We start from the raw sequence: 54,125 nt of genomic DNA on the forward strand, positions 1-54,125 counted from the left end.
ACGTCCCGCTCGCGCCGTGCCAGTTGGCGGCTTTGAGCTTGAACCGGTCGCCGTTGTTCCAACCGCCCTGAACACTCACGACCAGCTGCGGCAGTCCGGGGTCAGAGCGTCTTCTCCAGGCGGCCGGCCAGCAGCTTGATGAACCGCGACGGGTCGGCCAGCTCACCGCCCTCGGCGAGCAGCGCCATCCCGTAGAGCAGCTCCGCCGTCTCGGCCAGCCCCTCGTCCTCCGGACGCGCCGCGTGCGCCTCCCGCAGGCCGGTGACCAGGCCGTGCTCCGGGTTCAGCTCGAGGATGCGCTTGATCGGCGGCAGCTCCTGGCCCATCGCGCGGTACATCTTCTCCAGCGTCGGCGTCAGGTCGTGGGTGTCCCCGACGATGCACGCCGGCGACGTCGTCAGCCGCGAGGAGAGCCGGACCTCCTTGACGTCCTCGCCCAGCGCGGTGCCCATCCACGACAGCAGGCCCTCGAAGTCCTTGCTCTGCTGCTCGCGGGCGACCTCGGTGGCCTTCTTGTCCTCGTCGGACTCCAGGTCGACCTGGCCCTTGGCGATGGACTGGAACTGCTTACCGTCGAAGCCCGGCACCGAGTCGACCCACATCTCGTCGATCGGGTCGGTCAGCACCAGCACCTCGAAGCCCTTGGCCCGGAAGGCCTCCATGTGCGGGGAGTTCTCGATGGCCGAGCGGGACTCGCCGGTCATGAAGTAGATGTGCTCCTGGCCGTCCTTCATCCGCTCGACGTACTCGCGCAGCGACGTCGGCTTCTCCGCGTCGTGCGTCGAGGCGAACGACGAGATCTCGAGGATGGCTTCGCGGTTCTCGAAGTCGTCGAGCAGGCCCTCCTTGACCGCCCGGCCGAACTCGCGCCAGAACGTCGCGTACTTCTCGGCGTCGGCGGTCATCATCGTCTTGACCGTCGAGAGGACCTTCTTCACCAGCCGGCGGCGGATCAGCTGGATCTGCCGGTCCTGCTGCAGGATCTCCCGCGACACGTTGAGCGAGAGGTCCTGAGCGTCGACGACGCCCTTGACGAACCGCAGGTACTCGGGGACGAGCGACTCGCAGTCGTCCATGATGAAGACGCGCTTGACGTACAGCTGGACGCCGCGCTTGCGCTCGCGCAGGAACAGGTCCATCGGCGCGTGCGAGGGCAGGAACAGCAGCGCCTGGTACTCGAAGGTGCCCTCGGCCTGCAGCCGGATCGTGTCGAGGGGGTCCTGCCAGTCGTGGCTGACGTGCTTGTAGAACTCGTGGTACTCGTCCTCGGTGACCTCGCTCGAGGAGCGCGCCCACAGCGCCTTCATCGAGTTGACGGTCTCGGCCTTGGGCTCTTCGCCTTCGGCGGCCTCGCCGGTCATCCGGATGGGCCAGGTGATGAAGTCGGAGTACTTCTTCACGATCTCCCGGATCTTCGCCGGGGACGCGTAGTCGTAGAGGTGGTCCTCGGCGTCCTCGGGCTTGAGGTGCAGCGTGACCGCGGTGCCCTGGGGCGCGTCCTCGACCGGGCCGATCGTGTAGGTGCCCTCGCCGGTGGACTCCCAGCGGACGCCCTCGGTCTCGCCCGCCTTGCGGGTCACGAGGGTGACCTTGTCCGCGACCATGAAGCTGGAGTAGAAGCCGACGCCGAACTGGCCGATGAGGTCCTGCGACGCCGCGGCGTCCTTGGCCTCCTTCAGCTTGGTCAGGAAGTCGGCGGTGCCCGACTTGGCGATGGTGCCGATGAGGGCGACGACGTCTTCGCGGCTCATGCCGATGCCGTTGTCGCGCACCGTGAGCGTCCGCGCGGCCGGGTCCGTCTCGAGCGCGATGTGGAGGTCGGTGGTGTCGGCCTCGAGGTCCTTGTCGCGGTAGGACTCCAGCCGCAGCTTGTCGAGTGCGTCGGAGGCGTTGGAGACGAGTTCGCGGAGGAAGGTGTCCTTGTTCGAGTAGATCGAATGGATCATCAGCTGGAGCAGCTGACGCGCTTCCGACTGGAACTCGAGCGTCTCGATCGGGGTGGTCACTTCCGGTCCTTTCCGGTTTCTCGGCCTCGGGGTGGGTCGATCCTACCGAGGGGGTCCGACGATCCCCGCCGCGCACTTTATGAACGCAATGTAGGAGGGCCCGCGACCCGGTGTGATGCTGGCCACGCCCCGCTGCCGATCAAGGAGGATCGAGTGCCCGGACGCCTTCCCCGGTGGGCCGCCGCGTTCGCCGCGGCCTGTGCCCTGACCACCGCTTTCGCCGCCCCCGCCGCCGCGGCGGGCGTCGCCGACCACCCCGTCCGCACCACCGGCTGCGGGCGCGCCCCCGGCACCCCGGCCGGGGCGACGACGACCCGGCACGTCGTCTCGGGCGGCCTGGACCGCGAGTACACCGTCCACCTGCCGGCCCGCTACGACCCGCACCGGCCGTACCCGCTCGTGCTGTCGTTCCACGGGCACAAGCGGACGTCGCAGTACCAGGAGGAGCTGTCCGGCTTCTCGGCGCTGGACGCGATCTCGGTCTACCCCCAGGGCCTGATCGGCACGGACGGCGAGTCGGCCTGGACCGGCGCGCCCTACTCGGCCGCCGCCGACGACGTACTCTTCACCAGCGACCTGCTGAACTCGCTGCAGCGCACGCTGTGCGTCGACCCGGGCCGCATCTACGCGGCGGGCAAGTCCAACGGCGGCGGCTTCGTCGGGGTCCTGGCGTGCCGCCTGGCGGGCCGGATCGCGGCGTTCGCGCCGGTCTCGGGGGCGTTCTACCCGCAGGGCGGTGCCTGCGACCCGAGCCGCCCGGTGCCGGTGCTGGACTTCCACGGCACCGCCGACACGACCATCCCGTACACCGGCAACCCGGCGAAGGGCCTGCCCGCCATCCCGGACTGGCTGACCGCGTGGTCCACAAGGGACGGTTGCCGGCCGGCGCCGGTGTCGTGGACGCCGGTTCCCGGGGTCGTGGCGCAGAAGTGGCTCGGCTGCGACCGCCGCGGCGCGCTCGAGCACTACCGCATTGAAGGCGCCGGGCACGTCTGGCCGAGCACGCAGCCGAACAACGATTCGGCGACGCCGTCGGTCATCGACGCGACCCCGGTCATCTGGCGCTTCTTCCGCGCGCATCCCCTGTGGTGAAACGCGATTGACGCACCTCTTTCCCCTCGGCGACGATTTCCGCCGAGAGGAAAGAGGTGCGTTGTGAAGGTTCTCGTCCTGAACGCCGGTTACGAGCCGCTGCAGACGGTTTCGGTGCCGCACGCGATCCGCATGCTGGTGCGGCACGTCGCCGAGATCCACGAGGCCGAAGACGGTCTCGCGTACGGGTTGTTCCCGCGCCCGAAGACCGTGCGGTTGCTGAGGTACGTGGTCATGAAGTGGCGATATACGCAGCCACCGAGGTGGTCCCGCCGCGGCGTCCTGACCCGCGACGGCCACCGCTGCGCGTACTGCGGCGCCCGCGCGACGACGATCGACCACGTGCTGCCGCTGAGCCGCGGCGGTGCGCGGACGTCCTGGCTGAACACGGTGGCCGCGTGCGGTGGCTCGGCCCGCAGCTGCAACGCGCGGAAGGCCGACAAGCTGCCGGCGGAGGCGGGGATGAAGCTGAGGTTCACGCCGTACGTGCCGGCGTGGGACCAGCTGCACCAGGTCGCCTGACCCCGCGGCCCGCTCACCGCTCCGGTGGTGGGCGGGCCGCGGAGGCTGGTTCGACGGGATCGCGGCAGCCAAGTCGCCGCCGGGCCCGGCGGCGGTTCCGAGCGCCCGGTCCCGATCCCGGCGAGCCACCAGCTCCTCGGCAGCCCGGCGCACGGATCGTTAAGCTCGAACCGATCGTCCCCCGGATCCGTGTGTTCCGGGGAAGGCCGGGAGGTCGTCGTGACCGACGCAGGAGAGCTGATCGCCGGGCGCTACCGGCTGGCCGAACGGGTCGGCCAGGGCGCGATGGGCGTCGTCTGGCGTGCGCGTGACGAGCGGCTCGACCGGGTCGTCGCCGTCAAGCAGCTGGACTACGACGCCGCCATCGGGCGGGCCGCCGGCGAGGAGGCGGCCCAGCGCGCGCTGCGCGAAGCCCGGCTCACGGCCCGGCTGCGGCACCCGCACGCCATCACCGTGCACGACGTCGTCGAGCAGGACGGCGAGCCGTACCTGGTCATGGAGTACCTGCCCTCGCGGAGCCTCGCCGAAATCCTGGCCGATCGCGAGTGCCTGCCCGACGACGAGGTCGCGCGCATCGGGCTGCAGGCCGCGTCCGCGCTCGCCGCGGCGCACGCCGAGGGGATCGTGCACCGCGACGTCACGCCCGGCAACGTTCTCATGGGCGAGGACGGCGTCGCCAAGATCGCCGACTTCGGCATCTCCCGGGCGACCGGCGAAGGCACCGTGACCGGCGGCGGCTTCATCGCCGGCACCCCCGCCTACCTCTCCCCCGAAGTCGCCAACGGCCGCGAAGCGGGCTTCCCGGCCGACGTCTTCTCGCTCGGCTCGACGCTCTACCGCGCGCTGGAAGGCGTTCCCCCGTTCGGCACCGACGAAAACCCGATCGCGCTGCTCCTGCGCGTCGCCCGCGAGGACGTCACGCCGCCGAAGCACGACGGCCCGCTCGCCGAGGTCCTGACCCGCCTCCTCCAGCGCGACCCGGACGCGCGCCCGTCGATGGCCGAGGTCCAGCAGCTGTTCGAGGCGGTCACGCAGGGCCGCCCGCTGCCGCCGCCGCGCCCCCGGCCGCGCACGGGCACGCGCCTGCTGCGCGTCCGCCGGCCCCGGCGCCGCCTGGTGCTGGCCGGGGCGGCCGGTGCCGTCCTGCTGGCCGCCGGGGTGCTGATCGGGACGGCGCTCGTCCCGGAGAGCACGCCGATCGCCGTCCCGGTCACGGCCACACCGCCGCCGTCGACCCCGCCCACCCCGACGACCGCCGACCTGGGCTGCGCGGCCAGCTACGAGGTGACGAACTCCTGGCCGGGCGGCTACCAGGTGCTGGTGACGGTCCGCAACGACCACGACGAGGACCTTTCCGGCTGGAGCGTCCGCTGGACCCTCCCGGACGGCCACCGCATCACGGGCCTGTGGAACGGCACCTACACGGTGGACGGCTCCACGGTGACGGTCGACAACGCGGCGTGGAACGCGAAGCTGAACGCCAACGCGACGACGACGTTCGGCTTGATCGCGTTGACGGGCAGCGGAACCGGCGGTGACCGCCCGGCCGTCACCTGCCGGACGCTGTGAAAGCCGGTGCCCCTTGAGCCGGTCCTGACAATCCGTCGTTGATCCGATCGGGGTAATTCCAGGAGATCGAGACCCCGGCTCAACTCCCCCGGCGTCCGGCCCGTCGGTAGTGGTGATCAACCACCACAGGGAGGTGCCAGTGCGAAGAAATCTCACGGTGCTCGCGGTTCTGCTCGCGGGGCTGGTGGGGCTCGCCCCGCCGGCCGCCGTCGCGGGGACGCCGTCCGACGTCGTCACCCTGATCACCGGTGACCGGGTCGCGGTCCGGAGCGCGCCGGACGGCCGGTCGCTGTACGACGTGCGCCCGGCCGCGGCGAAGGGCATGGCGCGGGCGCTCGTGCACCTGCGCCTCGGTGACCGGGACTACGAGGTCCCCGGCACCGCGCTCCCCTACCTCGGGCGCGGCCTCGACCTGAGCCTGTTCGACCTCCAGGCGCTCCGGGCCGGGGCGGCGCTGCCGGCCGACCCGTCGACGTTCGGCGCGGCGCTGGCCCGGCAGTTCAAGGAGGACAACGCGCGCGGGCACTTCGGCGGCACCGGGCTCTTCGCCGCGGGCAAGAGCTTCGCCCTCGCCGGGACGCGGCCGGCCGCCCAGCCGCGGTCGGTCATGCGCACGGTTTCGGTGGACGCGAACGACATCGGCGGCAAGCCCGCCGACACCGGCGTCGCGTTCCTGTACAACACCGACGACGGGAACCTCCTCGACCCGAACGAAAACCTCAACTACTTCTCCGGGGGAACGGCGAAGTTCAGCGCGCCGGACGGGAACTACAGCGCACTCGGCCTGTTCTGGACGGCCGACGCCGACGGCAACCCGACCGAGGTGCGCTTCAGCGCGCAGCCGGAGTTCGCGGTGAAGGCGGACACGACCGTGCGCGTCGACGCCGCCCGCGCGTCCAGCAAGCTGACGTGGGTGACCCCGCGGCCCGCGCTGCTCGACGACACCGGGTTCCTGTTCCGCCGGGCCGCGAAGACCGGGCCCGCGCTGGTCGTCGACTTCGACGCCGGGCCGGGCGTGCCGATCGCGGTGTCGCCGACCGCGGTCCCGGTGCGCACGGGGGCGCTGCAGACGTACCCGTACAGCAGGCTGGTGTCCCCGCCCGGGCCGGGCACGCCGTACGAGTACGTGCTGCAGAAGGCCGCGGTGGGCCGGATTCCCCCGCAGCGGTACGTGATCACGGCGCAGGACGTCGCCGCCGTCGACTCGACCTACTTCAGCGAGTTCTCCTCGCTGGGGCTGCGGCAGCGCAGCGGCATGTTCTCCTTCGAGGACAGCGGCGGGCGGGTGTCGCACCCGATCCCGCTGCCGCGCAGGCAGACGGAGTACGTCTCGGCGGCGCCGGACCTGCGCTGGTTCGGCGGGTTCTCGAAGTACGTCCTGCCCGGGCCGTTCGCCGGGTGGGCCGGGGGTCAGTACGAGTCGTTCCACGCCTACCGGGGCGGCACTTCCGTGACCGAGGACTGGAACCGCTTCCCGCTGCACCCCGCGGGCGGCGTCGCCCTGCTGCCGCTCGACGACGGAACCGCACCGGTCCGGCCGGCCGCGACGCGCGCCGGCGACCTGCTGCGGCTGTCGATCACGCCGTTCAGCGACAACCAGCCCGGCCACACCGGGTTCGGCTTGTACGGCGAAGTGCGGGACACCGTCACCGGGCACTACACGCTGACCCAGGACGGCGCGACGATCGCCGAGGGCAGCCCGGTGGGCGCGACCGAGGTGTCGGCCGAGCAGGCCGTGGCGGCCGGGCCGTCGACGCTGGGGCTCACGATCGACGCGGGCCGCACCGGGCCGATGTACCGCCAGAGCACCGCGTCCCACACGGAATGGACGTGGCGGTCGCGGCACGTCGAGGGCGCGACGCTCCCGGCGGCGCTCTACTGCGCCCGCGGCGGATCGGGGCCCGACCGCGCATGCGGCGTCGAACCGCTGCTGACGCTGGGGTACGCGGTCGGCGGACTACGTCCGGACGGGTCGGCGCTGGTGGGTCCGCAGAGCCTGGACCTGACGGTCGGGCACCTCCAGCGGAGCACCGCGTCGCCGGTGGCGGGCGCGACGGTGCAGTACTCCACCGACGGGGTGACCTGGCAGGACGCGACGGTCACCGCCCGCGGCGACGGCCTCTTCCACGCGGACTTCACCGCGGCCACGGACTCGTTCCGCGGCGCGGACGTCTCCCTGCGCGTCACGGCGTCCGACACCGCGGGGGCGAGGATCGCCGAGACGATCACCGCCGCCTACCGCGTCTACCAGTCCTGAGGGAGTCCACTGTGAACAGAAGAGGGATCGGCGTGCTGGCCGCGGTGGTGTCGGTGGCGTTGTCCGCCCCGCCCGCGAATGCGGCCCCGGCCGCCCGCGCGGCGTGCCCGGATCCGGGCCCGGGCCTGCTGCGCTGCCTGACGACGTACGCCCCGGCCCGCGCCTTGGCCGACGGCCCGGCCGGCTGGGGCGCGGACGACCTGGCGTCGGCCTACCGCCTGCCGTCGACGGCGGGCCCGGAGACGGTCGTGGGCATTTCGATCGCCTACGACGCCCCGAACCTGGAGGCGGACCTGGCTACTTACCGGGCGCAGTACGGCCTTCCGCCGTGCACGACGGCGAACGGCTGCTTCCGCAAGGTGAACCAGCAGGGCGCACCGGCCCCATTGCCCGCCGCGAGCTTCGGCTGGGCCCTGGAGTCCACTTTGGACGTCTCGATGGTCTCGGCGGCGTGCCCGTCGTGCCGCATCCTGGTGGTGGAGGGGAATTCACCGGGCTTCGCGGACCTGGCCGAGACGGAGGACACGGCGGTCCGCCTGGGCGCGAAGGTGGTGTCGAACAGCTACGGCGCCCGTGAAGGCGGCGCGCCCCTGGCGTACGCGAGCCACTACCTGCACCCGGGCGTGACGGTGGTGGCCTCCTCGGGCGACGCGGGCTTCACGGCGGCGAGCTACCCGGCGGTCCTGCCCTCGACGGTCGCGGTCGGCGGCACGACGCTGGCCCGCGACCCGGACTCCGCGCGAGGCTGGGCGGAGTCGGCGTGGGAGTACGGCGGCAGCGGTTGTTCGGCGTACATCGCGAAACCCGCGTGGCAGAAGGACTCCCACTGCGGCAAGCGAACGGTGGCGGACATCGCGGCGGCGGCAGACGGCCTGGCGGTGTACAACACCGACGCGGGCGGCTGGCTCCCGGTGAACGGAACCAGCGCTTCGGCACCGTTCGTGGCGGGCTTGTACGGCCGTTCGGGCCATGCCGGCGCGGCACAGCCGGCGGACCTGTACGCCCACGCGGGGCAGTTCGTGGACATCACAACGGGCACCAACGACCCGACCGGGACAGGCAAGAAGTGCGGCGGCGACTACTTGTGCGTCGCGGGCCCGGGCTACGACGCCCCGACGGGAGCGGGAACCCCGAACGGCCTGGCCGGCTTCTGAGGGAGTTCCCGGGGGAAGACGTGAGCTGCCCCGCCCCGGCGGGGCAGCTCACCCCGGGCGCGCACTGACATCTCGACCCGGCACGCCCGCAGGCCGCGCCCAGGCCCGGCCGCCACTCTCGCCGAATACCCACCGCGCCCGCACCGCAGCAAGCGCAGGCACGCCACCCAGCCCAGGACCGCCGCGAGCAGCCAGCCCAGTCCGCACCGCCTACCCCGCCCGCACCGCGGCCCCGCCACGCAACCCGGCCCACCTCAAGCGACCCGCCCACCGCGGCCCCCGCCACGCAACCCAGAGCCGCCGCGAGCAGCCGGCTCGATTCGGTCGCCGACCCCGCAGCAAGCGCCAGCTCAGCCCGGCCGGCACAACCCCCGCTCGTACGCCACCAGCCCGGCCTCCGTGCGGTGCGCGCACCCCAGCTTGCGCACCACCTGCGCCACGCAATCGCGCACCAGCGGTTCCGGCATCCCCAGCTTCTCCGCGATCTCCGCGTTCGTCAGCGCCGAGCCCACCCCGATCAGCACCTCGCGCTCCCGCGACGACAGGCGGTCGACCTGGGCTAGGCGCTCGTCGCGGGGTCCGGACAGCCGGGTGGCCGACGAAACCCACCGGCGGGAGGCGTCCGGGGAGAGCACCACGTGCCCGTCCGCAGCCAGGCGGACCACCTTCAGCAGCTCGTTGCGCCGCGCCGAGCGCAGCACGAAACCCGCCGCCCCATCACGCAGGGCGCGGAGGATGCCCGCGTCCGAATCGAACGTCGCCAGCACCAGCACCGCCGGGCGGCGGAACACCGGGCCGAGGGGGCCCAGGCGCAGGTCGAGCAGCACCACGTCCGGGAGGCGACGGCGGAGGGTCGTCCGCGCGGTCGTCGCGTCGCCGGCCGCCGCGATCAGCTCGATGCCGTCCGCCTGCGTGAGGAGGGCGGCCAGGCGGGCGCGGACCGTCTCGTCACGTTCGGCCACCAGGACCCGGACCGGTGGCGCGACCACGCTCAGTCCTTCGGGCGCAGGCGGATCAGCGGCAGGTCCGTCTTCGACGCGCCGACGAGGTCGCGGCCGCCCGGGCCGCGCAGCCGCAGCTCACGGAAACGGACCGCCGACAGCTGGGCGGCTTCGATCGGGTAGACGTCGCCGTAGCGCTTGATCTTCTCCACCAGCTCCTTGCCGAGCAGCTCGACCAGCCCCGCGTGCCGGGTCGCGCCGCCGCCCAGCGGGACGTCCAGTTGCCTGCGCACCTCGGGAAACCGCTGGTCCAGCTCGACGGCGAGCTGGTGGATGGTGACGTAAGCCGGGCCGAAGTCCCCCGCGTCCGGGCCCGCCGGGATTTCCTTCAGCACCTTGACGAGCTTGTCGTCCATCCCGAGCTTGTCCCACAGGGTCACGCTTTTCCTCCCGGTCCCGGCCGCCGTTGTCTACCAGAGGACCGGCACGCGGTCCACTCCCCCGGTGACACGGTTCGTCCGGACCTGGAGTTCATCGACGTCGACGGCCAGCCGCAGCCCCGGGAAGCGGCGGAACAGCGAGCCGAAAACCACGCGCAGTTCGGTGCGGGCGAGGCTCGCGCCGATGCAGAACCAGCCGCCGTAGGCGAACGCGACGTGCGCGTTCGGCTTGCGGCCGGGGTCGAACGCCTCGGGGTCCGGGAACGCCGTCTCGTCCCGGTTGGCCGCCGCGAGCGACAGCACCACCGCGTCGCCCCGCGCGATCTTGACGCCGCCGAGCTCGACGTCGTCGTGCGCGTACCGCAGGATGCCGAGCCCGCCCGGCGCGGACAGCCGCAGGATCTCTTCGACGACGCCGTGCACGCGCCCCTCAGGGTCGGCGGCCAGCGCGTCGCGGCGGGTGAGGTCGGTGAGCAGGTAGAGCGCGCCGAGGTCGATCCGGTTGGACGTCGTCTCGTGGCCGGCGAACAGCAGGCCGGCGGCGAGCCGGGCGAGGTCGTCGTCGCCGAACGCGGGGTCGTCGGCCTGCGCGCGCACCAGGTCCGAGACGACGTCCTGGCCGGGATCGCGCCGCTTGGCCGCCGCGAGCCGCCCCATGTAACCGGCGAACTCGTCGAGCGCTTCGTCCGCGCCGGTGCCGATGTCCATCCGGCCCATCCGCTCCGACAGCACGCGGAACGTGTCGCGGTCTTCGTACGGGACGCCGAGCAGCTCGCAGATCACCAGCACCGGCAGCGGGAACGACAGGTGCTCGTGCAGGTCGACCGGCCCGCCACCGGCGCCGGCCCGCTCCATCGCGTCGAAGCAGCCGTCGGCCAGCTCCTGGACGTGCCCGGCGAGCCGCCGGATCCGGTTGGCCGAGAAGGCGGGCACCAGCATCCGCCGCATCCGCGCGTGCTCGACGTGCTCGGTCTCGTGATCACCCTGCGGCCGGCTGAGAACGGCGGCATCCGACAACGCCGACGCCTCCTCGGGCACCGGGTGCGACCGCCCGAACCGCGGATCGGTGAACACCCCGCGCACCTGCTCGAACCCGGTGACCAGCCAGGCCGGATCCCCCGCCGGCGTGGTCACGGCCACCACGGGCCCCTCCCGCCGCAACACCGCGAACAGCGGCGCGATCTCCAGGGCATTGGGCCGATCGAACGGCAGTCGCGGACTACCGGTGGCGGCGGTCATCGGTTCTCCTCCCGGATGCGCGGCCGGCCCCCACGTCCACGGGCGGCCCGGTCACCGGCCATTCCCCCGGCCCCCGCGATCCACGGTACTCAGAAAGCGGGTGCCCGTGCGGAAAGCGCGAGTACCCCGCCCGATCGGGCCACTGCCGCTGCCCGGAGGACCGAAACTGTCGGTCCTGCCCGGTATCGTGGATTGCGGGGGCCGGAGGCCAAACCGCCCGATTTGCCCGCATCGCGCGAACGACGAGCAGGGCGACGACTTCCACGGCCGACAGCGCCCGGCGAAGCCGACGACAGCGCCCACCGCCGACGGCCGCGACAGCGATGGTTGCGGATGGGGCGATGACTACCGCTGCGCCCGCCGCCGACGGTTGCGGCAATGGCTACCGCTGCGCCCGCCGCCGACGACAGCGACAGCGATGGCAATGGCAATGGCAATGGCAATGGCAATGGCGACTGAAACACCGTGACCGCAGCCGATCCGCGCCCGCCACCGAGCCTCCGCGCCCGCCGCCGCACCTCCGCGGCAGCGCTAAGCCGGGAGCGCATCAGCACGCCGAGCCGAGCACCATCGACGCCCCGCATCATCGCCCCAGCGAAAAACCCAGCCACCGAGCACGCCATCAACCGGCCTACAACAGCTCCCAAGCACGAGTAAGCGTGTCCCGCAGGATCTGCTCCATCTCATCGAACTGCGCCTGATCACAAACCAACGGCGGCGAAAGCTGCACCACGGGCTCAGCCCGATCATCAGCCCGGCAGTACAACCCGGCCTCGAACAACGCCTCCGACAGGAACCCCCTCAACACCCGCTCCGACTCGGCGGCGCTGAAAGTCTCCTTGGTCGCCTTGTCCTTGACCAGCTCGATACCGTAAAAGAACCCCGCCCCACGAACATCCCCGACGATCGGCAGCTCGGTCAGCTTGTCCAAAGTGGACCGAAATGTCGACTCCCGCGAAAGCACGTGCCCGTAAAGGTCCTCCCGCTCCATCAGGTCGAGGTTCGCCAGCGCGACCGCGCACGAAACCGGGTGCCCCCCATAAGTGGACCCGTGCATGAACGTGGTCTCCCCACGGGTGAACGGCTCCATCAACCGATCGGAAGCCAGCACCGCCCCCAGCGGTGCGTACCCGGACGTCAGCCCCTTCGCCGTCGTGATGATGTCCGGCTGGTACCCGTACCGCTTCGCCGCGAAGTCGTAGCCGACGCGCCCGAACGCGCAGATCACCTCGTCCGACACCAGCAGCACGTCGTGCTTGTCGCAGATCTCCCGCACCCGTGCGAAGTACCCCGGCGGCGGCACGAAACACCCGCCCGTGTTCTGCACCGGCTCGAGGAACACCGCCGCGACGGTGTCCGCACCCTCGAATTCGATCGCCTCCTCGATCCGGTCCGCCGCCCAGCGCCCGTAAGCCTCGTAGTCGTCCGCGTGCTCGGGGGCGCGGTAGAAGTTGGTGTTCGGCACGCGCAGGCTGCTCGGCACCAGCGGCTCGAAGTCCGCCTTCGCGCCGGGGATACCCGTGATCGACAGCGCGCCCTGCGACGTCCCGTGGTAGGCCAGCGCGCGGCTGATCACCTTGTGCTTGCCCGGTTTCCCGACGAGCTTGAAGTACTGCTTCGCCAGTTTCCACGCCGTCTCGACCGATTCCCCGCCGCTCACGGTGAAGAACACGCGGTCGAGGTCACCCGGAGCAGCGGAAGCCAGCCGCGAAGCCAGCTCGATCGCCGTCGGGTGCGCGTGGCCCCACAGCGGGAAGTACGCGAGCTGCTTCGTCTGCCGCGCGGCCGCTTCGGCGAGTTCCTCGCGGCCGTGGCCGACCTGGACCGCGAACAGGCCGGCCAGTCCGTCGAGGTAGCGCTTGCCGCGGGCGTCCCAGATGTACGGGCCTTCGCCGCGCACGATCACCGGGACGTCGGTCTCGTCGTAGGTCGAGTGGCGGGTGAAGTGCATCCAGAGGTTCTCGCGGGCGGCCTTGGCGAGGCTCGAAGCGTCGGTCATGCCTCGGTTATCGCACGCCCCCAGCGCCCTTCGCAAGCGATTCAGTCGTCCAGCCGAATTTCGGCGACTAATTCGTGGTTAACACTGGGGACACACCTTCGGATTTCGTCGTCACGCTCCGCGAGTTCCCCACTGGTAGGTCTGCTTCCGCAGCTTGAGGTAGACCATCGCCTCCGCGTGCCGGACGCCGGGCAGCGCGCGGATCCGCGTCGAGATCAGCTGCAGCAGCGCCTCGTCGTCCGCGCAGACGACCTCGCACAGCAGGTCGTAGCGCCCGGCGCAGAGGATCACGTACGCGATTTCGTCCATTTCGGCCAGTGCGTCGCCGACCGGCTCGAGCGGGCCGTCCACGGTGATCGCGATCATCGCCTGCCGGAACAGCCCGACCTGCAAGGGATCCGAGACGGCGACGATCTGGATGACGCCGGAGTCCGACAGCCGCTGGACCCGCTGCCGGACCGCCGCTTCGGACAGGCCGACCGCCTTGCCGATCGTCGCGTACGCCCGCCGGCCGTCCTCCTGCAGTTGCGCGATGATCTGCCGCGAGATGTCGTCGAGCACCGGCGGCGCGGGCCGGCTGGGGGTGTCCTGGCTGCTCACGCCCCGGATCATCCCCGAAGCGCCCGACGCCGGGCAACCGCGGCACGCGCTACGGCCCGTCACCGAATGCGAAGTCACCGGCCCGACCAGACGACGGATTTAGTCGTCCAAGTGGCGTTGACAACACCGAATCGGTGCTGTTCCATCCGTCGCACCTTGCCCCGGCCGGAGGGAACGCCCATGCCCCGCACTCCCGCCCCGCCCGACACCGCAGCCACCGCCAAGGCGAAGAAAACCCTCACCCGGTCCATCGGCGTCGGCGGCGGCACCCTGCTGACGCTCAGCTGCGTGACGCCGGCGTCGTCGCTCTTCGTCCTCGTGCCCCCGCTGTTCGCCGACCTCGGCACCGGCACCGCGCTCGCCATCGCCCTCGCGGTGCTGCTCTGCGTCGGGATCGCCTTCTGCTACTCCGAACTCGGCACGCTGGTGCCGAGCGCCGGCGGCGAGTACGCGATGGTGACGACCGTGGCGAACCGCTTCGCCGGCTGGCTGACCTTCGTGCTCTCGTTCATCGTGATCCTCGTCGTGCCGCCGATCATCGCGATCGGCGTCGCCGACTACCTCGCCGCCGTGGTCGACATCGGCCCCTCGGTCGCGGGCGCGCTCGTCATGCTGGGCTCGACCGTGATGGGCCTGCTCAACCTGCGGTCCAACGCCTGGATCACCGGCGTCTTCCTGGTCATCGAGATCGTCGCGATCTTCGCCGTCTCCCTGCTCGGCTTCGCGCACACCACGCAGAGCCCGGCCGTGCTCGTGAAGCCGAGCCTCGGCACGAGCGGGATCGGGCTGATCGCCGTCGTCGCCGGGCTCGCCGTCGCGTTGTTCGTCGTGCAGGGCTTCAGCACCGCCGTCTACCTCGCCGAAGAGATGCGCGAACCGCGCCGCACCGTGGCCAGGACGGTGTTCTGGACGCTCGGGATCAGCGCCGTCGTCATCCTCGTGCCGGTCGTGGCGATCACCCTCGCCGTGCCGGACGCCGCCGCGCTCGCCGGTGTCGACGTCACCGCGCTGGTCACTGGCTGGAGCAGTTCCACCGTCGGCGCCGCGATCAGCCTGTGCATCGCGGCGGCGATCGTCAACGCGGTGATCGTGATGGTCATCCAGAATTCGCGCGTGCTCTACGCCTCCGCGCGCGACCAGGCGTGGCCGGCGCCGGTGAACCGCGCGATGAGCGTCGTGAGCGAGCGCTTCGGCGTGCCGTGGGTCGCGACCCTCGTGGTCGGCCTGTCCGAAGCGGTGCTCTGCTTCGTGCCGGTGGAGACCCTCAGCGGCGTCACCGGGGTCGCGGTCGTCGCGCTCTACCTCAGCGTCGCGGCCGCCGCCCTCGCCGCGCGCCGGGCGGCGCACCGGAAGCCGCACGTCTGGCGGATGCCGGCCTGGCCGGTCGTTCCGGTGCTCGCCGTGGCCGCGCTGGCCTACGTCCTGGTCGAGCAGAGCGCGCTCGACCTCGGCATCACCGCGGGCGTGCTGGCCGTGTCGGCGCTGTACTGGTGGGGCTACCTGCGCCGCCGTCCCGGGCGGTGGGTCGTGACGGTCCCGCGGGACTAGTCCTTCGGCCGGCCCCGGAGCCGGCGGATGCCGACGACGATCACCGCGAGCAGCCCGGCCACGGCGACCAGCACCCACACCCACTTCGGGATGCCCGCGGACTCGAGGGTGACGGGCGCCGGGGAACCGGTCGCGGCAGAACCGGTCGCCGCGGCCTTCGTCACCGGCGCCGTGAGGGTGAAGCGCACGGTGCCGCTGACGTTGTCGCCGTCCTTCGCGACCACCTTCCAGGCCAGCGAGTAGGCCTGCGCGGAACCGGCGGGCGTCACGGGCACCGTCACGACCCCGCCCTCGACCACGGGGGTGCCGATCTTCCACTTGACGCCGTCGCGGCCGTCGATCGCGATCGGGTCCGGCGGCAGCGTCACCGGCTCGCCGAACTTCAGCTCGACCTGCGTGGGAGCGGTGTCGAGCGCGGCACCTTCGGCCGGGGAGCTGGACTCCAGCTCGGTGTGGGCCGACGCGGGTCCGGCGAGCACGACCAGCCCGGTGAGAGCGGCGAGAACGGCTCCGGAGACACGACGGGCACGACGCGGGATCATCCGGACATCCTGCCCTATCCGCCCGTGCAGTCTTCGTGTCCACCCGTGCAGCCGCGGCGGGCCTACTTCTCTTCGCGGCGCGGATTGGCCAGGATGGACGCCTGGGTGGCGAGGGAAGGACGTCCATGGCGACGGTGCGGGACGAAGCCGATGCGCGCAAGCAGCTGCGCGAGGAAGATCGGCTGGCAGCGAACAAGCCGCAGGAGAACGCGGCCGACGTCGCGAAGCCGGAGGGCGGCGGCTCGGCCGGGCTGGTCGCCGACGCCGGCGTCATCGCGCTGGACTACGACCAGGTCGAGAAGGCGAAGGCGGACATCGACGCGCGCTACCAGGCCCTGTCCGAGCACCTCGCGGCGGCGGCCGAGCTGAGCGTCCCGCTGGCCGACGGACACGGCCCGGTGGCGCACTGGATGCGCGGCTCGTTCCGGCTGCGGGGCGGGGCCGACGCCGGCGGCGTGCAGGTCACGCTGCGGTCGTACCTGGCCGAGCTGGCCTCGCTGCGGGAAGCGCTCGGGAACGTGGCCACGACGCACCGGCTCAACGACGAGGACGCCGCCGAGGCCCTTCGGGCGGGTGAGCGCGATGCCTGAGTTCCACTCCACGAACCACGAGCCGACCGCGCGCCAGAAGCGGAAGGCGCGGCGCGTCCGCCGCGAAAAAGAAGCCAACCGCCGCGAAGAGTCGTTCGGCAAGATCCACTGGGACAGCTACGACCACCGCGAGCTGTGGGACATGATCCAGTCGGCCGACCCGCCGAAGCTCGGCGAGCAGGCGTACCGGTGGGCCGAGCTGGCCAAGGGCGTCGACGCGGAGACGAGCGAAGTCCACAAGCTGGTGCAGAGCCTGCTGCTGTCGTGGCGCGGCCCGGCCGCGGTCCGGGCCGCGGACTCGATCGGCAAGCTGACCGCGTGGGCGAGCACGGCGAGCACCAACGCCCGCGAGATCGGCGACGGCCTCGACGCGTACACGTCGGCGATCGGCGAGGCGCGGAAGAAGATGCCGGAGCCCGTGCACTACTGGGCCGAGAAGTGGTTCCAGGAGGGGTACGCGGTCAAGCGGCTCGACGGGCCCGAAGGCGCGTACATGCTGGACGACCTGCTCGACGACAAGCACCCGACCAAGAAGCAGGCGGACGACGCCAAGGCTGCGGCCGTCCGCGTGATGGAGCAGTACGAGAGCGCGAGCCACGACGTCCGCCACCGCCTCCCGACGTTCGACACCGCACCGCAGGTGAGCGTGACGGGCGACCGGATCCCGCGGGTCCCCCTGCCCCCGACGCCGCCCGATCCCCCGGAGCCCGACCCGCCCACCGACCCGCGGGTCGACCCGGCTCCCGGCTCCCCGGCCGGCGACACGACGTCGACGGCGTCCGCACTGCCGGCGGCGCTCACGGGAGCCGGGCTGCTGCCGGGCGCGCTCGACGGCACCATCGGGCCGGGCGGTGCCGCGACGACCGGTGCCGCCGGGCCGGGCTTCGGCGGGCTGATCGGCTCCGGGGCGCTCGGGGAAGCCGGGCAGGCCGGATCCGGGCGGGTCGGCGGCGCCGGGCCAGGCGGCTTCGGCCCCGGTGCGACGGGCGGACGCGGCACGGCGGGCGGGTACGGCATGTACCCGCCGGGCCAGGGCGCGCGCCGCGAGGAGGACACCGAGCACCGCGACAAGTACGGGTCGGGCTACGACCTGCTCGACGACCTCCCGCCCGCCTACCCGCCGGTGTTCGGCGAATGACCGGCTTCCACGCCGACCCGGCCGCCCTCGACGCCCTCGCGCGGACGCTGGCGGACACGGCCGGGGAGTACGGCGCCGCGGTGCCCGATCTCGACGTCGGCGACCTGGGCCCGCCCGCGGTTTCGGGCGCCCTGGCCGCGCTCGCTCGTGAGTGGTCGGGCCGGATCGGGGGCGTGCAGGAGGACTTCGCCGGCTCAGCGGAGAGCGTCCGGGCCGCGGCGAAGACCTACCGCGCCGCCGACGCGGACGCCGCGGAACGCCTGGGACGCGCCGATGGCTGACTTCCGCGGTCTCGGCTTCGACCCGGTGCCCGGCAACCCCGACGCCGTCGCCGAAGCGGCCCGCCGGTGCACCGCGGCCGCCGCTCGCCTGCGGGAAATCCGGCCGCCCGGCGAGATCCCCGACTGGGCCGGTCCTTCGGCGCGGGCACTGGCCGAGCGCGCCGGCCGCGCCGCGACCGGGCTCGCCACCGCACCGGAGGCCATGGAAGCGGCCGCCGGCGTGCTCGACGGCTGGGCCGGGACCCTGGTCGCCCACCACCGCCGTGCCGAGGAGCTCGACGTCCGGGCCGGGGCCGCGCGCCGGGCCGTGGTCGACGCCGAGGACGACGTCGAGCGCGCCGAAACCGAAGCGCAGTTCGCCCCCGGCACCGCCGGCACCCTCGCCGCGGCCCGCACGCGGCTCGCGGACCGGCGGCAGGACCTCGACCGGGTGCTCACCGAAGCGCGCGACCTCGAACGCGTCCACGCCATCGAAGCGGCCCGCGTCGCGGACCGGCTGCGGGCCCTCGGCGACGGTGCGCCCTTGCCGTCCGCGCCCGATTTCCGCGGCCTGGGCCGGCACTTGGAGACGTTCTCGGCCGCCGGGCGCGAGCTGGGCGTGACCGTCGCGCGCACGCCCGTCGCGCCGGTGACGCCGCCGCCGGGTGCCGTGTCCGCGTTCGCCGCCGCGCTGGGTGGCCGGTGAAGCTGCCCGCCGTACCGGGGATCACCCCGGTGACCCTGGACTCGGTCGAGCGCACCACGGCCGAGCTGCACGCGCTCATGGCGCGCCTGCGCGGCCCCGACGCCGCGCGCGACCTCGGCCTCGAAGCCGCCGCTGTGCAGTCCGCGGAAATCGCCCACGAGCAGCGGGCGGGTCTGCTGGCGCTGGTCGAACACCGCGACGCGGACCCGGCGCTGCTGATCGCCGGCGTCGTCCCGGTGGACGTCCCGCTCGAAGAAGCCGCGGACCTGCAGCACTTCGTCGCGGACACGACACCCGGCCTGCGCGAGGTGAGCAGCGCGCGGACCGGCCGCGGCTACCCGGTGGTGATCGTCGAGCGGATCGGGCTGTCCGGCGCGCAGCTGCAGGCCGTCGTGCTCGACCCGGACCGCCCGCGCGCGGCCGTGTTCACCCTGCACTCCCCCGGCGGGCGGGGCTGGCTGGAGGTCGCCGGGCTGGCCGGGACGCTCGTCGCCGGCGTCGACCTCAGCCCCGCAGCTCCCGCTCCCGGTATTCGCGCGGGGTCTGTCCGGTCGCCCGGCGGAACGTCCGCGAGAAGTGCGGGGCGCTGGTGAACCCGCAGTCCCGCGCGACTTCCGCGATCCCCCGGCCCGCCGTCGCCGGGTCCGCCAGCACGGCCTTCGCGCGTTCGATCCGCAGGCCCTTGAGCCGTTCGGAGACGCCTTGGCCGTCGTCGAACAGCTGGTACAGCCGGCGCCGCGAGATGTACAGCGCTTCGGCGATCTTGTCCGCGGTCAGCGACGGGTCGGCCAGGTGGGAGCGCATGTACTCCAGTGCTTCGCGCCGCCGGGCCGCCAGCGCGTCGACGCGGTCGAGCTCCACGCGCAGCGCGCTGCGCAGCACCAGTTCGGCCAGGCCCAGCAGGTGGTGGGCCAGCCCGTGCGGGTCGAGCCGCGGGCCGGCCGCCAGCACGTGGGCGACCGCGCTCGCGAACAGCGCCCGCAGCGGCGCGTCCACTTCGACCGGCCGGAACATCAGCGGTCTCAGCTCGGCGAACGAGATGGACAGCTTCGCCGCCGCGACCGTCAGCATGACGACCCCGCGCTCGGCCGGCAGCAGGTGCAGCGTCGCGTCGGCGAAGGTCAGCTTCGCGCCGGTCTCGGCGACCGCCCGCGGCACCGGGCAGCGGAGCAGCAGCTGGATGTCCGCGGGGGCAGCGGCGGCGCCGCCGAGGATCGCCGCCCGCGCCGCCGCCGCGCCCGAAGCGCGGACGACGAGGTACCCGCTCGCGGGTACGTCCACCGGGTACGGCTCGGCCATCGGCACCATGGTGCCCGACGGCGGCCGCCCACGACGGGAAGGGGGACCATGGCGCGCCGCACCACGACGTCGGCGGGGGTGATCCTGTCGCATCTCGAATTCGATCTCCTCTGGGCGGACCTGGGACCGGGCGGGCCGCCACCGCACCCGTTCGACGTGGCCGCGCACGGCCGCACCCACGCCGAGCGCGACGACCTGGGCGTCCGCGTGTTCGCGAGCCTGGCCGAAGCCGGCCTGACCGACGGCGACGACGTCTCCGCGGAGCTGGCGGACCTGTTCACGGTGCTGGGTTCGCCGACGCTGAGCGTCGACGCGCTGGTGCTCGGGGACGCGCCCTGGCGGCTGCTGGCGGCGGTCCGGGACGGGATGGGTGTGCTGGCCGTGCTCGACGAGCGCGACCTGGTGCTCGAGCCGTTGCGCCCGGCCGGCGTGGTGCCCGCGGTGGTGCGGATGCTGGGCGAGCAGCCCCCGGGCCCGGGCGAGCAGCTGCGTCTTCCCCGTGCGGCGTACGCGGCGGCGATGGACGCGTACGCGAGGAGCGGGTACGACGCCTTCGAGCGAGCCCTCGTCACCGCGGGGATCACCGGCCGGGCGGTCCGTCCGCTGGCGACGCTGGCGACGGCGGAGCGCTACGCGGCCGGCCAGCTGGGCGCGACCGGGCCGGCGGGCCGGGCACCGGTCCTGGCGTGGTTCGACACGGCGGCGGGCCGGTACGCGGTCACGCCGGAGGACGCGGGCGGTGAGCCGTGGGTGATGGTTACCCCGGCGGACGTCTCGTGGCTGGCGGACCGCCTGACCCGCATGCTCGACGCCGCCCGCACGTCATGACCGGTCCCTGCAGCCGGTCACCCGCTCGCCCCACGTTTCACGTCGTCGCCCAGGTGACCGGCGTGAAGTCGTCCTCGGGTTCCGGTCGCGGCCGGATGACCGGTCCCACGGTCAGTGGCTCGTCCACCGGCCGCACGCCGATCCGCGGCCCTTCCACGCCCGCCGCGTCCTCGGGCAGCAGATCCCCCAGCAACTCCCGCCCCTGCCGCAACGCCTCCACCCCCGCCTCCGCGGCCAGCCGCCGGATCGTCCCGGCCAGCTCGCCCGGCGAGAGGTTCAGCGCCCACCGCTCGAACCGCAGCTCCACCAGCGCCCCGTGCAGGTCCACCGCCAGCGCGACCCCGTCCGCCGCCGCCTCGGCCCGGATCGCCACCAGCCGCGCGCCGTACCCCGGACCGGGCTCCGCGAAGGCGTCCTCGATCAGCTCCACCGTCGTCCGTTCGGCACTCATTGCGCCCGCCAGCTCTCCGGTGTCGTCGCTTCCGCCGCCTCGCCCGCCACGGGCAACCCGAGCCCGTCGACGCTGTGCCACAGCGAAGCCGTCGCGCGCGCCGAAGCGGCCGCCGTGAGCAGCAGGATGCGGCGGGCGAGCTCGTCCGGTTCCAGCCGCAGCGCCGCGGCCTCCAGCGTCAGCTCCTGCAGCGCCCCGCCGGGCGCGACCTCCACGGCGACCGTGCGGTCGGCGGCTTTTCCGGTGATCACGGGTGGACCCCTCCGTAGAACGTCGACGCCGAGAGCGTGTGCGTGTTCCGGCGGACCGCGTCCCCGGAGTTGCCCTCGATCATCGTGACCTTGTTCCCCTCGACCTTCTCGACGATGCCGATGTGCGTGCTCGTCGACGTGTTCTGCGGGCCGGTGCCGAAGATCAGCACGTCCCCCGGCCGCGCCTCGTGCAGCGAGTGCTTGCCGTACGCGTGCCCGTTGGCCTGTCCCCAGTGGAAGACGTCGCCGCTGAACGGCAGCACCGGGATCTTCACGCCGGCCTTGCGCCACATCGCGGTGGCGAACGACGAGCACCACGCGGCGGTCGGCCCGTACGGGTTGCGGTTGCTGCCCGGCGGGCTCTCGCGCGTGCCGAGCTCCCCGCGCGCCGCGTGGACGATCTCCTTGCCGCGCCCGGAAACCCGGCTCGGGTGCGTCGCGTGCGCCGTCTTGTCGGCGACGCCGTCGTGGGTCAGGTCCTTGCGCAGCTCGTTCAGCTTCTTCGCGGCCGCTTCGAGTTCGGCGTGGACGTGCCGCAGCGTCGACGCGGACTGCCGCGTGTAGTGCGGTGCCAGGTCCGCGACGTGTCCGACGGCCCGCATCAGCGCGGCCTGCGTCCCGGTGGCGACACCGGCGTCGAGGACCTGCTTCGCCTGCGTGGTGTACTCGTCGACCAGCCGCTGCACGGCGGTGTGCCCGCTGTCCACTGTGGACGCCACGTGCGCGACGACCTTCTCCGCCGCGGCGCCGGCCGTCCCGGTGACCCGCAGCTCCTTCGTCAGTTTCGCGCTGGTGTGGCGGAAGCCGTCGGCGCCGTGGCCGCGCCACTGGCCGAGGACCGCGGTGCTTTCCTTGTGGTAGGCGTCGTGCTGGTCGTCCAGCGCGGTGGCCACCTGGTGCAGCGCGTATTCGGCGCGCACGGCGTCCTCGGCCTTGCCGGCGAGCTTGTTCCGGTGCGCGATGAGGTCCTTCGCGAAGGAGCGCGCGAGTGCGGCGGTGTCCATGTCAGCTCCGTCGGGCGTGGTCGTTCAGTGCGGCCGCGGTGGCCGTCTCGTGGTCGCGGTAGGTCCTGGCGGCCTTCTGCGCGGCCGTGGCCAGCCCGTCGGCGTGCGTGCCGACGCCCTTGACCTGCCGCTGCAGCGCCAGCCCGAAGCCGGCCAGCGCGCCGGCGAACCCCGACTCCTTGCCGATCCGGCCGAAACTGTCCTCCGCTATGTCCCGGACGTCCCGCAGCTGCCCGGTCGCGCCGCCCAGCGCGTCGGCGACGTGCCGGGTGCGCCGCACGTAGCCGTGCAGCACGGCGTCGTCCACCTTCAGCGCCCCGCTGCCGCTTTGCGCGTGCGGCTTGCCGTGGTGCGCGGTGACGTCCTTCGCGACCTTGCGCGCGGCGGCGAGGTGGTCCTTGTACGCCCCGTTCGTGTAGGTCGACCAGGGCGTGAAGTCGTGCCCGTCGCTCGAGATGCTGTTCGCGACGCGGGCGTTGGTGGCCGGGTCGAGCAGCTGGTCGTCCGACTTCAGGTGGTACTGGTGACGCCGCTCCGGCCCCAGCGCGCCCAGCATGTTGATCTGCCACAGACCGTAGGAGTCGTCCGGCGGCGTGGCGTTGTGCGCGGTCGTCCGGCCACCGGATTCGGCCAGCGCGACCGCGACCGCGGTGGTGAGGCCCTGGCCCCGGAACCCGGCCGCGTAGGCGTGCCGGGCGATCTGCTCGGCGCTCAGCTTGGTCATGGTTCGACCTTGACCGCCCGGGTACCCGCTCCGGTAGCCGCGCTGCACGCTGGGACAACCCGCGTGCACGCCAGGCTCAACCTCCGGGGCCGCTCAGCCGTACTGCTCCCGGGAGGACCTTCGACGAGGGGACGGCTGGATGCGCGGCACCGGGGTGCTGACCCTGCTGGGGTTGACGCTGGTCACGGCGGCGTGTTCGGCGCCCCGCGAGACGACGCCGAGCCCGATCGCGGAGCCGGCGCCGCTGGCGCGGTCGACCACCCCCACGCCGGTGCCGCCCCCTTCGCCGCCCTGCGCGGTCACGACCGGGGCGTGCGTGAGCCTCGCGCAGCGGCTGGCCTGGCTGCTGCGGGACGGTCACGTGGTGCGCGGCCCGGTCCCGGCCGGGTTCGGTCCACCCGACCAGGCGACGCCGCCCGGGTCGTTCCACGTCGTGTGGAAGGACCGCGAGCACCGCAGCAGCGACTACGGCACCGACATGCCCAACTCGGTGTTCTTCGCCGCCGGCGGGATCGCCTTCCACGCGGGACCGCTCGACGCGCCTTCGCACGGCTGCGTCCACCTCACCGCCGCCGATTCGGCGGCGTTCTTCGACAGCCTGAACGTCGGGGACGCGGTGGAGGTCCGGTAGTCTCCGTCCCCGGTGGACACTTCAGCCGTCATTTCCCGCCTGCGCGCCGCCGGCTGCGTTTTCGCCGAGGACGAAGCCGCGCTGCTCGTCGACGCCGCGAAGACGGCCACCGAGCTCGAGTCCCTGGTGGCGCGCCGGGTCGCCGGGCTGCCGCTGGAGCACCTGCTGGGCTGGGCCGAGTTCCACGGCCTGCGCGTTCGCGTGCGGCCCGGGGTGTTCGTCCCGCGGCACCGCACCGGGTTCCTGGTCGACGTCGCCGTGTCCCTCGCCCCACCGGACCCGGTGGTGCTCGACCTGTGCTGCGGATCCGGCGCGCTCGGCGCGGCGTTCACGGCGGCGACGCGGCCGCGTGAGCTGCACGCCGCCGACGTCGAAGCCGCCGCTGTCGCCTGTGCCCGGCTGAACCTGCCGGACGCCGCCGTCCACCGGGGCGACCTCTACGACGCCCTGCCCGCGTCCCTGCGCGGGCGCGTCGACGTCCTGCTGGCGAACGTGCCGTACGTGCCCTCCGGCGCGGTCGCGACCATGCCGCCCGAGGCGCGGCTGCACGAACCGCGCGTCGCCCTCGACGGCGGCTCCGACGGTCTCGACCTCGCCCGCCGGGTCGCGGTGGGCGCCCCCGACTGGCTCGCGCCGGGCGGGACCGTGCTGGTGGAATCGAGTGAGCGGCAGGCGCCGGTGCTGGCGGGGATCTTCGCGGCGGCGGGGCTGGCGCCGGAGGTCCGCGAGTCCGAAGAGCTGGGCGCCACGGTCGTCACGGGCACCGCGAAGCCGTGATCTCACGTTCCGGCGGTCCCGGGCGTCTACCAGGTGTGATCGTGAAACCGTTCGAGCAGATCGTGGCCGAGCACGGGCCGATGGTGCTGCGCGTCTGCCGGGCCGTGCTCGGCCCCGCCGACGCCGAAGACGCCTGGTCGGAGACCTTCCTGTCGGCGTTGAAGGCGTACCCGGAGTTGCCGGCGGACGCGAACGTCCAGGCGTGGCTCGTCACGATCGCGCACCGCAAAGCCGTCGACGTCACGCGCGCGCAGGCCCGCCGCCCGCTCCCGGTCGGGGAGGTCCCGGACCGGCCCGGCCGCGCGGAGACGTTCACCGGTGACCTGTGGGACGCGCTGGCGAGGTTGCCGGACAAGCAGCGCCTAGCCGTCGCCTACCACTACCTGGCCGGGCTGCCGTACCGCGAAATCGCGGAGATCACCGGCGGCACGACGGACGCCGCACGTCGGGCCGCAGCCGACGGCGTGAAGGCGTTGCGGGCCACCTATCCCTTGGAAGGAGCGCACTCATGACGGACATCTTCTTCGCTTCTCCGGAGATCTACCAGCTCGACCCGAACCCCATGCACGAGCGCCTCGCCGCGGCCGCCGACCGCGAAGGCCTGCTGGACGTCGCCTACCGCACCCTGGACACCCCGGTCGGCTCACTGCTGCTGGCCGCGACGAAGCAGGGCCTGGTCAAGGTGGCGTTCGACCGCCAGGACCACGACGCGGTGCTGGCCGAGCTGGCCGCGCTCATCAGCCCCCGGATCCTGCGCGCCCCGGCCCGCCTCGACCCGGTCGTCCACCAGCTCGACGAGTACTTCACCGGCGGGCGCCACGAGTTCGACGTCGCCCTCGACTTCCGCCTGGCCCGCGGCTTCCGCCTGTCGGTGCTGGAGCACCTGCCGGAGATCTCGTACGGCCACACCGAAAGCTACGCCCAGGTGGCGGCGGCGGCGGGCAGCCCGAAGGCGGTCCGCGCGGTCGGCACGGCGTGCGCGCTGAACCCGCTGCCGGTGGTGGTCCCCTGCCACCGGGTCGTCCGTTCGGACGGCTCGTACGGCCAGTACGCGGGCGGCGAGGAAGCGAAACGCCTGCTGCTCACGATGGAAGCGGCTTGAGCTTCCGATCTCACGTTTCACCCCGCCGGCGCGTCTACCGGGTATGAGCACTTTCGAACAGCGCGTCGCCGCGGCCGATTGGCCCGCGGTGGCGGCGGAAGTCGACGACTACGGCTGCGCACTCCTGCCGCAGCTGCTGACGCCGGAGGAGTGCGCGGAGCTGGTGGCGCTCTGGGACGAGCCATCACACTTCCGGGCGACGGTGAACCTCCGCCGTCACCGCTTCGGGGACAACGGCGACTACCACTACTTCGCCGCCCCCTTCCCGGAACCGGTGCAGCGGCTGCGCCAGTCGCTCTACCCGAGGCTGCTCCCGATCGCCCGTGACTGGTCCTCACGGCTGGGCCGTGAAGCCGAGTGGCCGTCCACTTTGGACGAGTGGCTGTCGGTCTGCCACGAGGCGGGCCAGCGGCGTCCGACCCCGATCCTGCTGCGCTACGAAACGGGAGGCTGGAACGCCCTGCACCGGGACCTGTACGGCGACAAGGTGTTCCCCCTGCAGGTGGTGATCAACCTGAACGCCCCGGGCACCGACCACACGGGAGGCGAGTTCTTGGTGGTGGAGCAGCGCCCCCGTGCCCAGTCCCGCGGCACGGCAACGTTGATCCCCCAAGGCCACGGCCTGGTCTTCACCACCCGCGACCGCCCGGTCCGCTCATCCCGAGGCTGGTCGGCAGCACCGGTCCGCCACGGCGTATCGGCGGTCCGGTCAGGCCGCCGCCACACGCTGGGCCTGGTCTTCCACGACGCGGCATGAGGAGCGACGAACTCGAGCCGCCGCCCCACGTGCAACCTGGTGTGCGACGACGCGGCGCGACCGGCACTGAACCCCACACGCCACGCGACGGCACGGAACCCGATCCACCGTCGCCCACTCACCCTCATGCGTCACGCGGCGGCCTGACCAGCGCCGAACTCGCGGCGCTGGTGAGCTTGATCGGCCCCGCCCGCCACATCGTGATCGGCACGGCGGCCGACCCGGCCTCCCGCGCCGACGGCGCGCGCATCGCCGCCGCGTGGGGCGGCCTGGTCCTGGCGACGGTCACGTGGCCGGAAACCGCAGCATCCTGGCTACGCCAAGCCCGCCGCTTCGCCACCCCCGACCCGGACATCTGGGTGGTCACCGCCACCCCGGCAGGCTGGGCGGGCATGGCACACCGGCTCCGGCTGTCCACCTCCTGGAGCCCGCACCGAACGATCCTCACTTCCGCCTTGGCGGACTTCGCGCTGCCCGGCCTGCGCGGCACCCGGCCGGACGGCACCACCTGGGAGACCTGATGAAGCACCTCGAAGTCGATTCCCCCCTCGGCCCCTTGACCCTGGTGGGCACGGACGACGCCGTGACAGGCCTGTACTTCCCGAACCACTGGACCCGCCCGGACCGCACCACGTTCGGCGAGCGCGACGACACCGCGTTCCCGGAGGCCGTCCGCCAGCTGAAGGAGTACTTCGCCGGCCAGCGCACGACGTTCGACGTCCCGATGCAGGCCGAGGGCCCCGCCACCGACCGCGCGGTCTGGGCGGAGATCGCCAAGATCCCGTACGGCGCCACCGCGACGTACGGCGACCTGGCCCAAGCGGTCGGCAGCCTCCCTCACGAGGTCGGCGCGGCGGTGGGCCGCAACCCGCTGAGCATCCTGGTCGCGTGCCACCGCGTCGTCGGCAAGAACGGCAAGCTGACCGGATACGCCGGAGGCCTGAAGCGCAAGGAATTCCTCCTGGAACTGGAACGCCCACCGGCGTCGGAGCGTGGCCAGCTCTGGTGACCTACACCCGGCCGAGCAGCATGGTCACGCCGAGCCCGGTCATGGTCACGGCGATCACGACGTCCAGCACACGCCACGCGACAGGCTTGGCGAAGACCCCGGCCAGCCGCTTGGCCCCGAACCCGAGCGCACTGAACCAGACGGCACTGGCCACCCCGGCTCCCACCCCGAACAGCCACCGCCCATCCCCATGCGCGACGGCGACCGAGCCGAGCAGCAGCACCGTGTCCAGGTAGACGTGCGGGTTGAGCCAGGTGAAGGCCACACAGGCGAGCACGGCCTTCCGCAACGGCGTCTTCTCGTCCCCGACCGTCATCACGGACGGCCGAAACGCCCGCCGTGCTGCGAGAACGCCGTACCCGAGCAGAAACACCCCACCCCCGACGGCAATGACCCCGATGGCGGTGGGCCACCGCTCCAGCACGGCCCCGATCCCGCTGACCCCCAGCCCGATCAACACGAGATCGGAGACGGCGCAGATGACGACCAGCGGCGCCACGGCACCCCCGCGCAACCCTTGTTGCAGCAGAAAGGCGTTCTGCGACCCGATGGCGACGATGAGCGACAGGCCGGTCCCGAACCCGGCCAGAAAGAGCGTGAACACCCTCTTACGGTATGACCGTCCTCCTGGATCACTCTAGCTAAAGATTCTTACGTAACATTAGCGCTCGTGATGTCCGACCTCCCGCTCGACCAGGTCCGCACCCTGCTGGCCGTAGTGGACGAGCAAAGCTTCGACGCCGCCGCGGCGGTCCTGCACGTCACGCCGTCCGCGGTCAGCCAGCGCATCAAGTCCCTGGAGCAACGCACCGGCCGGGTCCTGCTCCTGCGCACCAAGCCCATCCAGCTCACTTCGTCGGGCCAGGTCCTGATCCGCTTCGCCCGCTCGCTGGCCCAGCTGGAACAGGACGCCCTCACCGAACTGGGCCTGGGCTCGTCGGTCCGCACCCTGTCGATAGCGGTGAACGCGGACTCCCTGGCCACCTGGTTCCTCCCGGCCCTGGCCAAAGTCCCCGACAGCATCTGTTTCGACCTCCAACGAGAGGACCAAGACCACACAGCAGCACTCCTCCGTGAAGGCCTGGTGATGGCCGCGGTAACCGCTTCCCCGCAACCAGTCCAGGGCTGCACCTCAGTCCGCCTGGGCCGCATGCGCTACCGGGCCATGGCCTCCCCCGCCTTCATCACCCGCTGGCTGTCAGCCGCGCCCCTGCCGACATCCCTCCCAACCGCCCCGGTGATCGTGTTCGACCGCAAGGACGACCTCCAGGACCGCTTCCTCCGAAGCCTGACCCGTCGCCGTGGCTTCACCCTGGTCCGCCACCACATCCCGGCCTCAGAATCCTTCGCAGACGCCGTGGCCGCGGGGTTGGGCTGGGGCATGGTGCCGGAGCTCCAAGCGGCCACGCGCGGCGATTCGCTGGTGGACCTGGCCCCGGACCGGCCGATGGACGTGCCGCTGCACTGGCAGCAGTGGAAGCTGGACTCGCCGGCACTGGCAGCCGTCGCGGACGCGGTAGCGCAGGGTGCGAAGCAGGCCCTTCGCTGAACGCGATCACGACTCGCCGGTGCTTGGCAGTCCTCGAAGCTCCACAGCAGCGCCCAGCCGCTCGTAAAGAGTTCGACATCGGGCCAGCAGTTGCTCAGCCTGCCGGGTGTCACCTCGGCGAGCGTGGACGGTCGCGAGCGCCCGCCGGGCATCCGCGAGACGGGCGGTGTCGCCGAAGTTCCCGGCCATGGTGTGGCACTCGGTCAGGAGTCCGACCGCCTCGTCGAGCAGGCCGAGTTCCGCGGTGACCACACCGAGCTGCCGCAGTTGATCGGCGGTCCCGAGCGGATCTCCGAGTTCCCGGCGCAGCTCCAGGCTCCGTTCATGAAGCTCGCGCGCCCTCGCGTGCCGGCCGGCTCGGCGATGGTGTTCGGCACGGTCCGAGACCGACTTCGCCTGCGCATCCAGGTCGAACACCGTACTGCTGAGCTTCTCCTGCTCGATGAAGTGCTCCTCGGCCTGGTCGACCAGTTCCAAGCTTTGCGCCGCCCGCGCGCACGCACCAAAGGCGGCGGCCGCACCACGCGGATCCTCCAGCCGGCGCGACAAGACGATGCTCTCATCGAGGAACCGTTCCGCGGCATCGCGCTCGCGGGCCACGCCGTAGGCTTCGGCCAGCTTGGCGAGGGTGACGGCCACCTTGCGGTCGTCACCCGCTGCGCGATCCAAGTCGAGGCGCGAGCGCTGTGCGTCGACCGCTTCTCGCGGAGCTCCGGCCTCGAGACAGGTCTGGGCCAGGCGCGCCAGGAGCTCCGCCTTGGCCGGATGGCCGTTGCGCTCACAGATGTCGATACCGGCGTCAAGGATTCGCCGCGCCTCGTCGTACCGGCCCTGCTTCCGGTAGATCCGTCCACAGAGGCTCAGAAAGCTCACGTGATCCGCTTCGCTCGCCGTCCGTTGCGCAGCCCGGATTCCCTGCAGCGCTTCGGATTCGGCGTCGGTGAATCGCCGAAGGCCGATCAGGGCGACGACGAGTTCAGTGCGAAGGCTCGCGGCGGTGGTGAAGTCCGTTGCCGCCTCAGCGAGGTCGATCTCGTAACGGAGCAGCTCAAGAGCTTCCGCACTTCGTCCCGCCACGAGCCTGGCTTGGACGGCGGAGCGGCGGATACTCATTCCTCTCGTTCGGTCGCCCAGAAGCCGAACTGCCGGCAAGGCTCGCAGATAGCACATCTCGAACTCATCGAACCTGAAGGTAGACAAATAACATCCGAGTATTTCCCTCAAGCCCTCCGCCACGGGCCCGGCAACAAAGGGAGACAATCGGATGACCTGTTCGACGAACGACCGCGCGATGTCGAACTCGCGCCTCACGATGTGAAACACGGCGATCATACCCACCAGCTGCTGAACACCGAATAAGTTGGCCGAGCTTTCGCGAACCGAGCGAGCCTCGTAAAGGTTCGTCAACGCATTTTCGAATCGCCCCGCCGCGAGGTGCACATAGGCGATATCCACGAATCCCCAGCCGCGCCGGTAGGAGTCCATGCCCATCACAGATCGCAGCTCCATCGCGCGGGCATGCGCTGAAATCGCATCTTGATAGTGGCCGGAAGCGGTGCTGGCGATCCCCAGATCATCCAAAGCCCAGCATTCACTGCCCGGATCTCCCCTGTTCCCGTTCGCCTCGATGCGACGTTTTGCGCAAGCCATGACGTCAGCGAGACTACCGATCTCCCGGTAGACAACACAGAGTCCCTGCAGGGCGCCCTCAAGAAGTTCACCGTGATCCGCGTAGAGCGCTTCGAGTTCCAAATAACAGCGAACTGCCTCGGCGACACGACCCTGCCGGCCGCACGCGTCGCCGAGTGCACGGATCGTCCGGCCTTCGGTTTCGATCCGAAGACCGCGTGCGCGCTCTCGAAGCTCCCGCAGCAGGGAAATCGCCCGCGCGTGATCGCCGAGCTCGGAATACGTCGTGCCCAGTTCCGTCGACGCGACTACCGGACCGTCGGGATCTCCCAGTGCGTCCGCGACCGCTGCCCAGCGGTCGTGGTACTCCCAGCACGCAGCAATCTTCCCGAATCGCCGCGCTGCCAGGCAAAGTTCTTCGAGAACCTGCATTTCCAGACGGCGGTCACCAGCGTCGACCGCAAAGCGGTGTGCGAGCAACTGGTCCTCGTAAGCCCGCCTTGCGTCGCCGTACTGGCCCAGAACGCTGCCGCGTAGGCAAATCGCCTGCGCCTTGCCGGTCAAATCACCGAAGGAGTCGTAGATCGAATACGCGCGATCGAGACATTCGATGGCGTGCGTGACCTGGCTGCATTTGCGGTCGGCCTTCGCTCTGCGCATCAACGTCTCGGCTTCGAACCATCGATCGCCGAGCCGCTGCCAGATCTCCAACGCCTGCTCGAGCGCGGCGGCCGTTTCGTCGAACAACAGCTGGTAGGTGCACACCTCGGCGAGCACCAGCAAAGCCCAGCCTTCAGCACGCGGGTCGCCGACAGCTCGTAGCAGAGCCAGGGCAGCCGTCGCGGCTTCCTTCGCCTGGCTGCCACGTCCGGACGTCAGGTAGGTCCTCGCGACGCACGCCAGGACTTCCCCATCATCGGCCGGTGGTGACGTGGCTGCCACGTCGCCGAGGTCGACTTGTGTGTGCGACACGGCTTCCATGTACCGCAGCTGGAACCCGACCATGACCTTCCGGTCACCTTCCGCCTTCGGGTAGGCGGCTGTCAGGGTTCGGCCCCAGTCATCGAAGTTGCGCCGCTCGCGGAAGAAGGGAGAGAGCAAACACGCCAGCTCGACCGACAACTCCGGCTGCCGCTCGTCAAGAATGATCGCCACCAGGTTCCCGCGCTCCGCTTCGAGCCAAGCGATCGCTTCGCTGCACGTTCGGAAGTAACGGTCACCGGCCAGCCTCGGGTGGATCCACGAGACCGCCGCGGTCACGCGGTCGCGGTACCACCCGTACATCCGTTCCAGGGCAACCGAATCGTCCTGGGTAGCCAGGCGCCGGGCATACAGGCGCAGGAGGTCGTGCATCCGGTACCGCCCCGGCAGGTACTGATCCGCCAGATTGGCCCGCACGAGCTTCGCGACCAGGGCTCGTGTCTGCGCGAGCGACCCATCCGTCAAGGCGCGGATCGCGTCGAGACCGAGGTCGGCTCCCGCGTGGGCGCCCAGGCAGCGGAACACCCGGGCGGCACTCGGTGGCAGCGATCGGTACGACCACGAGAAGACCGACTCGAGATCCGTCTGCGGGTCGCCCGTCTCCAGGCCGTCGAGCCTGCTCTGCTCGTCCTGCAGCTCGTCGGCGAGGACGGTCAGCGGAAACCGCGGGTCGGTGGCGCCGCGGGCGGCGGCGATGGTCAACGCCAGTGGCAGGCCGGCGCACGACCGGACCAGGGAGGTGACCGCCTCCGGTTCCGCGGCCACGCGCCCGTCGCCGAGCTGCCGGGCGAGGAGCTCGCGTGCGTCGTCGGCGGACAGCATGTCGAGGGTGACGAGACGGGCGCTTTCCCGCACGACCAGCTCGGTGAGCCGGTTGCGGCTGGTGACGACGACCGCGCACGACGTGCTGCCCGGCAGCAGCGGCCGGACCTGTTCGCTGTCCCGGGCGTTGTCCAGGACGATCAGGAGCCGCCGGCCGGCCAGCAGGCTCCGGTACAGCGCCGACAACGCCTGCAGGTCGGCGGGAATGGTGTCCGTCGGGATGCGGAACGCGTTGAGGAAACCGCGGAGCGCCTCTTCCGGCGGCATCGGCGCCGCCGTGGGTTCGAATCCGCGTAAATTGACGTACAGCTGACCGTCCGGAAAACGATCCGCCGCTTGGTGCGCCCACGTGAGCGCCAACGTCGTTTTGCCGATGCCCGCCGTGCCGTCGATCGCGGAAACGACGACGGTTCCCGGCCGGTCGTCTTCGACGAGCACGTTGTTCAGCTCGTCGAGCTGAGCCGCACGGCCGACGAAATCGCGTGTCGACGCGGGTAGCTGCCGCGGTTTCGGGAGTTCCACCGGCGTGTCGACGTGCCAGTGGACGCCACCCCGGATGGAGTTCGCCTGCACCACCGCACCCGCCGTCCCGGTGACGGTGTTGTCGACGGACACCGAACCTCCCGGACGCCGGAGCTCTGTTCGTCAGAACAGTGTGCCGGTGCGCGCCGGAGTCGGCGAGTCCTACGCTCCCGGAAAATCTCCCACGCCGTTTTCCACCAGGTCGAATGCCTCGTCGATGAACGCGACCTGCTCCCGCCGGACCAATTCCGCGTCCTCGCCCCCGATGATCCGCTCCATCGCGTGCGAAAAGATCGTCGCGATCGCCGTGGTCAGCAGCCCCGCCACCACCCGCGATCGGAAAGCGTCGCCGGTCTCCGAGACGAGCACCTCCGCGAACGCCGAAGCGATCTCCCGCTCCTGCTCGTACCAGCGCGCCATCAACGCCGGGCTCGACGTCAGCACCCACCAGAAGCCGGGGCCGCCCGCGATGGCGCCGGACAACGGGTGACCGGAGGCCAGCAGCGAATGCTGGTGCGCGCGCAGAGCCGCGCAGGGCGAGACGCCCGCCGGCCGGGACGAGACCACCGACGTCAGCTCCGCCAGGCGGTCCGCGTGGCGGTCGAGGAACAGGTCCTCCTTGCGCGGGAAGTAGTTGAACACCGTCATCTTCGAGACGCCCGCCGCCTCGGCGATCTCCGCCACCGTCACCTGGTCGAAGCCGCGCTGGATGAACATGCCTGTCGCCACGTTCGAGATCAGCTGGCGTGTTGCCTGCTTCTTGCGCTCGCGCAGTCCGTGATCCGCCATGAGCCAAGAGTATAGACCCGACACAAAGTTTGACTCGGTAAAAGTTTTGCGGCATCCTCGGAGGCATGAACAGGGATGTGGTGATCTCCGGGGGCGGACCGGTCGGCTTGATGCTGGCCTGTGAACTTCGGCTGACGGGCGTGGACGTGCTCGTCGTCGAACGGCTGCCCGAGCCGGATGTGACGATCAAGGCCGGGTCGGTCAACCTGACGACCGCCGAGGCCTTCTACCGGCGGGGGCTGCTGCCCGCCATGGACGAAAACGTGCGGCAGAACGCCGCGAAGATCGAGGAGTTCCTCAAGTCGCGGGGTGGGGGCGGGCCGAAGCCGGCGATGCCCGTGGGGCACTTCGCCGGGATCATGGTCGCCTCGAACGGCGTCGACTTCGAGGATCCGGACTTCCGGGACGTCGGGCCCGCGTCGCGCGTCGTCGTCATCCAGCAGCAGGCCGTCGAGGCGATCCTCGCCGCTCGCGCTCTCGAACTCGGGGTCGAGATCCGGCGCGGGGTCGAGCTGACCGGGTTCGACGCCGACGACGACGGCGTCACGGTGCACCTCGGGGATGACCGGGTGCGCGCGAGCTGGCTGGTCGGGTGCGACGGGGGTCGCAGCCCGGTCCGGAAGCTGGCCGGGTTCGAGTTCCCCGGGACCGATCCCGCCGTCACCGGGCGGCAGGCGATGGCCGAGCTCAGCGGGGTCGACAAGCTGCCCGGCGGCTGGCAGCACGGCACCGGCGGCCTCTACGTCCACGGGCCGGTGCCCGGGCGGATGCTCACCGTCGAGTTCGACGGGCCGCCCGCGGACCGGAACTCCCCGATCACCGCGCAAGAGCTCGAAGACAGCTTCCGGCGGGTGTCCGGCGCCGACGTCCGGGTGCTGAAGGTGCACAGCGCGACGCGCTTCACCGACAACGCGCGCCAGGCGAGCACCTACCGCCTCGGCCGGGTCCTGCTGGCCGGCGACGCCGCGCACGTCCACTCCCCCTTCGGCGGGCAGGGGCTGAACCTGGGCATCGGCGACGCCGTCAACCTCGGCTGGAAGCTCGCCGCGACCATCCACGGCTGGGCGCCCGACGGCCTGCTCGACAGCTACACCACCGAGCGGCACCCGATCGGCGAGTGGGTGCTCGAGTGGACGCGGGCGCAGGTCGCGCTGATGCGCAGCGACGTCCGGACGAAGGCGCTGCGCCAGGTCGTCGGCGACCTGCTGCGCACCGACGACGGCGCAACCTACCTGGCCAAGAAGCTCTCCGGCGTGCTGCACCGGTACCCGCTCGACGGCGAGCACGACCTCACCGGCCGCGCCGCGCCGGACTTCGCCTTCGCCGACGGGACGCGCCTCGGTGAGCACCTCCAGGACGGCAAGGCGCTCCTGCTCGACCTCGCCGACAACGCCGGACTGCGGCAGGCGGCGGCCGGCTGGGGCGACCGCGTCAACGTCCTGGCCGTGAAGTGCGACAGCGAGCCCGCGCTCACCGGCGTGCTGCTCCGGCCGGACGGGTTCGTCGCCTGGGCGAGCGAGGACGGCGGGACCGCCGGGCTGGTCGCCGCGCTGCGGAAGTGGTTCGGCGAGCCCGCCTGACGCGCGGCAGGGCGCGCCGGCACTCCTCCGGCGCGCCCTGGACAATGACACGGTGTACCCGCCGATCGAGCCCTACGACCACGGCCTGCTGGACGTCGGCGACGGGCACCGCGTCTACTGGGAGACCTGCGGGAACCCCGGTGGCAAGCCCGCGCTCGTGCTGCACGGCGGGCCCGGCCAGGGCTGTACGCCGGGGATGCGGCGGGTGTTCGACCCCGCCCGCTACCGGGCCGTGCTCGTCGACCAGCGCGGCTGCGGCCGGAGCCTCCCGCACGCGAGCGACCCGGCCACGAGCCTGCGGCACAACACCACGGACCACCTCGTCGCCGACCTCGAACGGCTGCGCGAGCACCTCGGCATCGAGCGCTGGCTGCTGACCGGCGGTTCGTGGGGCACGACGCTCGCGCTGGTCTACGCCGAACGCTTCCCGCACCGGGTGTCGGAGATCGTGCTCAGCGCGATCAGCACGACGCGGCGCTCGGAGCTCGACTGGCTCTACCGGGGGGCGGGCCGGTTCTTCCCGGAGGCGTGGCAGCGCTTTCGCGACGGCGCCGGGGACGACGACGTCGTGCGCGGTTACACGCGGCTGATGGAGGATCCCGGCGAACGCGAGCGCGCCGCCCGCGCGTGGATCGCCTGGGAGGAAACGGTGCTGTCGCTCGAACCCGGCGCAGAAGTCCACAGTGGACCGCTCGACGCCGCCGCGATCGCGTTCGCCCGGCTCACCGCGCACTACTACGCCCACGCCGGCTGGCTCGAGGAAGGCGCCGTCATCCGCGACGCGGGAAAGCTGGCAGGCATCCCCGGCGTCCTGATCCACGGGCGGCTCGACCTCAGCTGCCCGGTGACGACCGCATGGGAGCTCGCGCGGGCCTGGCCGGGCGCCGAACTGCTCGTCGACGACCGGTCCGGGCACCGCGCGAGCGACGTCAAACGCGCGTGGAAGCAGGCGGCTCTGGACCGCTTCGCCGGCTAACCCTCCGCGGCCAGCTGCACCGCGACGTCGATGATCATGTCCTCCTGGCCGCCGACCAGGGCCAGCTCGCCGCAGCGGCGCAGGATCGCCTGGGCCGGGACGCCGTAGCGCTCCGCCGCGCGCTCCGCGTGCAGCAGGAAGCTCGAATACACCCCCGCCCAGCCCTGGACGATCGCGTTGCGGTCCATCTTCGGCCAGCGCTGCAGGTACGGGCGGACGACCTCCTCCGCCGCGTCCAGCAGGGCGCCGACGTCGAGGCCCGTGTCGATCCCCAGGCGGTCGAACACCGCGGCGAGGACCTCCGTCGGCGAGTTGCCCGCGCCCGCGCCGAGGGCGCACAGCGAGCCGTCGATGTAGCGGACGCCGGCTTCGTAGGCCAGCACGGAGTTCGCGACGCCGAGCGAAAGGTTCTGGTGCCCGTGGTAGCCGACCCACGCCGTGTCGCCGACCTCCGCGACCAGCGCCTCGAACCTCGCCCGCGCCTCGTGCATCAGCAGCGCGCCCGCCGAGTCCGTCACGTACGCCGCCTGGCAGCCCGCGTCCACCATGATCCTGGCCTGCTTCGCCAGGTCCTCCGGCGGTGTCCGGTGCGCCATCATCAGGAACCCGGCCGTCTCCATCCCGAGTTCGCGCGCCAGGCCGAAGTGCTGCGGCGAGACGTCGGCTTCGGTGCAGTGCGTGGCCACCCGCACCATCTCCGCGCCCGCGTCGAAGGCGCGCTGGAGGTCTTCGGCCGTCCCGATGCCGGGCACGAGCAGCACGGCGATCTTCGCTTGCCGAGCCTCCTCCCGCGCCGCCGCGATCAGTTTCAGCTCGTCGACGGCGGAGAAGCCGTAGGTGAACGACGAGCCGCCGAGGCCGTCGCCGTGGGTCACCTCGATGACCCCGACGCCCGCGCGGTCCAGCGCGCGCACCGTGTCGCGCACCTGCTGCTCGGTGAAGCGGTGGGCCATCGCGTGGCTGCCGTCCCGCAGCGTCGTGTCGACGATCCGGACGTCGTGCTCCAGCTCCGGGCGGGTCATGCCGGCACCTCCTGCTTCGCGCGGGCCATCAGCTCGCCGACGCGCGCGGCCGCGGCGGTCATGATGTCCAGGTTGCCGGCGTACTCCGGCAGGTAGTCGCCGTTGCCTCGGACCTCGAGGAAGATGCCGACCCGCGCGTGGCCGTCCCAGTCCTCGCGCGCGTCGTCGAACTGCGGATCCGCGCGCAGGGCGTAGCCGGGAACGTACTGCCGCACCTCGGCGACCATCGCGTGGATGGACGCGGTGATCGCGTCGCGGTCGGCGTCGAGGCCGACCGCGCAGAACACCGTGTCCCGCATGATCATCGGCGGCTCGACCGGGTTGAGGATGATGATCGCCTTGCCGCGTCCCGCGCCGCCGATCTCGGCCACCGCCTGCGACGTCGTGCGCGTGAACTCGTCGATGTTCGCCCGGGTGCCAGGCCCCGCGCCGCGCGACGCCACCGAGGCGACGATCTCCGCGTACGGCACCGGCGTGACCCGGGAAACGGCGTGCACCATCGGGATCGTGGCCTGGCCGCCGCAGGTGATCATCGAGACGTTCGGGGCGTCGAGGTGGGCGCCGAGGTTCACCGGCGGGCACACCATCGGGCCGAGGTGCGCCGGGGTGAGGTCGATCGCCTGGATGCCCGCGGCCTCGTAGCGCGGGGCGTTCGCCGCGTGCGCCTTCGCCGACGTCGCCTCGAACACCAGCTCGGGCAACGGATCCTGGCGCAGCAGCCAGTCGACGCCCTCGGCGGACGCCGCGATCCCCTGCGCGCGGGCGCGTTCGAGGCCGTCGGACTCGACCACGCCGACGACGTAGCCGACTTCGATCACTTCACTGCGTCGCAGCTTCGCCAGCAAATCGGTGCCGATGTTGCCGGGGCCGACGATCGCCGCCATCACGGGAGCCATGTCCCGACCGTCGCACCGGGCTCGGCGACCGGGACAGCCCGACGTTCCGGCGAGCGGAACACCCGGGCGGGAACCGCGAGCGCGGCCAGTACCGCGGCCACGCCACCGCAGGTCATCACGGCCGGCACCGACACCGCGTCCACCACGAACCCGCCCGCCAGCGCGCCCGCGGAGATCGTGGCCTGGAAGGACGCCGTGAACAGGACGGTCGCGGCCTCGGGCGCGTCCGGCGCTTCGCGGGCGAACCACCGCTGCGAGCAGACCGGCACCGCGCCGTACGCCGCTCCCCACACCACGAGCACCGCGAGCGCGCCCGCCGCGCCGACGTGCGGCAGGACGAAGACCGACGCCGCGATCAGCGCCGCCGCGACGGCGAAGGCCGCCCGGGGACGTCGGCTCGCACCCGCCAGGAACGTCCCGGCGATCCCCGCGACGCCGTAGACCAGCAGGTAACCACTGAGCACCGCGGGCCGGACGACGTCGCGCAGCAGTGGCGTGAGGTAGGTGTAGGTGCCGAAGTGCGCCAGCACGACCAGGAACGTCACGATCAGTCCACTTCGGACGCCATGGCGGCGGAGCAGTCCGGTGAGGACGCTCGGCCGCGTGCTTTCCCGCGATGGCAGCGAAGGCGTGAAGACGAGCAACGCGGCGGCCGTGCCGAGGCTCAGCAAGCCGAGCAGCAGGAACGCCGTCCGCCAGCCGGCGAGCTGCCCGAGCAGCGTGCCGAGCGGTACGCCCAGCACCGAGCCCAGCGGTACGGCGGCGAAGATCACCGCCGTCGCCCGCGCGACGGCGGCCGGCTCCACGAGCCGGGGCGCCAGTCCCGCGCCGACCGACCAGAAACCGCCGATGACGAGGCCGACGAGGAACCGCGCGACGAGCAGCACCCAGTACGCGGGCGCGGCCGCGGCGAGGAAGCCGGCGACGGCGAGCAGGAGCATCAACGCGGCCAGGACCGGCCGCCGGTCGGCGCGGCCGATCGCGACGGTCACCACCGGCGCGGCGATCGCGCCGACGAGGCCGGGCACGGTCATCGTCCAGCCCGCGGTGCCCGCCGAAACGCCGAACGTGGCCGCGATCGGCGTCAGCAGCCCGATCGGCAGGATTTCGGTGGTGACGATGGCGAAGATGCCGACGGTCACAGCTGTGACAGCAGGCCAGCGGGATGCGTTCATGCGCCCAGTAGATCGACGTCGCCGCGCCCGGGCTGGCAGGTTTGCGACAGCTCGGGGTCATGGCGGATTCCCGCCGGTTTGATCGTCACCTGATCGGGGCAAATCCGGGGCGAAGGTCGATCAAGGAGGTTCGATGGCCGAACGGCGTTGGCACTTCATCCCGACCACCGCCCCGTTGTGCTGGCTCTACCTGGGCGTGGGCGCGGTCCTGCTCGTCTCCAGCATCCTCACGCTGACGAGAGCGGAAACCCGCGCTCCCGTCCTGTCGGTGATCGCGGCGGTGGCGGCCGTCGCGTTGATCGTCACGGCCGCGATCGGCCTGGCGCGCCCCCGCCTGCGCGGGCGCTGACTCAGCGCGGCCGCCGCCGCGTCGTCGTGTGACGCGGGGTGGTCGTCTTCTTGGTGGTCGTCGTCGCCGTCGGCGGATGCGCTCTCGTCTGCGTGGTCGCCGGCGGCGTCGTGGTCGTCACCGGGGAGTCCGTGGCCGGTGGCACCGAAGTGACCGGCGTCGTCGAGGTGGTGGGTGGGATCAGCCGCCCGGTGCCCGATCCGCCGCCGGCGCACGCGGCGAGCAGCGCAACCGCACTCAGGACGACGCCGCACCACCAGATCCGCACCACCCGGACGTTAACAGCGCGGCGCGCCTCAGATCGGTGAAACGCCGGAAGTCCGGTTCTCACGCGGCCGCATGATCAGCGCCGCGACGTGGTACACGCAGGGTTCTCCACCGCGGTTCGCGTACGAATGCGGTGCGTCGGCGGGGAAGTAGAGCGAGTCGCCCGCGTTCAGGACGTAGTCCGCCTCGCCGACGCCGAGGCAGAGCGTGCCCGACTCGACGGCGACGAACTCGTGGGACCCCGGGGCGTAGGCGGGGAACGCGCCCGCGTCGCAGCGCGGCGGCAGGGTCGCGCGGATCCACTCGAAGTTGACGCCGGGGACCACCGGGGTCAGCACCGTGCGGTGCCAGCCGCCCGGCTCGGCGACGTGGTCCTGCTCGGCGGCGCGGCGCACGATCACCCGGTCCGTCTCGAGGCCGGCCAGCAGGCGGGACAGCGACAGGCCGAGCCCGTCGGCGATCCGCGACAGCACGACGACCGTCGGCGTCTTCTCCCCGCGTTCGATGGCCGACAGCATGCTGACGCTCACGCCCGCCGCCGCGGCCAGGGCCTTCAGCGCGAGCCCCCGGTCGCCGCGCAGCTCGTGCAGACGGCGGCCGAGCGTCACCGGATCGATCATTCCTCTATGATAGCGAACATGTCCACTATAGCGGAAGTGACGGAGGCCGACGCCGAAGGCATCGCCGCCGTCTTCGCGCCGTACGCCATTGACTCCGTCGTGACGTTCGAGACCACCCCGCCGACCGCGGACCAGTGGCGCGCGAAGATCCGCGAGCGCGCCTGGCCCTTCCTCGTCCTCGCCGACGAAGGCGAAGTCCTCGGGTACGCGCTGGCGGCGCCGTGGCGCCCGAAGCCGGCGTACCGGTTCTCCGTCGAGACGACGATCTACCTCGCCCCGGGCGCCACCGGCCGGGGCCACGGCCGCCGGCTGCTCGGCGAACTGCTGGAGCGGTGCGCCGAAGCCGGGGCGCGGCAGGCGATCGCGGTGATCGTCGACTCCGGCAGCCCGGCCTCGCGCACCCTCCACCTCGCGGCCGGCTTCACCGACGCGGGCGTGCTGCGGCGCGTCGGGTTCAAGCACGGCCGCTGGCTCGACACGCTGCTGATGCAGCGGGACCTAGGCTGACGGGAGCAGCAGCAGCTTTCCCGTCGTGCGCCGGGATTCCAGGTCCCGGTGGGCCCGCGCGGCGTCGGCGAGGGCGTAGCGCTGCCCGATGCGGGGCACGAGCTGTCCACTCCGGACGAAGCCGAAGAGCTCCTCGGTCCGCGCCAGGAGGGCTTCCCGCGTCGGCACGTGATCGGCGACCGCCGGGTAGGACAGCAGGATGCTGTTCGGCAGGTCCATCGGCCGGAACACCGGGTTGCCGATCAGCACGCCGTAGTAGGCGTGCACGCCGTGCGGGCGCAGGGCGAGCTGGGACGAGCGGAACGCCGCCGGCCCGCTGCCGTCGTAGACGACGTCGGCACCGCGACCGCCGGTGAGCTCCTTCACGCGGTCTTCGAAACCGCCGCCGCTCGACACGAGCACGTGGTCGGCACCGGCCTCCGCCGCCACCGGGACCTTGTCCGCCCGGGACACCAGGCCGACCACCGTGCCGCCGCGCGCCTTGATCAGCTGGGTCAGCACCGACCCGACCCCGCCCGCCGCGGCGTGCACGACCGCCGTGTCCCCCGGCCGGATCGCGTACGTCTCGGTGGTGAAGTGGTTGGCGGTCAGGCCCTGCATCATGACGGCGGCGGCGGTCTCGTCGTCGATGTCGCCGGGGAGGCGCACGAGCGATCGCGCCGGGATGGCGATCTGCTCGGCGTAACTGCCGCGGTGGTAGTACCAGGCGACGCGGTCGCCGACGGCGAACCCGGTCACGTCCGCGCCCAGCGCGCTCACCGTGCCGGCGCCTTCGACCCCCAGCACGGCCGGCAGGGACCACGTCGGCACCGGCCGGCTCCGGACGCCGGTGTCCATGAAGTTCACCCCGGCCGCGCGGAGCCGGACGAGGACCTCGCCGGGGCCGGGCACGGGGTCGGGGAACTCCGTCCAGGTCAAGACCTCCGGACTGCCGAAGTCACGGGCGAACACCGCGTGCATCGCGGAACCTTCTCTCTCGGTCGGGAGCGGGACACCGCCACTCAACGCCGAGTGAAATGGACCGGCAAGTCCAGAAAATCAGCGGGACTTCGCCCGCAGGTGCAGCCGCTCCCCCTGCTTGCCGAACAGGCTGAGGATCTCCGCCGGCCGGTCGACCGCGCCGAACCAGTGCGGCAGGCGCGTGTCGAACTCCGCCGCCTCGCCCGGGCCCAGGACCATGTCGCGGTCGGCCAGCACCAGCCGCAACCGTCCCGAAAGGACGTACAGCCACTCGTAGCCCTCGTGGACCTGGGGATCGGGCTCGCCCGTCTCCGGTTCCAGGATCATCTTGAACGCCTGGGGCGCGCCGGGCTGGCGGGTCAGCGGCAGGACGGTCATCGCCGCGCCGTTGTGGCGCGGGATGCGGCGGGCGGTCAGGCGGACGCGGGGGTCGCCGACCTCGGGGGCGCCCACCAGCTCGTCGAGGGGGACCTGGTGGGCCTGCGCGATCGGCAGCAGCAGCTCCAGGCTCGGCTTGCGCTGGCCGGACTCCAAGCGCGACAACGTGCTCTTCGAAATGCCCGTCGCCGTCGAGAGGTCGGCCAGGGTGACCCGCCGCTGGGTGCGGACCCGCTTGAGCCGGGGGCCGACCTCGGACAGGGCCTGGGTGATCGCGTCCGTCATGCCTCCAGGAAACCCCCTTGTCCCGGAAACGGCAACAATAGTTGTCGGATCCGCGAAGCCGGGTTCAGGGTGGCGTCATGACCGAAAACAGCTATGACGTCCTGGTGGTGGGTGGCGGGGGCGCCGGCCTCAACGCCGCCCTGATGCTGGGCCGCGCGCGGCGGCGGGTCGCCGTCGTCGACGCCCGGGAACCGCGCAACGCCCCGGCCGAGCACATGCACGGCTTCCTTTCCCGCGACGGCCTGCCGCCGTCCGACCTGCTCGAGATCGGGCGCGAGGAGCTCGCCGGCTACGGTGTCGACCTGCTCGAAGACAGCGTGACGCGGCTCGAGCCCGGCTTCACCGCCCGGCTCGCGAGCGGGCGGGAGCTGACCGCCCGGCGGGTCCTGGTCGCCACCGGCGTCCACGACGACCTGCCGGACCTGCCCGGGCTGCGGGAGAGCTGGGGCACCGGCGCGGTGACCTGCCCCTACTGCCACGGCTACGAGGTGCGCGACGAGCCGCTCGGCGTCCTCGGGACCGAACCCGGGAGCGTCGAGCACGCGCTGCTGGTGCGCCAGTGGTCCCCCGACGTCGTCTACTTCGCGCACACCGCACCACCGTCCGAAGAGGACCGCGAGCGGCTCGACGCGCGCGGCATCCGCGTCGTCGACGGCGTCGTCACCGCGGTGCGGCGGGAAGCCGGGCGGCTCACCGGGATCGAGCTCGGCGACCGGTTCGTCGCGCGGACGGCGTTGTTCCTGCGCACCCGGACCGTCCCGCACGACGAGCTCCTGCGCGGGCTCGGCTACACCGAAGGCGCGGTCGACCCCAGCGGGAAGACCAGCGTGCCGGGGGTGTGGGCGGCCGGGAACGTCGTCGACGCGCGGGCGACCGTGATCATCGCCGCGGCCCAGGGCGCGGCCGCCGCCGGCGCGCTCAACCACGACCTCGTCACCGAAGACGTCGAGCGGGCGGTCGCGGCGTACGGTGGCTTCTCCCCCGCCGCCGAACGCGCCGCCGCCGGCGCGCGCTAGCTTCCGGGGGCGCGGCGTGCCAGGCTCGGCGGGTGCGCCCCACGCTCTACGAATTCGCCGGCGGTGACCCCGCGTTCCTCGCGCTGGCCGCCGCTCACCACGAGCGCTGCCTCGCCGACCCGGAGCTGAACCACCCGTTCTCGCACCCCGGGCAGCACCCGCGGCACGTCGAACGGCTGGCTCACTACTGGGCCGAGGTCATGGGCGGACCGCCACGGTTTTCGCAGGAGTGCAGCGACCACTCCGCGATGCTGCGGATGCACGCCGGCAACGGCGACATGAGCGACCTCGGCCGCCGGTTCGTGAGCTGCTTCGTGCAGGCGGCGGACGACGCGGCTCTGCCCGCCGACCCCGAGTTCCGCGCCGCGCTGCGGGCCTACATGGAGTGGGCGGTGGCGGAGGTGCTGACCTACCCCGGTCCGGCCACCGACGTCCCCGCCGGGCTCGGCATGCCGCACTGGTCCTGGAACGGGTTGCAAACGCTGTAACGCAGTGGGTGGCCGCCGCGTCTTGCAGGCGACGACCGGCTGTGGAGGTCCGTCGCCAGAGCCCGGTCCGGGCGGGTTCCCCCCACCCACCCGGACCGGGCTCGTCCACGACGTCCGATACCCGCGAGCGCTTGGCCCGGGGCCCGGGCCAGACTGGCGGCCATGCTCCTGGACCGGTTCCTGCTCGCCAGCAAGGGTTTCGAGCACCACCTCCGCGCGGTGCCGTCCGCCGCCTGGAGCGCGCCGACGCCGTGCTCCGAGTGGGACGTGCGCGCGCTGGTCAACCACATGACCCGCGGCAACCTCAACTACGTCGGGCTCCTCGCCGGCGCCACCCGCGAGGAGTTCCTGGCCGCCCGCGACGCCGACGCGCTCGGCGACGACCCCGTCACGGCGTTCACCGAGTCGGTGCGGGTGTGCGCCGAAGCGTTCTCCGCGCCGGACGCGCTGGACCGGGTCGTCGACTACCCGCTGGGCGAGCTGACCGGGCGGCGGGCGCTGGCCGTCCGCACGACCGACAGCACCGTGCACACCTGGGACCTGGCCCGCGCGCTCGGCGCCGACGAGACCCTCGATCCGGGGCTGATCGCGTGGATCGACGAGGAGCACGAAGCCATTTTCGCGGGGCTGGCGCTGAACTCGCGGGTGTTCGCCGAGCCGCCGCCGGACGAACCCGGTGCGTCGCGGCAGGACCGGGTGCTCAGGCGGTTCGGCCGCGATCCTCGCAGCCCAGCCTCGCGGCCAGCTCGGTGAGCGCCCCGCCGAGGGGCCGGTCGACCCGCACCGACGCGTAGCGGTCTCCGCGCGTTTCGCCGTGGTTGACGATCACCACCGGCTTACCCGCCTTCGCCGCGTGGCGGACGAACCGGAGGCCGGACATCACCGTGAGGGAAGAACCCAGCACCAGCAGCGCTCCGGCGTCGTCGACGAGCCGGTAGCACTCCTCGACGCGCGGGCGCGGGACGTTCTCGCCGAAGAACACGACGTCCGGTTTCAGCACGCCGGACGCGCAGTCCGCACACGCGACGGTGGTGAACCGGCGGACGACGTCTTCCGGCAGCTCGACGTCGCCGTCCGGGTTGATGCGGGTGGCCGCGCCGTCGAAGGCGGGGTTCGCCGCGCGCAGGCGGCGGTCCAGGTCCGCGCGCGGGCTCGTGCGGCGGCAGTCCAGGCAGATCACGCGGTCGAGGCTGCCGTGCAGCTCGATCGCGTCGGCGGTGCCCGCGGCCTGGTGCAGGCCGTCGACGTTCTGCGTGATGACGCCGCCGACGTACCCGCCTTCGCACAGCGCGGTCACCGCGCGGTGGCCGTCGTTGGGGTCGGCGCGGGCGATCGTGCGCCAGCCGAGGTGGCTGCGCGCCCAGTACCGCTGCCGCCCCTCGGCGCTGCTGACGAACTCGTCGTAGGTCATCGGCGTGTGCCGGCGCAGGCTGCCGGTCTCGCCGCGGTAATCGGGGATGCCGGACTCGGTGGACAGCCCGGCGCCGCTCAGCACGGCGACGCCGCCGCGCGCGACGACGTCGGTGAGCTCGTCGAGGCTGGACGTCCGCGGCAGCGGCGCGTCCGCCGAGGTCCAGGAGAGGGTGGGCCGGGTCCGCACTAACCCAGGGTACGGGGAGCGGCGAGGTGCTTCTCGAACCAGTGATCGGCGTAGCGCTCGTCGTTGAACGGCGCGACCTCGCGGTAGCCGGCCGCGCGGTAGAGCCCGACCGCCTCGGCGAGCGCGCGGTTCGTCTCCAGCCGCAGCGTCCGGACCCCCTGCGCGGCGGCGTGCGCCTCGAGCTCGGCGAGCAGCCGGCGGCCCAGCCCGAGCCCGCGCGCGGGCGGCGCCACCCACATCCGCTTGACCTCGGCGGGCGCGCCACCGCGGAACTTGAGCGCCCCGCACCCGACCGGCTCCCCGTGCAGCGCGGCGACGAGCAGCACCCCGGACGGCGGCGTCATCTCGGCGTCGGCGGCGGAGCTGCTGAGCTCCGGGTCGAAGCCGCCGTCGAACCGCTCGGCCAGCTCGGCGAAGTAGGCGCGCAGGCAGAACCGGGCAGCCGGCCGCTCCGGCGCACACGGCGCGACCTCGACGGCCGACGCGGTCAGCAACCGCTCGACCTCGGCCATCGCGGCGACGAGCCGGCGGCGCTGCCCACCGGACAGCGGCCCGAGGATCGACGCGGCCGCGTCGTCGGAGAGCCGGTCGAGGGTGGCGCGCTCGGCCACCCCGGCATCGGTGAGCCGCGCGGTCCGCACGCGCCCGTCGGCGTCACTCGGCTCGACGCGCACGAGGCCGTCCTGCTCGAGCCCGCGCAGGAGCCGGCTGAGGTAGCCGGAGTCGAGGTCCAGCCGTTCCCGCAGCTCCCGCACGTCCAGCCCGGCGACGCCGATCTCCCAGAGGACGCGCGCCTGCCCGAGCGGCCGGTCGCGGGCGAGGAAGGCGTCGTCGAGCGCCCCGATCCGCTGGGTGACCGTGCGGTTGAACCGCCGGACGCCGTCGATGAGGTCCCGGTCCATTCACTGACTATAGTCAGCGAAATCGGTCCGTGTAACGTCCCGGCGCGCGGGCCGCGACTTCACCGGTGTCCGGCGGGCCTGGTGGAGGGAAACGCGTGAGCTGGCAGTTCGGGCCTTACCGCGTCGAGTCGCTGATCGCCCGGGGCGGGATGGGCGAGGTGTACCGCGCGCACGACACCCGGCACGACCGGGTGGTGGCGCTCAAGCTGCTCGCGCCCGAGTTCGCCGCCGACCGGGACTTCCAGGAGCGGTTCCGGCGGGAGGCGCACGCCGTCGCGCGGCTGCGGGAGCCGCACGTCATCCCGATTCACGCCTACGGGGAGCACGACGGGCGGCTCTACCTCGACATGCGCCTGGTCGACGGGGACGACCTCGGCAGCAGGCTCGCCGCGGGCGGGGCTCCCTCGCCCGCCGACGCCGTCGACGCCGTCGGGCAGGTCGCGCGGGCGCTGGCCGCCGCGCACGCCGAAGGGCTGGTGCACCGGGACGTCAAGCCGTCCAACGTGCTCGTCGACGCGACCGGGTTCGCCTACCTCGTGGACTTCGGCATCGCCCGCGCCGCCGGGGCCGCCACCGGGCTCACCGCGACCGGCGGGGCCGTCGGCACCCTCGACTACATGGCGCCCGAGCGCTTCGCCGACGCGCCCGCCGACCACCGCGTCGACGTCTATTCGCTGGCCTGCGTGCTGCACCAGTGCCTGACCGGCAGCAAGCCGTTCCCGGTGACGACGGCCGCGTCGCTGATCGGCGCCCACCTGCACCAGCCGCCGCCCCGGCCGAGCGCGCTGCGGCCCGGGCTGCCCGCCGCGTTCGACGAGGTGATCGCGCGGGGCATGGCGAAGAACCCGGCGGACCGGTTCGGCTCGGTCGCGGAGCTGGCCGGCGCCGCGCGGGCCGCGCTCGGCGGCACCAGCCCGGTCCGGGCGGCCGCTCCCCCGACCCGGCAGGCCACCCGCGTCACCCCCGCACCCGTTTCCGAGCCGCCCCGGACGTCGAAGGCGCCTTGGGTGGTGGCCGCGGTGGCCCTGCTCGCCCTCGTGGCCGTGGCGGGGTGGTTCACGATCCTGCGCCCCGCGCTGCAGGACCGGCCGACGGCGGGCCCGGCCTCGACCTCGGCCCCGGCCACCACCACGCCCTCCCCCACGCCGCCGCCGACCGCCGCGCCGGTCACGACCACGCAGGTGAGCGTCCGGACGTCCGTCGCCACCACGGTCGCCGCGGGCGGGGCGGACCTCGGGCTGGCGACCACGATGAGCACACCCGCGTGCGACGGGTCGTTCGTGGTGGTCCTCGGCTCCGCCGTCACCCCGGCCCGCTACCGCGCCGACGTCCAGCGCTTCCTCGACCTCCACCCCGGCGCGAGCTACCTGCACGCGCCGACCACCGGGTGCGGGTCGCTGCGGCAGCAGGTGAACGGCGCCGACGTGTACGCGGTCTACGCCGGGCCGTTCGCCGCCAAGGAAACGGCGTGCGCCCGGCGCAGCGGCGGCGCGTACGTCAAGCGGCTCGACGACACGAGCGCGCCCACGCAGGTGATCAGCTGTTGAGCCCGTCCCAGACGGAGTTGGTGTCCACAAAGGACTTCAGCAGCCCGGTCAGCCGGGCGTCGCCGCGGTGGTTCAGCTCGTCGGAGGCGATGCGGCGGGCGACACCGGCGAGGAAGTCGGCGATCTGGACGCGGGCGTCGGCGCGGGAGTCGACGAACCGGACACCGGCCAGGCGGTGGCCGAGGGTGGCCTTGAGCTGCAGCACGCGCTCGGGGGTGAGGGCGAGCTGCTCGTCGTGCACCAGCGCGACCGGGGTGCCGTCCGCGCTCCAGTGGCGGACGGTGTGGATCACCGCGGGCACCAGCGGATCCAGCACCCCGACCAGGCCGGGGTCGCTCGCCAGCCGGGCGCGGTAGGCGGCCACGCGCTCGCCGCCGCCACGGAAGAGCGCGACGATTTCGCCGGCTTCGCCCGGCGTCGCGGCGAGGTCGTCGACCAGCGCGAAGAACCGCTCCGGCGACGTCTGCACGCCGCGGCGGGGGTTGAGCCGCAGCACGCTGGTGAACGCGGTCAGGAAGAACTCCCAGCGCGCAGCGCCGAACGCGGCGGGACCCGCGCGGTGCAGGGTGCGGGCCGCCGCCGCGGCGCCCGGACCGGCCAGCAGCTCGACCGCGGCCCGGACGGCGAAGTACGTCTTGTCGGTCAGGTGCACGTGGCCGCGGCCCTCGAGCGAGCCGGCGGGGTCGAGCAGCCACTCGAGCACCGCGCGGTGCTTGGCGCGCAGCAGGTGGTTGGCCTTGTACTCCTCGGCGGGCGAGCCGATGCGCGCCCGGATCTCGCGCACGCAAGCCGCGGCGGCCTCCGGGCTCAGCCGCACCCCGGCGTGGGCGAAGACGTCGGTCTCGCCGCCGAGCAGGTTCTCGCCCTCGGAGCCCGACTCGTCGCAGGCGATCTCGACCGGGCTCACCCGCCCGATGGTGCCAGAGCGGGCGGCACTCGGCGACCGCTTTGCCCACCCGCCGGTACCTAGGCCAAGGTGACCTTGCCGCCGGTGACCGTGACGGCTTTCTTCGGCAGCGGCTGCGATGCCGGGCCGTTCGCGACCGAGCCGTCGGCGATCTTGAACTTGCTGCCGTGGCACGGGCAGTTGATCGTGCCGTCCGCGACGGCGTCCACCGTGCAGCCCTGGTGGGTGCAGACGGCGGAGAACGCCGCGAAGGTGCCCGCCGCCGGCTGGGTCACCACCACCTGCTTGTCCGCGAACACCTTGCCGCCGCCGACGGGGATGTCGCCGGCGGGGCCGAGTTCCGTGCCGCCGGCCGCCGGCGGTTGCTGGGCGGCCGGTGGCGGGGCCTGGGTGCCGCCGTAGGTGCTGCAGCCGGCGGCCAGCCCCGCGCCCAGCACCGCCAGCGCCGTGCGGCGCGCCAGCACCGGGTCCGTTTCGTCGTCGCGCACTTCGTCCTCCGCCTAGAAGGTCAAACCGGACTGGGTGAAGAACCACAGCGACGCGCTCAGCCAGAGCCCGACCAGCCCGGTGAAGACGAGGCCGCCGAGCACCGGCAGCGCCCACGCGGGCGCGTCGTCCTTGCGCAGCAGCAGCATCTTCGCGACGAACGCGCCGTAGAAGAAGCAGCCCAGCAAGGAGTGCAGGAGGACGCGGGTGTCGAACGACTGGAACCCGAGCGCGTAGAGGCAGTGCAGCGCCACCGGGATGGACACCAGGAAGGCCACCCGGCCCGACCAGCGGTGCACCGTGCCCATCCACGCGGGCGTGGCGCCGAGCTTGCCGTACAGCGAGAGCGCCGAGAGCAGCTGGACCAGCACCAGCACGACGACGACCGTGGCGAGCCACGCCTTCACCGCCTGCGGGCTGGAGAACCCGGCGACGTTCACCGCGACGCCGGTCGGCGTGTGCAGGCTGCCGTAGACGCCCAGCACCACCGAGACGACGGCGCCGGCGAACAGCGGGACCAGGAGCGTGACCGCGGTGCGGTGCCCGGCCGTGGTCATCAGAAGTCACCGTTCCCGGCCAGGCCGCTGATCGGCTCGGCGGTCACCGGGGCACCGTCGACGCTCGCGGTGCCCGCGGCCGGGTCGAGGGGCGGGGCGGCCGTGGCGTCGTCACCCGCGGCGAGGATGCCGACCTGGCTGCCGTCGGGCAGCACGATCCAGCCGGCCTTCGCCTGCTGCCCCTTCACCTTCGGCGCCGCGCGGTAGAGCCCGGCGGGCTTCTTCGCCGTCGGCGCGGTGAACTGCCACGTCTTGCCCGACGCCGTCACCGTGCCGGTGGCCGCGGTGGCGTCGAAACTGCCGCTCAGCGCGGCGTTCTTGGCGCCCTTCAGGTCCAGTTTCCCGCCGGTCGTCACGCCTTGCAGCCACGCCTCGACCTTCTTGCCGTCGCAGAGGTAGGCGATGGCGTGGCCGTCGCGCACCGACACCGCGACCGACGCGCCGCCGCCGGTCACGCGCCCGGCGTAGTCCGCCCGCGCGGGCGCCTCGGGCTTCGGCGCTTCCGACGTCGTCGTCCTGGGCGGCGGCGGCACCGCTGTGGCGCTGCCCGCGGCGCCCGCCGCGCTCGCGGCCCCGGCGACCGGCGCGGCGCCGGTCCCCGTCGCCAGGTTGACGATCCCGATCCCGCCGGCGAGCGCGACGCCCGCCAGCAACGTGAACAACGGCCCCGGATGTTTCATGATCTTCCCCGCATTCCCCTGACCCACCACCGTGCCCGTAACACGGCGGTCGGGGCGGAACGGCTCAACGCTACGCGCGGAAAAGAGGTATCGCTTAGCCCCTGCAACCGGGTGGTTCTGGTTGACTGGCGCCATGCTGCCCTGGGAAGGCGACCTCGCCGGCCGGCTCGACCGGCACACGTTGGAGTCCGAGCTGCTGCGCGGCAACCCGCTCGGCGACCCGCACGAACGGCCGCTGTGGGTGTACGTCCCGCCGGGCTACGACGACGGCGACGAGCGCTACCCGGTGGTCTACGTCATCCAGGGCTACACCGGGCACGTGGCGATGTGGGCCAACCGGACGCCGTTCCGGCAGACCTTCCTGGAGACCGCCGACGCGGTCTTCGCCGGCGGCGCCCCGGGTTGCGTCGTCGTGTACGTCGACGCGTGGACCGCGTACGGCGGCTCCCAGTTCGTCGATTCGCCGGGCACCGGCCGCTACCACTCGTACCTGTGCGACGAGGTCGTGCCGTGGGTGGACGCGTACTACCGGACGGTGCCCGCGGCCGGATCCCGCGCGATCGCGGGAAAGTCCTCGGGCGGGTTCGGCGCGATGATCACGCCGATGCTGCGCCCCGACCTGTTCGGCGCGCTCGCGACGCACGCGGGCGACTCGCTGTACGAGCTGAGCTACATCCAGGACTTCGGCAAGGCGGCGCGCGCCCTGCGCGGCTACGACCAGGACATCGCGAAGTGGTGGGCGGACTTCCGCTCGCGACCGGCGTTCACCAAGCGGAGGACGCGACGCTCCTGCAGCTGCTCGGCGTCTCGGCGTGCTTCTCGGCGCGGGAGGACGGGACGCCCGAGCTGCCGTGCGACCCGCTGACCGGCGCCGTGCGGCCGGAGGTGTGGGAGCGCTGGCTGGCCTGGGACCCGGTCCGGATGGTGCCGGACCACGCGGCGGCGATCCGGTCGCTGCGCGCGGTGTGGATCGACGCGGGCACGAGCGACGAGTACTACCTCGACCTCGGCGCGGAAGCCTTCCGGGCGGCGATCGCGGCGGCGGCACTGCCGGCCGAGCGGGTGCACTTCGAGTTGTTCGACGCCGGCCACGCGGCGATCGACTACCGCTACCCGCTTTCGCTGGCGTGGCTGGCCGGGCGGCTCGCCCGGTGACCGCCTTCGCCGAACGCGACCTGACGCTGCCCGGCGGGACCGTCCTGCACGTCTACGACAGCGGTGGCCCGGGGCCGGCCGTCCTGTGGCACCACGGGACGCCCAACCTCGGGTCGCCGCCCGGGCCGCTGCTGCCGCTCGGCGAGGAGCTGGGGATCCGCTGGATCTCCTACGACCGGCCCGGTTACGGGAGCTCGACGCCGGTGCCGGGGCGGACCGTCGGGGACGCCGCCGGGTACGCGACCGCCGTCGCCGACGCGCTCGGGGTCGAGCGCTTCGCCGTCCTGGGCCACTCCGGGGGCAGCTCCCACGCGCTCGCGTGCGCGGCGCTGCTGCCCGACCGCGTCCTCGCGGCCGCCGGTCTCGGCGCGGTGGCGCCGTTCCACGGTGAAGCCTGGTTCGCGGGCATGGCGGACCAGGGTTCGTTGCGCGCCGCCACCGAAGGCCGGGCCGCCAAGGAGAAGTACGAAGCGGCTGCCGAGTTCAACCCTGCGGTGTTCACCGAAGCCGACTTCGCCGCGCTGAAGGGGGCGTGGTCCTGGCTCGACAGCGTCGTCCAGCCCGCGCTGGGGGCGGTCGGGCTGATCGACGACGACCTCGCCTACGTCGCGCCGTGGGGCGCCGACCCGGCCGCCATCACCGCGCCGGTCCTGCTGGTGCACGGCGAGGACGACCGGATGGTGCCCGCCGCGCACAGCCGGTGGCTCGCCGCGCGCTGCCCCGGCGCCGAGCTCCGGCTCACCCCCGGCGACGGGCACCTCTCCGTGCTGGACCACGCCGCCGCCGCGCTCACCTGGCTCGCCGCTCAAGCGAGCAGCGCCAGCGAGGCCACGACCGGCGCCACGTAGATCAGCGGGAAGGCGACGTGCGCGTACGACTTGGCGCGCAGCACGGTGACGACCGCGCCGGCGAAGTACAGCACCAGGCCGATCGCCGCCGCGACGCCGATCGCCGGCACGAACAACCCGACGACCAGGCCCACAGCACCGGCCGCCTTGGCCGCACCGAGCCACGGCCACCACGCCTCGGGCACGCCGTATTCGGTGATCGGCTCGACCACCCACTTCGCGCGGGTGAACACCGAAACGGCCGAGAACCCCACGAACGCCGCGGCGGCGAGGGTGACGATCAGGTAGGCAGTCGACATCGGAACTCCTCGGGAGAGCGCGGCACCGGGTTCCCGGCGCCATCACCCCCACGACTCCGCCCGCGAGCCCGATGTGACCGGCTATGACCGCGATCACAGTGGCCGCCGGACCACCCCCTCGCCGTTGCTGATCGCGCGCGAGACCGTCACGGGACCGGCACCCACAACTCGACGTGGTCGCGCCGGCGGTAGAACTCCACGAGCGGCCGCGTCGCGTCGGTGACGATCGCAGCCGCCTGGAGTTCCGCCATCGCGTCGCCGATCCGCGCGTAGATCCCCGGTGGCTCGCCGGTGAGGTGGCCACGCAGGTAGCTGCCGCCGGGCAGCACCCCGGTCGCCAGGCCCAGTTCGGCCGGCCGGTCGCCGTCACGCACCGGGGTGCAGACCGTGTAGGTGCCCGCCCGTTCGTCGACGCGGGCGAACATCTTGCGCCCGCGCAGCCCGACGAGCCCCTCGAACCACGGCCAGAGCGCCTGGATCGACGGCAGGTCGTCGGCGGTCGCGCGTTCCACGACCGCCACGTCCGCCCGCTCGATGCGCGCGGGCGGTGCGTTCAGTGCCGAAAGTGCCATGCCGTCGAGCAAATCACGCGGCACCGACAATTCCGGGGCGTCAGGGGATCCGCACCTCGCCGGGCGTGCGGTCGGGGCGCAGGCCGCGCCACGAAGTGTGGCGCAGCCGCAGATCCGGCGTCAGCCGCCGGTAGACGACCTCGCCGACCAGCGACGGCTCGACCCACCGGGCGCCCCGGGCCCGCTCGCGGGGCACCTCGGTCGCGAACGGGCTCGCCGCGCGGGCCAGCGGCGCCAAGACGGCACGGAGGTGCTCCAGCGCGTCGTCGCTGAACCCCGTGCCGACGTCGCCGAGGTACACCAGCTCACCGTCGTCGTCGAAGGC

The 54,125-nt window shown here is 72.6% G+C and carries 62 protein-coding genes (1 of these 62 running past the window's edge); 31 read left to right on the forward strand and 31 right to left on the reverse strand.

Annotated features, from left to right (window positions below):
• Positions 1-101 precede the first annotated feature (101 nt).
• The gene (gene htpG / locus AB0B33_RS23980) at positions 102-2,006 is read right to left on the reverse strand and encodes a molecular chaperone HtpG (RefSeq protein ID WP_360775488.1); all 1,905 of its coding nucleotides are present in this window, start codon (positions 2,004-2,006) and stop codon (positions 102-104) included.
• Positions 2,007-2,159: 153 nt separating this feature from the next.
• On the opposite strand from htpG, the gene AB0B33_RS23985 reads away from it, so the two are divergent.
• The 5 genes from AB0B33_RS23985 (at position 2,160) to AB0B33_RS24005 (ending at position 8,600) form a co-directional block, all read left to right on the forward strand.
• Positions 2,160-3,098 carry a ferulic acid esterase gene (locus AB0B33_RS23985; RefSeq protein ID WP_360775491.1) on the forward strand — a complete coding sequence of 313 codons (939 nt, stop codon included), beginning with the start codon at positions 2,160-2,162 and terminating at the stop codon, positions 3,096-3,098.
• A gap of 63 nt (positions 3,099-3,161) precedes the next feature.
• A complete protein-coding gene (locus tag AB0B33_RS23990) occupies positions 3,162-3,620 on the forward strand; it encodes an HNH endonuclease (RefSeq protein WP_360775494.1) in 459 nt (152 codons plus the stop codon).
• Positions 3,621-3,839: 219 nt separating this feature from the next.
• Entirely contained in the window at positions 3,840-5,189 is a 1,350-nt protein-coding gene (locus tag AB0B33_RS23995; protein WP_360775497.1) for a protein kinase, read from the forward strand.
• A 139-nt stretch (positions 5,190-5,328) separates the two neighbouring features.
• Entirely contained in the window at positions 5,329-7,446 is a 2,118-nt protein-coding gene (locus AB0B33_RS24000) for a hypothetical protein (protein WP_360775500.1), read from the forward strand.
• An 11-nt stretch (positions 7,447-7,457) separates the two neighbouring features.
• Positions 7,458-8,600: a S8 family serine peptidase gene (locus AB0B33_RS24005; protein WP_360775503.1), complete on the forward strand. Its 1,143-nt coding sequence runs from the start codon at positions 7,458-7,460 to the stop codon at positions 8,598-8,600.
• Positions 8,601-8,950: 350 nt separating this feature from the next.
• Here the strand turns inward: AB0B33_RS24005 and AB0B33_RS24010 are convergent, their stop codons facing one another.
• The 5 genes from AB0B33_RS24010 to AB0B33_RS24030 all read right to left on the reverse strand — a co-directional run bounded on the left by AB0B33_RS24010 (position 8,951) and on the right by AB0B33_RS24030 (position 13,831).
• Positions 8,951-9,589: a response regulator transcription factor gene (locus AB0B33_RS24010; protein WP_360775506.1), complete on the reverse strand. Its 639-nt coding sequence runs from the start codon at positions 9,587-9,589 to the stop codon at positions 8,951-8,953.
• A 2-nt stretch (positions 9,590-9,591) separates the two neighbouring features.
• Entirely contained in the window at positions 9,592-9,981 is a 390-nt protein-coding gene (locus AB0B33_RS24015; RefSeq protein WP_247024071.1) for a hypothetical protein, read from the reverse strand.
• Positions 9,982-10,011: 30 nt separating this feature from the next.
• Positions 10,012-11,220, reverse strand: coding sequence for a cytochrome P450 (locus tag AB0B33_RS24020; protein ID WP_247024072.1), 1,209 nt, complete (start codon positions 11,218-11,220; stop codon positions 10,012-10,014).
• Positions 11,221-11,851: 631 nt separating this feature from the next.
• The gene (locus tag AB0B33_RS24025) at positions 11,852-13,219 is read right to left on the reverse strand and encodes an aspartate aminotransferase family protein (RefSeq protein ID WP_360775510.1); all 1,368 of its coding nucleotides are present in this window, start codon (positions 13,217-13,219) and stop codon (positions 11,852-11,854) included.
• A 111-nt stretch (positions 13,220-13,330) separates the two neighbouring features.
• Entirely contained in the window at positions 13,331-13,831 is a 501-nt protein-coding gene (locus AB0B33_RS24030; protein ID WP_360775513.1) for an Lrp/AsnC family transcriptional regulator, read from the reverse strand.
• Between the two features lie 168 nt (positions 13,832-13,999).
• Here AB0B33_RS24030 and AB0B33_RS24035 point away from each other — a divergent pair, with 168 nt between their 5' ends.
• Positions 14,000-15,367 carry an APC family permease gene (locus tag AB0B33_RS24035; RefSeq protein ID WP_360775516.1) on the forward strand — a complete coding sequence of 456 codons (1,368 nt, stop codon included), beginning with the start codon at positions 14,000-14,002 and terminating at the stop codon, positions 15,365-15,367.
• Here the strand turns inward: AB0B33_RS24035 and AB0B33_RS24040 are convergent.
• Positions 15,364-15,909, reverse strand: coding sequence for a copper resistance CopC family protein (locus AB0B33_RS24040; protein WP_360775519.1), 546 nt, complete (start codon positions 15,907-15,909; stop codon positions 15,364-15,366). The two genes, AB0B33_RS24035 and AB0B33_RS24040, sit on opposite strands and share 4 nt — an antisense overlap.
• 125 nt (positions 15,910-16,034) lie before the next feature.
• Between AB0B33_RS24040 and AB0B33_RS24045 the strand changes: the two genes are divergently transcribed.
• From AB0B33_RS24045 to AB0B33_RS24065, 5 genes are read left to right on the forward strand one after another with little or no spacing between them, the layout of a single operon-like run.
• The gene (locus AB0B33_RS24045; RefSeq protein WP_247024076.1) at positions 16,035-16,499 is read left to right on the forward strand and encodes a hypothetical protein; all 465 of its coding nucleotides are present in this window, start codon (positions 16,035-16,037) and stop codon (positions 16,497-16,499) included.
• On the forward strand, positions 16,492-17,637 hold the full coding sequence (locus tag AB0B33_RS24050; RefSeq protein WP_360775522.1) for a PPE domain-containing protein: 1,146 nt from the start codon (positions 16,492-16,494) through the stop codon (positions 17,635-17,637). Before AB0B33_RS24045 ends, AB0B33_RS24050 begins: the two co-directional genes overlap by 8 nt.
• Positions 17,634-17,918: a hypothetical protein gene (locus AB0B33_RS24055; protein ID WP_247024078.1), complete on the forward strand. Its 285-nt coding sequence runs from the start codon at positions 17,634-17,636 to the stop codon at positions 17,916-17,918. The genes AB0B33_RS24050 and AB0B33_RS24055 overlap by 4 nt, the downstream gene beginning before the upstream one ends.
• Positions 17,911-18,603: a hypothetical protein gene (locus AB0B33_RS24060; RefSeq protein WP_360775526.1), complete on the forward strand. Its 693-nt coding sequence runs from the start codon at positions 17,911-17,913 to the stop codon at positions 18,601-18,603. Before AB0B33_RS24055 ends, AB0B33_RS24060 begins: the two co-directional genes overlap by 8 nt.
• Complete coding sequence (locus tag AB0B33_RS24065; RefSeq protein ID WP_360775529.1) at positions 18,600-19,196, forward strand: hypothetical protein; 597 nt, start codon at positions 18,600-18,602, stop codon at positions 19,194-19,196. The genes AB0B33_RS24060 and AB0B33_RS24065 overlap by 4 nt, the downstream gene beginning before the upstream one ends.
• Here AB0B33_RS24065 and AB0B33_RS24070 read toward each other — a convergent pair.
• Positions 19,108-19,902 (reverse strand): AraC family transcriptional regulator, encoded by a 795-nt coding sequence (locus AB0B33_RS24070; protein WP_360775531.1) that lies wholly within the window; start codon positions 19,900-19,902, stop codon positions 19,108-19,110. The genes AB0B33_RS24065 and AB0B33_RS24070 overlap by 89 nt on opposite strands.
• Before the next feature lie 48 nt (positions 19,903-19,950).
• Between AB0B33_RS24070 and AB0B33_RS24075 the strand changes: the two genes are divergently transcribed.
• Positions 19,951-20,730: an ESX secretion-associated protein EspG gene (locus AB0B33_RS24075; RefSeq protein WP_360775534.1), complete on the forward strand. Its 780-nt coding sequence runs from the start codon at positions 19,951-19,953 to the stop codon at positions 20,728-20,730.
• Between the two features lie 37 nt (positions 20,731-20,767).
• Here AB0B33_RS24075 and AB0B33_RS24080 read toward each other — a convergent pair whose 3' ends face one another.
• The 4 genes from AB0B33_RS24080 to AB0B33_RS24095 are packed head-to-tail and all read right to left on the reverse strand — an operon-like array spanning position 20,768 to position 23,160.
• On the reverse strand, positions 20,768-21,181 hold the full coding sequence (locus tag AB0B33_RS24080) for a hypothetical protein (protein WP_360775537.1): 414 nt from the start codon (positions 21,179-21,181) through the stop codon (positions 20,768-20,770).
• Positions 21,178-21,432, reverse strand: a complete 255-nt coding sequence (locus AB0B33_RS24085; protein WP_360775540.1) for a YbaB/EbfC family DNA-binding protein — start codon at positions 21,430-21,432, stop codon at positions 21,178-21,180. Before AB0B33_RS24085 ends, AB0B33_RS24080 begins: the two co-directional genes overlap by 4 nt.
• A complete protein-coding gene (locus AB0B33_RS24090) occupies positions 21,429-22,436 on the reverse strand; it encodes a CHAP domain-containing protein (RefSeq protein WP_360775543.1) in 1,008 nt (335 codons plus the stop codon). Before AB0B33_RS24090 ends, AB0B33_RS24085 begins: the two co-directional genes overlap by 4 nt.
• A 1-nt stretch (position 22,437) precedes the next feature.
• A complete protein-coding gene (locus AB0B33_RS24095) occupies positions 22,438-23,160 on the reverse strand; it encodes a transglycosylase SLT domain-containing protein (protein WP_360775546.1) in 723 nt (240 codons plus the stop codon).
• A gap of 139 nt (positions 23,161-23,299) precedes the next feature.
• Between AB0B33_RS24095 and AB0B33_RS24100 the strand changes: the two genes are divergently transcribed.
• The 7 genes from AB0B33_RS24100 (at position 23,300) to AB0B33_RS24130 (ending at position 27,436) form a co-directional block, all read left to right on the forward strand.
• The gene (locus AB0B33_RS24100; RefSeq protein ID WP_360775549.1) at positions 23,300-23,791 is read left to right on the forward strand and encodes a L,D-transpeptidase; all 492 of its coding nucleotides are present in this window, start codon (positions 23,300-23,302) and stop codon (positions 23,789-23,791) included.
• Between the two features lie 12 nt (positions 23,792-23,803).
• Positions 23,804-24,568, forward strand: coding sequence for a putative protein N(5)-glutamine methyltransferase (locus AB0B33_RS24105; protein ID WP_360775552.1), 765 nt, complete (start codon positions 23,804-23,806; stop codon positions 24,566-24,568).
• Positions 24,569-24,603: 35 nt separating this feature from the next.
• Entirely contained in the window at positions 24,604-25,080 is a 477-nt protein-coding gene (locus AB0B33_RS24110) for a sigma-70 family RNA polymerase sigma factor (protein WP_360775555.1), read from the forward strand.
• The gene (locus AB0B33_RS24115) at positions 25,077-25,670 is read left to right on the forward strand and encodes a methylated-DNA--[protein]-cysteine S-methyltransferase (protein ID WP_247024091.1); all 594 of its coding nucleotides are present in this window, start codon (positions 25,077-25,079) and stop codon (positions 25,668-25,670) included. Before AB0B33_RS24110 ends, AB0B33_RS24115 begins: the two co-directional genes overlap by 4 nt.
• 43 nt (positions 25,671-25,713) lie before the next feature.
• Entirely contained in the window at positions 25,714-26,427 is a 714-nt protein-coding gene (locus tag AB0B33_RS24120) for a 2OG-Fe(II) oxygenase (protein WP_360775558.1), read from the forward strand.
• Between the two features lie 170 nt (positions 26,428-26,597).
• On the forward strand, positions 26,598-26,948 hold the full coding sequence (locus tag AB0B33_RS24125; RefSeq protein WP_360775560.1) for a hypothetical protein: 351 nt from the start codon (positions 26,598-26,600) through the stop codon (positions 26,946-26,948).
• A complete protein-coding gene (locus tag AB0B33_RS24130) occupies positions 26,948-27,436 on the forward strand; it encodes a methylated-DNA--[protein]-cysteine S-methyltransferase (RefSeq protein ID WP_360775563.1) in 489 nt (162 codons plus the stop codon). Before AB0B33_RS24125 ends, AB0B33_RS24130 begins: the two co-directional genes overlap by 1 nt.
• Before the next feature lies 1 nt (position 27,437).
• On the opposite strand, the gene AB0B33_RS24135 is transcribed toward AB0B33_RS24130, so the two are convergent.
• On the reverse strand, positions 27,438-28,040 hold the full coding sequence (locus AB0B33_RS24135; protein WP_360775566.1) for a LysE/ArgO family amino acid transporter: 603 nt from the start codon (positions 28,038-28,040) through the stop codon (positions 27,438-27,440).
• Between the two features lie 66 nt (positions 28,041-28,106).
• Between AB0B33_RS24135 and AB0B33_RS24140 the strand changes: the two genes are divergently transcribed.
• Entirely contained in the window at positions 28,107-28,985 is an 879-nt protein-coding gene (locus AB0B33_RS24140) for a LysR family transcriptional regulator ArgP (RefSeq protein ID WP_360775568.1), read from the forward strand.
• Between the two features lie 6 nt (positions 28,986-28,991).
• On the opposite strand, the gene AB0B33_RS24145 is transcribed toward AB0B33_RS24140, so the two are convergent.
• Together AB0B33_RS24145 and AB0B33_RS24150 are read right to left on the reverse strand one after the other, a co-directional pair.
• Complete coding sequence (locus tag AB0B33_RS24145) at positions 28,992-33,032, reverse strand: tetratricopeptide repeat protein (RefSeq protein WP_360775571.1); 4,041 nt, start codon at positions 33,030-33,032, stop codon at positions 28,992-28,994.
• Positions 33,033-33,101: 69 nt separating this feature from the next.
• Positions 33,102-33,728: a TetR/AcrR family transcriptional regulator gene (locus AB0B33_RS24150; RefSeq protein WP_360775574.1), complete on the reverse strand. Its 627-nt coding sequence runs from the start codon at positions 33,726-33,728 to the stop codon at positions 33,102-33,104.
• Between the two features lie 65 nt (positions 33,729-33,793).
• Here AB0B33_RS24150 and AB0B33_RS24155 point away from each other — a divergent pair, with 65 nt between their 5' ends.
• Together AB0B33_RS24155 and pip are read left to right on the forward strand one after the other, a co-directional pair.
• On the forward strand, positions 33,794-35,308 hold the full coding sequence (locus AB0B33_RS24155; protein ID WP_360775577.1) for an FAD-dependent monooxygenase: 1,515 nt from the start codon (positions 33,794-33,796) through the stop codon (positions 35,306-35,308).
• Between the two features lie 52 nt (positions 35,309-35,360).
• Positions 35,361-36,284 (forward strand): prolyl aminopeptidase, encoded by a 924-nt coding sequence (pip, locus tag AB0B33_RS24160; RefSeq protein WP_360775578.1) that lies wholly within the window; start codon positions 35,361-35,363, stop codon positions 36,282-36,284.
• On the opposite strand, the gene dmpG is transcribed toward pip, so the two are convergent.
• From dmpG to AB0B33_RS24175, 3 genes are read right to left on the reverse strand one after another with little or no spacing between them, the layout of a single operon-like run.
• A complete protein-coding gene (dmpG, locus tag AB0B33_RS24165) occupies positions 36,281-37,306 on the reverse strand; it encodes a 4-hydroxy-2-oxovalerate aldolase (RefSeq protein ID WP_247024101.1) in 1,026 nt (341 codons plus the stop codon). The two genes, pip and dmpG, sit on opposite strands and share 4 nt — an antisense overlap.
• A complete protein-coding gene (locus AB0B33_RS24170; RefSeq protein WP_360775583.1) occupies positions 37,303-38,202 on the reverse strand; it encodes an acetaldehyde dehydrogenase (acetylating) in 900 nt (299 codons plus the stop codon). Before AB0B33_RS24170 ends, dmpG begins: the two co-directional genes overlap by 4 nt.
• Positions 38,190-39,344, reverse strand: a complete 1,155-nt coding sequence (locus tag AB0B33_RS24175; RefSeq protein WP_360775585.1) for an MFS transporter — start codon at positions 39,342-39,344, stop codon at positions 38,190-38,192. The genes AB0B33_RS24170 and AB0B33_RS24175 overlap by 13 nt, the downstream gene beginning before the upstream one ends.
• Before the next feature lie 166 nt (positions 39,345-39,510).
• Here AB0B33_RS24175 and AB0B33_RS24180 point away from each other — a divergent pair, with 166 nt between their 5' ends.
• Complete coding sequence (locus tag AB0B33_RS24180; protein ID WP_360775587.1) at positions 39,511-39,726, forward strand: hypothetical protein; 216 nt, start codon at positions 39,511-39,513, stop codon at positions 39,724-39,726.
• A gap of 1 nt (position 39,727) precedes the next feature.
• Here AB0B33_RS24180 and AB0B33_RS24185 read toward each other — a convergent pair whose 3' ends face one another.
• Together AB0B33_RS24185 and AB0B33_RS24190 are read right to left on the reverse strand one after the other, a co-directional pair.
• On the reverse strand, positions 39,728-39,994 hold the full coding sequence (locus AB0B33_RS24185) for a hypothetical protein (protein ID WP_360775590.1): 267 nt from the start codon (positions 39,992-39,994) through the stop codon (positions 39,728-39,730).
• A 28-nt stretch (positions 39,995-40,022) separates the two neighbouring features.
• A complete protein-coding gene (locus AB0B33_RS24190) occupies positions 40,023-40,613 on the reverse strand; it encodes a cupin domain-containing protein (RefSeq protein WP_360775593.1) in 591 nt (196 codons plus the stop codon).
• Between the two features lie 18 nt (positions 40,614-40,631).
• On the opposite strand from AB0B33_RS24190, the gene AB0B33_RS24195 reads away from it, so the two are divergent.
• On the forward strand, positions 40,632-41,120 hold the full coding sequence (locus tag AB0B33_RS24195) for an N-acetyltransferase family protein (protein ID WP_360775596.1): 489 nt from the start codon (positions 40,632-40,634) through the stop codon (positions 41,118-41,120).
• Here the strand turns inward: AB0B33_RS24195 and AB0B33_RS24200 are convergent.
• Both AB0B33_RS24200 and AB0B33_RS24205 read right to left on the reverse strand, forming a co-directional pair.
• Positions 41,112-42,080 carry a quinone oxidoreductase gene (locus tag AB0B33_RS24200; protein WP_360775598.1) on the reverse strand — a complete coding sequence of 323 codons (969 nt, stop codon included), beginning with the start codon at positions 42,078-42,080 and terminating at the stop codon, positions 41,112-41,114. The two genes, AB0B33_RS24195 and AB0B33_RS24200, sit on opposite strands and share 9 nt — an antisense overlap.
• A gap of 78 nt (positions 42,081-42,158) precedes the next feature.
• Positions 42,159-42,743 carry an XRE family transcriptional regulator gene (locus AB0B33_RS24205; RefSeq protein WP_247024106.1) on the reverse strand — a complete coding sequence of 195 codons (585 nt, stop codon included), beginning with the start codon at positions 42,741-42,743 and terminating at the stop codon, positions 42,159-42,161.
• 77 nt (positions 42,744-42,820) lie between these two features.
• On the opposite strand from AB0B33_RS24205, the gene AB0B33_RS24210 reads away from it, so the two are divergent.
• The 3 genes from AB0B33_RS24210 (at position 42,821) to AB0B33_RS24220 (ending at position 45,000) form a co-directional block, all read left to right on the forward strand.
• The gene (locus AB0B33_RS24210; RefSeq protein WP_360775601.1) at positions 42,821-43,759 is read left to right on the forward strand and encodes an NAD(P)/FAD-dependent oxidoreductase; all 939 of its coding nucleotides are present in this window, start codon (positions 42,821-42,823) and stop codon (positions 43,757-43,759) included.
• Positions 43,760-43,791: 32 nt separating this feature from the next.
• Positions 43,792-44,247, forward strand: a complete 456-nt coding sequence (locus AB0B33_RS24215) for an oxidoreductase (protein ID WP_360775603.1) — start codon at positions 43,792-43,794, stop codon at positions 44,245-44,247.
• Positions 44,248-44,409: 162 nt separating this feature from the next.
• Complete coding sequence (locus AB0B33_RS24220) at positions 44,410-45,000, forward strand: TIGR03086 family metal-binding protein (RefSeq protein ID WP_360775605.1); 591 nt, start codon at positions 44,410-44,412, stop codon at positions 44,998-45,000.
• Here the strand turns inward: AB0B33_RS24220 and AB0B33_RS24225 are convergent.
• Positions 44,948-45,847 (reverse strand): NAD-dependent protein deacetylase, encoded by a 900-nt coding sequence (locus AB0B33_RS24225; protein WP_360775608.1) that lies wholly within the window; start codon positions 45,845-45,847, stop codon positions 44,948-44,950. The genes AB0B33_RS24220 and AB0B33_RS24225 overlap by 53 nt on opposite strands.
• Entirely contained in the window at positions 45,847-46,749 is a 903-nt protein-coding gene (locus tag AB0B33_RS24230; RefSeq protein ID WP_360775610.1) for a MarR family winged helix-turn-helix transcriptional regulator, read from the reverse strand. The genes AB0B33_RS24225 and AB0B33_RS24230 overlap by 1 nt, the downstream gene beginning before the upstream one ends.
• A gap of 95 nt (positions 46,750-46,844) precedes the next feature.
• Between AB0B33_RS24230 and AB0B33_RS24235 the strand changes: the two genes are divergently transcribed.
• Positions 46,845-48,296, forward strand: a complete 1,452-nt coding sequence (locus AB0B33_RS24235; protein ID WP_360775612.1) for a serine/threonine-protein kinase — start codon at positions 46,845-46,847, stop codon at positions 48,294-48,296.
• Here the strand turns inward: AB0B33_RS24235 and AB0B33_RS24240 are convergent.
• The 4 genes from AB0B33_RS24240 to AB0B33_RS24255 are packed head-to-tail and all read right to left on the reverse strand — an operon-like array spanning position 48,286 to position 50,926.
• Positions 48,286-49,203, reverse strand: a complete 918-nt coding sequence (locus AB0B33_RS24240) for a DUF3800 domain-containing protein (RefSeq protein WP_360775615.1) — start codon at positions 49,201-49,203, stop codon at positions 48,286-48,288. The two genes, AB0B33_RS24235 and AB0B33_RS24240, sit on opposite strands and share 11 nt — an antisense overlap.
• Positions 49,204-49,262: 59 nt before the next feature.
• Positions 49,263-49,691, reverse strand: coding sequence for a Rieske (2Fe-2S) protein (locus AB0B33_RS24245; protein WP_360775618.1), 429 nt, complete (start codon positions 49,689-49,691; stop codon positions 49,263-49,265).
• A 12-nt stretch (positions 49,692-49,703) separates the two neighbouring features.
• On the reverse strand, positions 49,704-50,246 hold the full coding sequence (locus AB0B33_RS24250; protein WP_360775621.1) for a DUF6529 family protein: 543 nt from the start codon (positions 50,244-50,246) through the stop codon (positions 49,704-49,706).
• Positions 50,246-50,926 carry a hypothetical protein gene (locus tag AB0B33_RS24255; protein ID WP_360775624.1) on the reverse strand — a complete coding sequence of 227 codons (681 nt, stop codon included), beginning with the start codon at positions 50,924-50,926 and terminating at the stop codon, positions 50,246-50,248. The genes AB0B33_RS24250 and AB0B33_RS24255 overlap by 1 nt, the downstream gene beginning before the upstream one ends.
• A 133-nt stretch (positions 50,927-51,059) precedes the next feature.
• On the opposite strand from AB0B33_RS24255, the gene AB0B33_RS24260 reads away from it, so the two are divergent.
• Genes AB0B33_RS24260 through AB0B33_RS24270 form a run of 3 tightly spaced genes read left to right on the forward strand, consistent with a single transcriptional unit; the run spans position 51,060 to position 52,929 of the window.
• Entirely contained in the window at positions 51,060-51,791 is a 732-nt protein-coding gene (locus AB0B33_RS24260; protein ID WP_360775627.1) for an alpha/beta hydrolase-fold protein, read from the forward strand.
• A gap of 8 nt (positions 51,792-51,799) precedes the next feature.
• Positions 51,800-52,081 carry a hypothetical protein gene (locus AB0B33_RS24265; RefSeq protein WP_360775630.1) on the forward strand — a complete coding sequence of 94 codons (282 nt, stop codon included), beginning with the start codon at positions 51,800-51,802 and terminating at the stop codon, positions 52,079-52,081.
• Positions 52,078-52,929 carry an alpha/beta hydrolase gene (locus AB0B33_RS24270; protein ID WP_360775633.1) on the forward strand — a complete coding sequence of 284 codons (852 nt, stop codon included), beginning with the start codon at positions 52,078-52,080 and terminating at the stop codon, positions 52,927-52,929. The genes AB0B33_RS24265 and AB0B33_RS24270 overlap by 4 nt, the downstream gene beginning before the upstream one ends.
• Here the strand turns inward: AB0B33_RS24270 and AB0B33_RS24275 are convergent.
• From AB0B33_RS24275 to ligD, 3 genes are all read right to left on the reverse strand, one after another.
• Entirely contained in the window at positions 52,887-53,228 is a 342-nt protein-coding gene (locus AB0B33_RS24275; RefSeq protein WP_247024123.1) for a DoxX family protein, read from the reverse strand. The genes AB0B33_RS24270 and AB0B33_RS24275 overlap by 43 nt on opposite strands.
• 146 nt (positions 53,229-53,374) lie before the next feature.
• Positions 53,375-53,800, reverse strand: a complete 426-nt coding sequence (locus AB0B33_RS24280; protein ID WP_360775635.1) for a GyrI-like domain-containing protein — start codon at positions 53,798-53,800, stop codon at positions 53,375-53,377.
• A 40-nt stretch (positions 53,801-53,840) separates the two neighbouring features.
• A protein-coding gene (gene ligD, locus AB0B33_RS24285; RefSeq protein WP_360775637.1) for a non-homologous end-joining DNA ligase crosses the window boundary here: on the reverse strand, positions 53,841-54,125 show its end. It continues 690 nt past the right edge of the window; 285 of the gene's 975 nt are visible here — the last part of the coding sequence; the start codon falls outside the window, past its right edge; its stop codon occupies positions 53,841-53,843.

It is taken from the genome of Amycolatopsis sp. NPDC049159, from assembly GCF_040648295.1.
Classification (GTDB): domain Bacteria; phylum Actinomycetota; class Actinomycetes; order Mycobacteriales; family Pseudonocardiaceae; genus Amycolatopsis; species Amycolatopsis pretoriensis_A.

Bases quoted from the DNA above. Each gene is read 5' to 3' on its own strand.
- AB0B33_RS24280 (WP_360775635.1), bottom strand. From the start codon at position 53,800: ATGGCACTTTCGGCACTGAACGCACCGCCCGCGCGCATCGAGCGGGCG.
- AB0B33_RS24045 (WP_247024076.1), top strand. From the start codon at position 16,035: ATGGCGACGGTGCGGGACGAAGCCGATGCGCGCAAGCAGCTGCGCGAG.
- AB0B33_RS24095 (WP_360775546.1), bottom strand. From the start codon at position 23,160: ATGACCAAGCTGAGCGCCGAGCAGATCGCCCGGCACGCCTACGCGGCC.
- AB0B33_RS24170 (WP_360775583.1), bottom strand. From the start codon at position 38,202: ATGGCTCCCGTGATGGCGGCGATCGTCGGCCCCGGCAACATCGGCACC.
- AB0B33_RS24220 (WP_360775605.1), top strand. From the start codon at position 44,410: ATGCTCCTGGACCGGTTCCTGCTCGCCAGCAAGGGTTTCGAGCACCAC.
- AB0B33_RS24180 (WP_360775587.1), top strand. From the start codon at position 39,511: ATGGCCGAACGGCGTTGGCACTTCATCCCGACCACCGCCCCGTTGTGC.
- dmpG (WP_247024101.1), bottom strand. From the start codon at position 37,306: ATGACCCGCCCGGAGCTGGAGCACGACGTCCGGATCGTCGACACGACG.
- AB0B33_RS24195 (WP_360775596.1), top strand. From the start codon at position 40,632: ATGTCCACTATAGCGGAAGTGACGGAGGCCGACGCCGAAGGCATCGCC.
- AB0B33_RS24055 (WP_247024078.1), top strand. From the start codon at position 17,634: ATGACCGGCTTCCACGCCGACCCGGCCGCCCTCGACGCCCTCGCGCGG.
- AB0B33_RS24255 (WP_360775624.1), bottom strand. From the start codon at position 50,926: ATGAAACATCCGGGGCCGTTGTTCACGTTGCTGGCGGGCGTCGCGCTC.
- AB0B33_RS24190 (WP_360775593.1), bottom strand. From the start codon at position 40,613: ATGATCGATCCGGTGACGCTCGGCCGCCGTCTGCACGAGCTGCGCGGC.
- AB0B33_RS24075 (WP_360775534.1), top strand. From the start codon at position 19,951: ATGGCGCGCCGCACCACGACGTCGGCGGGGGTGATCCTGTCGCATCTC.
- AB0B33_RS24150 (WP_360775574.1), bottom strand. From the start codon at position 33,728: ATGGCGGATCACGGACTGCGCGAGCGCAAGAAGCAGGCAACACGCCAG.
- AB0B33_RS24205 (WP_247024106.1), bottom strand. From the start codon at position 42,743: ATGACGGACGCGATCACCCAGGCCCTGTCCGAGGTCGGCCCCCGGCTC.
- AB0B33_RS24100 (WP_360775549.1), top strand. From the start codon at position 23,300: ATGCGCGGCACCGGGGTGCTGACCCTGCTGGGGTTGACGCTGGTCACG.
- AB0B33_RS24275 (WP_247024123.1), bottom strand. From the start codon at position 53,228: ATGTCGACTGCCTACCTGATCGTCACCCTCGCCGCCGCGGCGTTCGTG.
- AB0B33_RS24090 (WP_360775543.1), bottom strand. From the start codon at position 22,436: ATGGACACCGCCGCACTCGCGCGCTCCTTCGCGAAGGACCTCATCGCG.
- AB0B33_RS24070 (WP_360775531.1), bottom strand. From the start codon at position 19,902: ATGGCCGAGCCGTACCCGGTGGACGTACCCGCGAGCGGGTACCTCGTC.
- AB0B33_RS24025 (WP_360775510.1), bottom strand. From the start codon at position 13,219: ATGACCGACGCTTCGAGCCTCGCCAAGGCCGCCCGCGAGAACCTCTGG.
- AB0B33_RS24050 (WP_360775522.1), top strand. From the start codon at position 16,492: ATGCCTGAGTTCCACTCCACGAACCACGAGCCGACCGCGCGCCAGAAG.
- AB0B33_RS24260 (WP_360775627.1), top strand. From the start codon at position 51,060: ATGCTGCCCTGGGAAGGCGACCTCGCCGGCCGGCTCGACCGGCACACG.
- AB0B33_RS24230 (WP_360775610.1), bottom strand. From the start codon at position 46,749: ATGGACCGGGACCTCATCGACGGCGTCCGGCGGTTCAACCGCACGGTC.
- AB0B33_RS24155 (WP_360775577.1), top strand. From the start codon at position 33,794: ATGAACAGGGATGTGGTGATCTCCGGGGGCGGACCGGTCGGCTTGATG.
- AB0B33_RS24040 (WP_360775519.1), bottom strand. From the start codon at position 15,909: ATGATCCCGCGTCGTGCCCGTCGTGTCTCCGGAGCCGTTCTCGCCGCT.
- AB0B33_RS24115 (WP_247024091.1), top strand. From the start codon at position 25,077: ATGACGGACATCTTCTTCGCTTCTCCGGAGATCTACCAGCTCGACCCG.
- AB0B33_RS24250 (WP_360775621.1), bottom strand. From the start codon at position 50,246: ATGACCACGGCCGGGCACCGCACCGCGGTCACGCTCCTGGTCCCGCTG.
- AB0B33_RS24210 (WP_360775601.1), top strand. From the start codon at position 42,821: ATGACCGAAAACAGCTATGACGTCCTGGTGGTGGGTGGCGGGGGCGCC.
- AB0B33_RS24200 (WP_360775598.1), bottom strand. From the start codon at position 42,080: ATGCACGCGGTGTTCGCCCGTGACTTCGGCAGTCCGGAGGTCTTGACC.
- AB0B33_RS24080 (WP_360775537.1), bottom strand. From the start codon at position 21,181: ATGAGTGCCGAACGGACGACGGTGGAGCTGATCGAGGACGCCTTCGCG.
- AB0B33_RS24020 (WP_247024072.1), bottom strand. From the start codon at position 11,220: ATGACCGCCGCCACCGGTAGTCCGCGACTGCCGTTCGATCGGCCCAAT.
- AB0B33_RS24035 (WP_360775516.1), top strand. From the start codon at position 14,000: ATGCCCCGCACTCCCGCCCCGCCCGACACCGCAGCCACCGCCAAGGCG.
- AB0B33_RS24130 (WP_360775563.1), top strand. From the start codon at position 26,948: ATGAAGCACCTCGAAGTCGATTCCCCCCTCGGCCCCTTGACCCTGGTG.
- AB0B33_RS24060 (WP_360775526.1), top strand. From the start codon at position 17,911: ATGGCTGACTTCCGCGGTCTCGGCTTCGACCCGGTGCCCGGCAACCCC.
- AB0B33_RS24120 (WP_360775558.1), top strand. From the start codon at position 25,714: ATGAGCACTTTCGAACAGCGCGTCGCCGCGGCCGATTGGCCCGCGGTG.
- AB0B33_RS24030 (WP_360775513.1), bottom strand. From the start codon at position 13,831: ATGATCCGGGGCGTGAGCAGCCAGGACACCCCCAGCCGGCCCGCGCCG.